Below are 40,792 nucleotides of genomic sequence, written 5' to 3'. Positions count from 1 at the left end.
TTCACATTCTCACTCGTGGGCATCATCGCCCTGTCGAGCGGATACTACGACGACCAAGGACGAACGATCCTGTTCCTCGGCACACTGATCATGATCGCACTCATCGTGGTCACGCTACTGCGGTGGATCGCGCACCTCTCGACCTTCGGTCGGATGGCCGACATCATCGATCGAGTCGAAGCAGCGGCATCGAAAACACTCACCACCTACGCAGCTTCGCCCTCCCTCGGCGCCCAGACAGTCGACTCTCTCGACGTTGTAGGCGAGCCCATCCCGTCACAAGAATCGGGATACGTCACTTTCGTCGATGTCGCAGGTCTCGAACAGATCGCTTCCCGACTCGGCGGTGAGATCCAGGTGCTCGCTCTGGCTGGCCAGTATTCCGACACCGTGGCACCACTCGCCGTCATCCGAGGACGGAACAGCCCCGATGAAGAAACACGGGACGCGGTCGTTCGCGCTTTCCGCATCGAAGCGCACCGCACATACGAACAAGATCCTCGCCTCGGCATGATCGCTCTCGCCGAAATAGGCAGCCGCGCTCTATCTCCCTCGACCAATGACGCGGGCACCGCGATCGAGATTCTCAGCGTCCTGCAACGAGTGCTGTCCAAAGCGCTCACAACTGCCCCAGATCACGCCGTGACGTACCCACACCTCTGGATTCGACCCGTCGCGCTCACCGACCTCATCACTGATGCGTTTCGTCCTATCGCCCGTGACGGCGCCGGCATCATTGAAGTGCAGATCCGGCTGCAGAAGTGTCTTGCCTCACTCGCTGCCGCCGCACCTCAACATGCGCACCTCTTCGCGAGCGCAGCAGACCGGGCTCACAACTACACACGCCACACGCTTTCAGACGAAGAACGAAAAGAACTCGGCGAAGTGCGTCGCACAATCTGGGATTGACCCACCATCACGACCTTCGCCGGCCCGTCCGCAGTCCCTGCACCGTTCCGGACGGGTGATGGCGCGCGGCAGGACCGGCCGCGGATTGGTGGACGAACACTCGGCTCGTCAACGGCATGCAACCTAGGCGACCACTCTGCCGTCGACGTGTCAACATGGTCTCGCTTTGTGCGCTGCCGCTAGATCCAGGACCCGCGGTACGCGGGGATACGTATGTACGTACGGTGCGGGACCCTCGTCCCGCCATAGTCTTCGGGCAGACGGCTTTCGCGTTTCGCGTAATGAAAGATGCACGCGTCGGTCTCATCAGTAACAGACATCCAGACCCGAAACCCGCGGGATGTTCCTACCCACTTCCGAGTGCGCCTTGACGCGCCCCGGTGAGGAAGTAGCGCCTCACCGTCTATTCGAAACGGAACAATGAATATATCTGCACAGGCACCGCACCGCCGCCGCCCTATCGCGGTACTACTGTCCATTCTGATGATGGCCGCCAGCATTCTCGGTCTGGCTCAGTCCGCGCAGGCAGCGCCGACGGTCACCTACCCTGACGCGATTTCGAGTATCCAGCTCGACAAGTTCGACGGCAGCGACTCAGCGCTGAATTCTTCCGAATCAGTGCGCATCAGCGCGGAGTGGGCGGTGCCCGATACCGCACAGCCGGGGGAGACGTTTGGCATGGCGCTTCCTGTGGAGTTCGGTCGCTACGACATCGGGCAGTTCGACATCACGGATCCGGTGTCGGGTGTCGTCATGGCAAACTGCGTGGTCAGCGACGGCGCGGCCCCTGATGTCGTCTGCACGCTCACGGCCGACGTCATCGGAATCGATGACATCTCCGGGTCTTTCTGGATGCGCGGGCAGGTGCTGCAGTCGACGACGGAAGAGACGGTGAACTTCGAGGTCGGTGACCAGATCATCGCCGTGGACCTCCCTGGGCAAGGCGGAATCACCGGCGAGGGAACCATCGCCTTCGACACGCCATTCAAGGTCGGTGGACCGAATGTCGTGGATGGACGGATGAACTGGTTGGTCGCGATTCCCGGAACCTACCTTCAGGGCGGGGCTTTCACCGTGAACGACGCGCTTGACCCCAACCAGGAGAATCATCACTACACCGGAGACGCATGGCTGCAGCAGCGCGCGGTGGCTGCCGACGGGACCTACGCGGGAGAAGCGACCGATGTCGATGCCTCGCACCTGAACGTGACGTTCAGCGAGGACCTGAAATCATTCACGGCGACGGGGCAGGGACTGGAACAGGGCCCTGGCGTCGTCTACTTCTTCAACTACTCGACGGACCCGGATGGCATCGTGCTGGACGGTGACGTGTTCGGCAATAACGCCACCGTCCAATCCGTCGAGGTCCGGGCCACCTACACGCAGGAGTCCGGCGGCGGTGGCACCGGCACGGGCGACCGCTTCACCCGGTTCACGCTCACCAAAGCCGTCACCGGTCCGCAGGCCCCGCTCGCCGAGGACGCCGAGTTCACCGTGCGATATAGCGTCAAGGGCTCGACCGCGGGACCGACGACCGTGACCCTGCACGCGAATCAGTCGATTCGGAGCGACCGTGCGCCCCTGGGCTCGACCTTCGTGATTGAAGAGATCGACGTTCCCGCCATAGATGGCCTCGAATGGGGTGCGTGGACGCTGACCGGGGCGGGCGTCGTTCCCGGAGCGGACGGAACCTACGAAGTCACTCCCACGACCGATAGCGTCGACCTGGTCCTCACCAACGTCGCCAACGACGTTCCCGTGATTCTCGGGTCCATCTCTTGGACGAAGACAGACCCCGACGGTGACCTGCTGTCCGGTTCTGAGTGGGCGCTGACCGGCCCCGGCGGGACTGTGAACGTGACCGACAACGGTGAGAACGACACCGATCCGATGACCGGGGCGCTCATGGTCAACGACCTTGCATTCGGTGAGTACGAACTGATCGAGACCGAAGCTCCTGCGGGCTTCCGGCGGTCGGACGAGACGTCGGTCGGAACGGTCGATGCCACTCACCTCGCCATCTCCTTGGGAGCGGTCATCAACACGCCTCTCACCCCGCTGGTCCCGCAGAATCCGACGCCGGCTGAGCCGGGAGCACCGCAGAGCCCGCCGGCTGGATCCGATGCGGGCACGGACTCGTCCCGCCTGGCTGTTACAGGTGCAGAGATCACGCCTCTCGGAGCGATAGCCGCCGCGCTGCTTCTGACCGTGGGAACAGTCCTGTACGCGTGGAGCAGACGACGCCGCACATCAACGGCGCCTGCCTCCGAGGCGGAGACTCGGTAGGACCGCCCCTACCACCGCGGAAAGGCCCACAATGCGTGCCGGCTGGCATATTGTCAGCCGGCACGCCAGGCGCAGATCGAGCACAGCTTGCTGATCTATCAGACCGTCTCGCGACACGCTGAACCCGGCGATGCAATGGGTCCGCATGGAGCTCCATGGCGTTTAGACCAGGCACGGGCCGTCCTTGAGGCCCCACCCCGTCGACGGTGCTGGCTTCGCCCCGTCGACGGCAGTTTCGTGGTCAAGTAACTGAGCAGGTGCTTCACGCTGCGGCAGCAGCGCGTCGAGCCGCACCGCCTCGCGCTCCGTGCGGATTCACGCGTGTGTGCTCCGGGACACTCATCTCAACCGGATACCAGCACGACCTCGATCACGTTACCCTCATCGCGACTTCCACATCAGAGACCTCTGGTCTGATCTCGGATGCGCCAGCCATCGTTGCTGTGAAGGACGGGGCGCCGTCGATCACGCTGCATTCTCCCGACGATGGGGGCAGCGCCGTGGAAGTGTCGGGACCGCTGGGAGCATGGACAGTCGACGCCCTTAGTGCGTACAAATTCTCAGCGCAGAATTTTCCAGTAACAGCGTTCCGGGTGAGGAGGCAGTGGTCAGCGTCAGCCTCGCCCAAGAGGGCGACATCGTTCCCGCATGAACGATGGTCACGGAGATGCTCGACACGGAACACGTCGACCTGTTCTTCCAGAGCAATCCGGTGACGCTGTCGCCGGGCGCTCATGGTGAGCAGGCACGGAGATCGTCGGGACCATGGATGAGGGTGCGCGCGAGAGTCTCGAATTCGTGTGGACAGATGACCGGTCCTACCCTCACCGCAACATTGATTACTGCTGCCGAGCACCTCGCGGGTGCTGTCCCTAGCAGCCCCGCTCCCGCCTGCCTCCCCGTCACGATCGCAGTCGGCCAGGGCGGACCTCACATTGTTGCGACTGGCGTCCTCTGGTAGCGACCTGCACGCCGGCACTGGGGCCGTTTCCGCGCTTGTGGCATGGACGACCTCTCGGCGGTGCGCGCGAGCCCCCGGAACATCGCTCGAGCCTTATTTCGATTCCGCCCCCTTCGTGCAAGGTCATCACGGACGCTGCCGCAACTCTCAAGGCGGTATCCGGGGTCGATGACAAGACTCTGCATCACCTGGTCCATAGACTCCTTCTGCACGCGAACAGCACGCACCCTCGACATCAGCGATCTCGGTGACGCGCCGGTCGGTCGCGCGTTCGCAGACGCGTGGAACACTGCCTCATGATGTGCAGCCGTCAGGATAGGCTTTCCCGTTCTAGTCGGAGGAGCGGACCGTGTGCAGCAGTCCGATGCGCAACGATGTGCCGTCGGGGGACTGCAGCACGGTGAAGAGTGTGCGGGTGCAGGTGCGGCAGCGCACGATGGCGGCGTGGTGGTCCAGCTCGACCACGGCCTCGGCGAAGACCGCGAGGGAGCCGCATCCACCGCAGGTGCCGACCAGTGCGGTGACGTCGGCGCCGAAGAGGTCCCAGAGCATCCCCGCGATCGCGTTCCCGTCGACGGTCTGTGCGGGGGTGGCGGCATCCATCACTTTCCTCCGAATCGTTCGGTGCGCACACGTTCCGGCGCGTGCCCGATACCGACCAGCAGGTCGGCCACGTGCTCGACGAACCCGGTGGGCCCGCACACGAACACCAGCGGGGTGCGCTCAGGTGGCCAGGTGGCATCCCGGAGCACCCCTTCGGTGACGCGTCCGACGGTACCCGCCCATCCTTGGGGAGCGGAACGGGTGAACACCCATCGCACATCCGCTGCCGCGCCTGCGGGGGCGGTAGCGAGTTCGCTGCGGTAGAGGGCCTCGTGCGGAGTGCGCACCGAGTACAGCAACTTCACCGCGTCGGTCGCCCCGGTGGACTGCGCCGCCCGCACCATCGACATCAGGGGCACGATGCCGGAACCGCCCGCGATGAGCTGTACGGGACCGGGTGTCTCCGGACGCCAGACGAAGAATCTCCCCAAGGGACCTTTCACCTCGAGCTCGTCACCGACGCGGACGTCCCTGACCAGATAAGGGGAGACCTCGCCGTCGGGGATCTCGTCGACCGCGAGTTCTATCGTCTCGCTGTCCCCGAAGGAGGCGAGCGAGTAGGAGCGGACCGCCTGGTAGCCGTCTTCGGCCGTGAGCCGGACGTCGACGTGCTGTCCCGGGTCGCTCCCGGCCCAGCCCGGCACGTCGAGTCGGATCGTGCGGGCCGAATCCGTCTCGGCGTGTGCGCCCGTCACCCGTGCTTCGCGCCAGCCGCCGACCGTCACCAATAGCGTTCCTCCGTCCACGGGTCGCCGTGCATGTTGTAGCCGTTCTGCTCCCAGAAACCGGGGGCGTCCTCCTCCATCAGCGTGAATGCTCTGAGCCACTTGGCGCTCTTCCAGAAGTACAGGTGCGGCACGATCAGCCGAGCGGGGCCACCGTGCTCCGGGTCGAGCGGCTCGCCCTCGAACTCAAACGCGATCCATGACTGCCCGCCAAGAAGATCATCGAGGGCGATGTTCGTCGTGTATCCGCCGTAGGAATGCGCCATCGCGAAGGAGGCGGCGGTGTCGACCCGTTCGAAGAGCGTGTCGAGCGAGACTCCGCGCCAGGAGGTGCCGAGCTTCGACCATCGCGTCACGCAGTGGATGTCGGTGTGCACGTCTTCGATGGGCAGCTCGTGCAGTTGATCCCACGTCCAGGAGACGACCTCGCCGACCTCGTTGCGGATGCCGAAGCTCCATTCCGACATGTGGATGTTCGGCGTCGGCCCTGCGGACAGCACGGGGAAGTCCTCGGTGAGGTATTGCCCTGGCGGCAGTTCCGGGTTGCTCTCCCTGCGTCGAGCACCGAAACCTCGGGATATCACGGCCATGATGTTTCTCCTGTCGTTGACGGCGGGAATCGGTTGCTTCAGAGATCGAGTGCGCCGCCATCGGCGGTGCGCGCCGGGCCGGAAATGAAGCTCATCAGGTCAGACGGTACTCCGTGGCGTGTGCCCGCGTGCGAGGAACAGCCGGGTCCAGACATCCATGTTGATGATCACCATAGTGAGCGCCTCGATGGCGGCATTGTCGAAGTGCCGGCGAAGATCGTCGTGCGCGGGCTGGATATCTCCCCGACGTTGGCCGGAGAGCGCTTCCGCGTAGGCGAAAGCCGCGGTCTCGGCAGCGGTGAAGTGCGATGATTCACGCCAGGCCGAGATGACGTCCACCTTCACCGGCGGGATGTCGAGGCGTCGCGCCTCTTGCGCGTGGAGGATCGTGCAGTACGCGCACCTGCTGTTCACGGCCATGAGGAGCCGGACGAGCTCACCGAGCTGAGGATCGAGAGGCAGGTCTGCTCCGGCGGGAGTTCCATATGCCGCCGCCATCGCGCGGGGGATCGAATCGAAGTCCGTCTCGTTGTGATCGATGCGGGTGTCGACGAACTCGATCCCCTCGAAATGCCGGGCGGTGATCTCGGAGTCCATGATTCATCCTTCGCTTCGGGCCGGCAGGGAAGCGGGCGGGCGCCCATGCCCGAAACCATGAGTCCATCACGCATGCGACGGAAATGCACCCGGAAGAGCCGTGAATATCACTTAGACCGCGATCTCCTACCCGCGGGTACGTGTGGCCGGCCGCTCCTGAGCGGTGCGCAGATGCTCGGCCATGGCAGGTTCGGCCGCTCCGCAGTTCCTGCGACGGCGTATTTAGGGAGTGATGGACAGGAGGTTCGGGTGCGATCTGTGGGATCGCGTCGTTTCCGTTGCGTATCGCGATGATTTCGATGAGTTCCCCGGTTGGCGTGCGCAAGAAGTGGATGCCGTTCAACATAAAGGGCGGAGGTGCCAGCGCACCGCCGAATGGACACGCCCCCGGGCCTTCGCCGAGCGATGATTGGGGGGTCATCCGAGCAACATCCCGCCTCTTGGGGGTGCGGTTCAGAGGACGAGCTCACCGCCGTCAACGACGAGGGTCGTGCCCGTCATGAAACCAGCGAGTCCGGATGCGGCGAACACCGCGACCCGAGCCACCTCGTCTGCGACGCCCGCTCGTCCCAGTGGGATGCGGGTCAGGTAGGCGTCGAGCGCTGCGCGGCCTTCTTCGCTTCCGGCGAGTCCGGTGCGGACGCCAGGTGTCTCGATGAGGGTCGGGGCGATGGCGAGAACTCTGATACCGTGCGGCGCGAGGTCGCGCGCAAAAGCCTTGGTCGCGCCGACGATGGCATGCTTTGCCGCGACGTAGTGCGCGGAGTTCGTCGCGGCTACCAGCCCGGACACCGAGACCATGTTGACGATCACTCCGGGGCGCCCGGCATCGACCATCTGCTGAGCGACGGTGCGCGCTGCGAGGAACATCCCTCGCTGGTTGAGCGCGTGCAGACGGTCGTATTCCTCATCCGTGAGGTCCAGCGTGTCGATGATCGGGAAGATACCCGCGTTGTTGACCCAGACGTCGATGCGTCCGGTCTGCGCGGTGATCGTAGCCATCGTACTTTTGACTGCGTCCGAATCCGCCATGTCCAGACGATGCGATTCGACGGTGGTGGCGAAGCGGTCGCGCAGCTCCTGTGCTGCCATGACGAGCCCGGATTCATCTATGTCGAGCAGTACGACAGTTGCGCCTGCTTCGGCGAATCGGCGGGCGCACGCGAGGCCAATGCCGTTCGCAGCGCCGGTGATAACGGCGACCTTCTCACGAAAATCGATCATCTCCGCGAGCGACAGCTCAGTGATGTCAGGTGTCTTCATGGCCTTCTTCCTCACTTGTGTTGAGTGCATCAAACGTAGACGCGACGTGCTCAGGCCAGGCCTGCGACCAATTCCGCAATGACAGGCGCGAGCTGCTTCTCATCTCTTTCGGTCGCTTCGAAGCGACCATCGATCACGCGCTGTCCGGCATGCGGGATGGCCGCATTCTCCAGCGTGCGGATCACCCCCAAGAACGCAAGCACTGATTCAAGCGCGCTCGCTGCGCGCGTTCCTCCACTGAGTCCGCCATAGCTGACGATCGCGACGGGCTTGCGTTGCCATTCGGTGAAAAGGTAGTCGAGTGCGTTCTTTAGCGCAGGCGAGTATCCGTGGTTGTACTCCGGACTGATCAAGATGATGGCCGACGCGGCTTTGACACGCTCGCTCCATGCGCGAGTGTGATTTTTCTCCTGCGGGAGGTTCAGCTCGGGCACGGACGGTTCGTCGAGAAACGGCAGGTTAATCTCTGCAAGATCAGCGAAATCGACGTCAAGCCCGGCCGCGTTCGCTCGCTCCTGCACCCAGCGAGCAATCGGGAGTCCGATGCGGCCTGGTCGAACACTTCCGACGATGATCATTGTCCTTGACATGAGAGTCTCCGTTTCCCAATAGGTTTCTGAACGAAGGGCCAGCACTACGGCTCTGAGCGATCGCCACGTCGACAATCTCACCGCTGAGGTCGGGCATCAGGGGCGTTGAAATTCCCAGGGCCAGGCGGTGGGTCGGGCTCGCCGGCAAGAATCCGGACGGCACGTTGTTCGAGCTGGAATGCGGTGCTGAGGTGCAGATCGGGATCTCGTGTGTCCGCTGCCCCCGTGCGAAAAATCTCTGCGGCGTCGCGGAGAATCCGTGCTTTCCTCTGGGACCAGGCTTGGCCCATCAAAGCACTGCCAGGGTCGTTCATGCGTCGGCTCGCGTTTCTTCGGGGCGCCTGCGCGCGAGGGAGTCTGGAGCGGGAGCATCCTCGGGGTTGTCTTTCCGGCGGCCGGCGCATGCGGCGTAGACCGTCGGAAAGACCAGCCATGTAGGGGATTTGTGAGGTTCGTGATTCCGCCATAGGATCGCCGATGCCGGAGGTGCCGAGGTATGTGATCCGATGGGGTGCATCAGCCACTCACGCTGGTCTGTCATCTGGTCGCCCGATCTCTCGGCGTCGTGTCAGCATGCGGTTTCGGACCGGGATCGACGGGTCAGGGTCGGCGCCGTCACTCGACGATTCTCGTCAGCCGGAGGCGTTGCAGTGTAATGGTCGCGTAGCCGATGCCCCATGCGAGTCCGGCGGCGGCGATGCCGCCGCCGGCCATGAACGTGATGGGTGCTGATTCCATAGTCACGCCGACTATCAGCAGTCCGATGAGCACGATGACGGCGAGAACAGCGCCCGCGACGAGCCAGTGTAATCGGAGCTGAAGCCGCTCCCGTATAAGCCTCATGCGCTTCCTGCCCGTGCCCATCTCACGACCTCCTTGACGTCCCTGCGGCGTGGCTCAGGGTGCGCGATTGATGGTTTCCCTCGCCCATGAATAGCCTGCGGTGCGAGTCGCACAATGGCGACCGGCTGGTCATTGGGAGTGATCATCCACACCGCAGGCGACCGGCGCCGACTGGGGAGACGACGCTGGTGTGTTTCCCATCATCCCGACCTACATAGTCAAGAGATATACGCATACATACGTACGTCAGGGGTCGAGCACGAACTCCGGGAAAGTGCGCCGCACGAGGGTCCGCAGGGCTAGGAAGCCAGGAAGGACGAGAGCAGACGCGGCAAGCACCACCAGAAGCCGAGGCCCAGAGCGAGCACCAGTGCCGCCGCAAGGGCTGCGGAATAGCCTCCGACGGCGACGTGCTTCTTGCTCCGCATGGGGGAGATCAGGACGCGATCGCGAAGACCGCGGCCGCGACGGTCTCGAGTACGCCGATGTATCGCAAGGGAAAACGATGTTGTCGGCGGGTGCGGTGGAGAGAGCCACGGCCAGCGGAGGCGCTGGGATCGTGTCGTCCATGAAATCAGCTCCTTCGCTGTGCCGGGCACAGGGCCAGCGCTCATCGCGCGGCGGCTCTACCGCAACATGAGGGGGAGTCTCTCCGGGGAGGGGATAGAGACGCGCCCCTGGGCCTCGGGTATGCCCAGCGAGACGGGGATAACCCGACGTCTCATCGGCGCGAAAATCGTCGTCACACAGAGATTCGGCCGTGAGGTCGTGCGTATACGTAGCTACCCGAGGTGGTCTCGAATCGTCCAGGAAGGTGGCGTAGCGTGGCGCGGACCAGGACGTCTCTCGAATGACGATCATTTGATTCTCAGGGACAGAAGGGGTAGCCATGACTCTCGACGAGCAGTTCGCGAAACTGATCGCTGATGGCCAGAAGGCTTTGGACCGAAACAAGCCTTTGGGGCAAACATCTCTACGCAGCCGCGAGGAGTACGAGCAGAAGCATCCGGCTCCAGCCTCGCCATTGCGGCGCCGGCGCGAAGGCTCAGGCGACTGAGCCCGGCGGCGCAGGAGCCCCGTGGTAGGTGGTGGCCGAGCGGCTTCGTTACCGGAGCAGGAGGGAGATTACAACCTCTTGTCGGTCCTGTGGCCCGTTCGTACGGTGGAAGCGCGGGGCATCCCCAGTGCCTCGAAGTTGCGGCCGTAGTCCTAGGTGGTCGTAGCGGGTCGGGACCCCGACCAGCTTCCCCAGCGGGCGGGTCCCGACCACTGGACATCTCCTGCCGCAGCAGCTGCCTCCCGGAGCAGCCTCGGCCGGCGGGCAAAACATGGAGGTTGATGTGGACCGTGAGACGAGGGCGAAGAAAGTGGCGACTCTCCAGAACGCCGCAGCGGAGTTCCGTCGGCTGGCCGAGGACGGCGTGGAGCCAGACATGCATCTGGTTTCGGCGAACCTTCTGGAGCGGCGTGCGGCGCGCATCGCGACCGGCGAGGACGACTTTTCTGAGGTTGAGTTCGACGGGTCGCCGGAGAGCTGAGGTCTGAAAATAATGAAGGGACGTGCTGGGGAGCACGATCCGTTCTTCCACCTCCGTGCGGAGTGATGCGTGACGGATCCGGCAGCGGACACCTCACGTTTTCAATCGGAGAGACGCCGGTATCCCGGGTTCCTTACGCGGACGGTTGCGATTTCTTGAAAGGCACTCAAGGCGACAAGGACGAGGCCATCGTCGTCTGATCTGGACTACAGACTTGCACAGGGGGATCCAACGAAGGGTGACAAGGCGACCGGCAGGTCACCTTCGAATACGGCACCGCCTACGGGGATGTCCCGTTAGACCGCGGACAAGACGGCTGCCTGGTCGGTGCCGGTGCCGGTGCCGGTGCCGGTGCCGGTGTCGGGGGTCGCGGTGGCGATCGCGCCGCCGTTCGCCACAGCGTCGGTCACACCGGTGGCAGTGACCGCGCCCGACGCACCGGGAGAGGGGGGCATATCAGCGGTTCCTCCCAGTGGCTGCCGATGGCCTGCGGTGCAGTCGGTCGCCCCGCATGATCACGTGGTCGCGTTCGCGACCTGCACCGCAGGCTCTTTCCCGTCAGCGGCTATCGTCCGCCTCAGGATGCGTGTGTGCTGTCACGTGCGGCGATCTCGGCAGTGAGAGCCCGATTGTTTGGCGGTCCGAGCTCTTGAAGACGCGCAGATCTCGGTGTCAAAAACCGTCGATAACGGAGGGGCAGTCGCGGCGAACGGCGAACCCGTCGCGTACGGGCCCTTCGAAGTGACTCTCGAATGCGTCTGGAACGAGCAGCAGGTGCAGGCGCTGGAGCCCATGACCCGAACGATCGCCGACGGAGGGACGGTGACCTGGACTGAACTTCCCCAGGGCGCCGAGTGCGCGGTCTCCGAGACGGAATCCGCGGACGCTGAGTACACGACCCTCGTCGTCACGGAGGGAGGTCAGACGGGAGAGATCATCACGGGAAACACGGCGGAGCTCGAACCGCTCCCGGATATGGAATCGCCGGACCAGACGTCTGTGGCGATCACCAACGTGTTCACCACCGGTGACCTCCGCATCGCGAAGATCGTCGACGGGTCGGGCGCAGACGGCATCTCACGGCTCTTCCCGGTGCAGGTGACGTGCGTGCTCATCGATGCGTCCCACCCGGATCCCGGCCTGGTCGTCCACGACTCGACATATGAGATCGGAGGACCGAGCCGATCGACGGCGCAGATCGAGGGAGTGCCCTCCGGCAGCGACTGCGTGATCACCGAGACAGACACCGGCGGAGCGGCCGCGACCACGGTGACCGTGGACGGTCAGGAATCGCCTGGCGCATCCGCCACCGTCACGATCGCGGATCAGACCACCGGCATCGTCTTCACGAACACGTTCATCGCGCCTCTCCCCGCCACGGGGAGTCCGCGGAGGTGTTCCGTCGGGCTCGCGAAGAGTTCCCCGACGACGTTGCTCTGGGCGCGTTCGAGGCGCTGACGCTGCATGAAGCTGGTGAAGTGAACAGGGCACTCGGAACTCTGCTCGCCCTGCTGGCTGATCACGTCCACGCCGGGGAGCTCGACAGGTACAAGCAGGCGATGCGCGGCAACGCGGAGTACTTGATCTCGCTCGACGCTGATCGGTAGAGCTGTCCTCTGGCGTCAGGGTGTGACGATGTCGAACCCCGGGTCGCCGGCGGTGAGCACCGAAGTGAGAGTGCCGAAGGCTGAGCTGTCCCCGGTCATCTCCACGCCCGGGCTGTCGGTGTCGCCTGCGACCAGCGCGAGCAGCCGCGGCTTCGTCAGAGACAGCGATGCCTGGGCGGTGGAAGAGTCCGCGGGCTTTTCGACGTAGACGAGCACGCCGTTTCTGAGCGTGACCCGGAAGTTCCGATCCTCGTCCGTCAGCGTGAAGTCGAGCGCGACTTCGAGATCCCAGGCACGGGGACCGTCGACGGAGATCGCAACCGAGTCGAACAGCTGCTCCGCCGTGAGCTGCGCCACGATCTCGGGCGCATTCGTCGTGGTCGGAGTGCCGAAGTTGCCGCTGCGCAGCTCGGTCGCACCGGACATGTAGAAGTTCCGCCAGGTGCCGTTCTCGGCACCGTACGCCAGCTGCTCGAGTGTCGCCGCGTAGAGCTCGCGCACCGCGGTGTTCTCCGGTTCGGTGAAGATCGCGTGGTCGAGGAGTGTCGCCGCCCATCGGAAGTCGCCGTCGTCGTAGGCGGTCTGCGCGGCTTCGACGATGCGGTCGATGCCGCCGGCGAGTGCGACGTAGCGCTCTCCGAGTGCCTGGGGCGGGTGTGGCCAGAGGCGGGCGGGGTTGCCGTCGAACCAGCCCATGTACCGCTGGTAGATCGCCTTGACGTTGTGGCTGACGCTGCCGTAGTAGCCGCGGGCGTGCCAGGAGTTCTCCAGGATCGGGGGCAGCTGGATCTCTTCGGCGATCTCGGCGCCGGTCATGCCCTGGTTCGTCATCCGCAGGGTCTGATCGTGCAGATAGGAGTAAAGGTCTCGCTGGAGGCCGAGGAACTCGAGGATCTCGGCGTTGCCCCAGGTCGGCCAGTGGTGGGAGGTGAAGACGACATCGGCCTGGTCGCCGTAGCGTTCGATGGCCTCGGTCAGGTACCGCGACCAGACATGGGGATCGCGCACGAGCGCGCCACGCAGAGTCAGCAGGTTGTGCAGGGTGTGGGTGGCGTTCTCGGCCATGCACAGGGCCCGGTACTTCGGGAACAGGAAGTGCATCTCGGCCGGAGCCTCGGTGCCCGGCGCCATCTGGAACTCGATCTCGAGGCCGTCGATGGTGTGGGTCTCTCCGGTCGCGGCGATCTCGATGGTCGGTGGGATGATGCCGGCGTGACCGGTCGATGTCGTCTGCCCGAGCCCCGCCCCGAGCGCTCCCTTCGCACTGCGCTCGAGCGCGGCACCGTACATGTATCCGGCCCGCCTGCCCATCGCGGTACCCGCGTACACGTTCTCGGCCACGGCTTCGGCGACGGTGCCCTCCGGCGCGATGATCTCGACACGGCCGGACTCGACGTCGTCCTTGGAGACGATGCCGAAGATGCCGCCGAAGTGGTCGATGTGGCTGTGCGTGAAGATGACGGCGACCACCGGACGCTCACCACGGTGCTGCCTGTACAGGCTGAGGGCTGCTTCGGCGGTCTCCTTGGAGATGAGCGGGTCGATCACGATCACGCCGGTGTCGGACTCGATGAAGCTCACGTTCGACAGGTCGAACCCGCGCACTTGGTAGACGCCTTCGAGGACCTCGAACAGGCCGTGCTTGGCGACGAGGGTCGACTGGCGCCAGAGGCTCGGGTTGACGGTGTCGGGGGCGTCGCCGGTGATGAAGTCGTAGCTGTTCGCGTCCCAGACGACGTTGCCGTCCTCGTCGTGCACGACCGCGGGGCTGAGGGTTCCGAGGAACCCCCGGTCAGCGGCTTCGAAGTCCCGCGTATCAGTGAACGGCAGTGTCGCCTTCAGTGCCTCCTGCTGCCGCTTGATCGCCGTCGTCGCTTCGTTGTGCACCATCGTCGCCTCCCGAGTCGCGTCCGCTGCATCGCGGGTAGTCGTTTGTCTCAGCCTCGCAGCGGCCCACTGTGATCACAACCATGTGTTCGTCCGGCACGGGTGAGGTGGCCGGCTTCGCGTATCGGGGGCGGGGAGTTTTTAGTGCGTCTGCTTTGCGGAGAGGTGACAGTTTTGGTTAGGCCGCGAGGCCCAAGTTCTGGTTGACCATGGTCTCGAGCTCAACGGGCATCAATCGACCGAGTGTGAGTGCCGACGAGTGTCGCATTCAGTAGACTCACCAAACGTGAGCAATCCCGGCCGATTCGCTCTCGACTCCGGAGAATGGGGCTTGGCGCCGATAGTGCGGATAACTGGTCTTCATCGGTGATGGGCCAGACATTGAAGTGAGATCGGGCTGCTCTCGATGCGATACCTGGTCTTGACGTCTGTGAACGGCCAGGCAGTAAAATTGTGGGGCTGGGTAGGTGAGAGCTCGCTTCAAAGGCTCCGCGGTAACGCTTAAGCCCTTCTCGAAATTAACCGCGCTTTCCGCCTCGGCGAGGAGCGCCTGATGACACTCGCACCGACTATGTCGAGCACACTAATACACCAGCCGCGCGGGGAGCTTAGGCGCCCCCACGGCGCCACGACGAACGAGGCTCTTCGTGCCGTCCGCCTGGCCGGCGATGTCGAACCCGGTTCGTGCCATGCACAGATCGATGAGCGACGGACGGTTGCTACTCGTACGAACGGCGTGAGGGACTCCCCGGAGACCTGCGGCGTTGTCCATGACGGCAGTCATCATCTCTGCATTTTGCGGCGCGAACGGCACGGATGCGGCGTCGAGGTAGTGTGCCCACTCCCATACGTTCTCGTCATCCGGATCACCGAGGTAGTCACGGCCTGTGGGGCGCTCGACCGGCAGCATCCGAAGATTCGCGCACGCGGTCTCCGCGTCGGGAAACAGATCCACCCAGCTCGCGATTCCGATGCGCGCGGCGGTGGGGTCGGTGCGTGTGCCGGGATACGCGCGGACAGCCTTCTGGATGTCCTGCTTCACCTTTCTCAGTACCTCGCGCGGTGCCTGCGACGCCGTCTCGCGTCGAGGTGCAACCACGAACAGAACGCACAACCCAGTGTGTGCGAGAGAGCGTCGGTGAAGGATACGGACGAGACGCTCGACCTTGTCGTAGAACCATCCACTGTGGACTGACGCGGTGACCTCGACCGCGATCCTAAGACCGTCCGTTCGCACGAGCGTGAGGTCGGAACCGCCAGACGCTCCCGTGGTCGGAACAGGGTCGCGGAGACCGTCGTACGCGAGGCGCGCCATGCTGCTGAGCTTCTCGCCGAGCACCATGCCGACGTTGCCGAACTCTGCCATTCGCAGGCCGAATTCGGTCGCGATGACGTTGTGACGGGCGAACTGTCGGTCGGCATCGAACGGCGCGCCGGCCGTCGTTGAAACCCACTCGGCGTAGGACATCTGGCTCTCGAGCTCGCGCAGCAGAGCACTGGGCTTGGTTGGCCGAACGAGTAGACCATCGCGGAGACGCTCTCCAGGTAGAAACAGCGCGCCCATCTGGCAGAGTTCGACGAGACCGGCGTTCCACATTGCTGACAGAATCGAGCATTCGCCGGCCGCGAACTTCTTCATATCGGTGAGGGCTTCTAGCTGCTCGACTGTCATCGTGCGCCACTGATCCAGTGCAGCGATTGTGCGGTAGACCTTCTCGCGGTTTCGGGGAGCAAGGACCCTCGACTGCGCGTCCTCCTCGGTCATCGTCAGCCACGAAGGGGCGGCCGAAAGGTCCGCTGCGGCAAGCGCGCGGAAGTCGTCCGCGGAGTACCAGTCGCCGGTCGATCCGGTGCGCCATACACTCGACCAGAATGGGTCCGTGCGCAACGCTGCGCGCCTCGGATGCAGTGGCGTTCGCGACGGCATTTGCGCCAGCGCCAACGTCTCCACCGTCCTCCGGTCTCGTCGCTCGGCATGAGTCATGAGCTGCCACCTACTTCGGAGGCCCGGTTTGGTCCGACGCGATCTCGGAAAGGATTTGGGAAGGAGATGAAGTCGAGCATAAGTTCCTCTGAGTGTGTGCGATCCTCGACCGAGTCGAGGATCGCAATTGCCTAGTGAGGTCTCTATGCGCGACGTCGCGCAAAGCGTCGATTCTAGGTCGCCCACGACTGATTCTTTCGTGCGCTTATCTCCCATGCGCGGTCCGCCGGCGCACATCACCCACTCACCCTCTCAGCCTGTGTATCGTCTGCGCGCGCTACTCTCGCTCTATCCGCGTCTGAGCTTGGCCTTCTAAGAGTCACGCAGCGCGCGTAGTTCCTCGGCCCGTTCTCCCGTCGTGGCTGAGGCAACCCGACTCTCATCGTCACGGGTTCGTTCCGGTTAGCTCTTCTGATCGTTGGGCTCATGCCGCTGCCCGGAGCTCTACCGGCAGCCCCCTGCTGAGCCTTCGATCTGCGTGGGAGCTAACCGAGCACAGGGTCCGCCTGCTCCGACGCGTTCGCATCACGCCGAGCCCCGCTCCGAACTCACAAAAGGACGGGACCAGCCCTCGGGGTGAGCTGTTCATGTCCTCGTCTTGCTTCAACGCGATCCGCACTGAACCTCACTGGCCATCGTGCTCCAGATCGTGCGCCTGGCCCGCACGCCTACCGCCCGCTCACGGTCCTGCAGCGCCAAGCGTGCGTGGGAACGTTGTAGTCCGCCCGCGCGTATGCCGTCGCCGCGGCGCTCTGCAGCGGTGACTTAGCGAACGACCGACGGCGAGCAACCGAACGACACTGCGAGCGAAGCGAGCACGGGGAAGAGAGGGCAGGGAGAAGGGAGGGAGTGACCTCTCTTACTATGGGCTCGGCTGCGCTGCGCGTCCTCGCATTCGGCTACCGACCGCTCGTCTGACCTTGCTGCTCGGACCCGGAGCGCTGTCGCGCGGCAGAGGCTCGCCTCGCTCGCCGACGGCTGTCGCCGGACGCGGGCCGCGGACCAGTACCGCAGCGGGAGTCGTGACCTGGCGCGCACTGGGCGGCACCCGCCAATGTCGTCCGGCTCCGCAATACTGAACGCATGTCGACGGCCGCTACTCGGGACTCCGCAATGTGTGGGCTGATCCCGGAGTTCACTGTCCCGTACTCGCCCGGAGCCGTCGATGGTTCGGTCACCGTGCAAGGTAGCCCGCAGTCGCGGCTACCGACAATGCTCGTGCGTCGGGACCGGAAGAAGATCGGTTCATACCTCATCTCGCATCGACTACTGACTGTCGAGCGGGAAGAGGATCGTCAGGTGGCCGCAGATGCATTGACCTTGGCTGGGTTCGACGTGCTTCCACCGTTGGAGGAGTGCGCGCCCGGTGACGGATTGCTTCGGCTGACCGCCAACGTCATCGGCGCCTGGGGTAACGTCCTCGTCTTTGAACTGCGGTTCCCGAGTCCACGGAACTCACCTCGCGTCGCCCTCTACGACCTCGACAACAGAAGCCTGTGCGTAGTGTCCGGAGTGCTGGTCCCGCACGTCAGGCGAGCGCTCGCTCTCATGGGTCTCAAGCCCGCTACCACCGAACCGGCTGCATTGCCCATCAAACTGCGAGACAAGCTCGAATGGCAACACGAACTGTGGGGCTGGAGTCAGATCCACGACGGGCCCGCATTCGGCCCTGACGCAGAACGTGGTGACTCCATCACCCGCTCACTCATGCCAGAAGCTGCGGCTCGTGTTCCCGAGGACGTCGCGCGTGCGGTGAACGAGATCTTCGCGGTACCGGTGAAGGATCCTTTCATCGTGATGGACACCCCTCTTGAATATTCAGAGACCGAAGGATTCTGGTCCTACCAGCATGGTGTGCTGGGCCGGAGTAACCTCGCCAAGCTGCGAGCCGTTGCATCGCGGAGAGTCGTCAGCATGCCCGGCGACTGGCGAGAACACTGGGACAGCGCGATGGCACTGTCGCCCTCTCACGCACCTGCGCTTACGGCGCTGTCCCTGCATGACGAGCATCCGGAGTGGTGGGGAAGGTTGAAGACCGAAGGGGCCAGAGAACAACTGCATGGTGTCTGGCTGCTCGGGCACAACGACAAGAAGCCCGAGTGGGTACGTACCGACATGTCCGGGGTGGAGGAGGACCGGTTCGGAGCGGCGGTCGCCGCTGTCGTCACCATGGTGAAAGATCTGGATTGGCTCGTGCCGACCTCCCTGATTCCTCAGGACTGTGCGCTCTGTGGCCGCCCTTTCACGCCATCGAAGTTGGCGGCTGGCCACGTCGCTCAGCTGAGAACAGCGAAGGTCTGCCACCTGTGCGTGCGCACGTGGGGCGAGGCGCTGGACCAGACGAACGCTGCTGTCCTCGAAGCCGGGGCAACCTCCGCCGTCAGCGAAGTCGTCAGATACGCCGGTCGCGTCATCTCGGCGTCAATGGTGCCCGGGCTTTTCGCCGACGGGACCGTCGAACCGATCACGGCCATCCTTCTCCGACAGGTGCTACCAACAGGGTCAGAGGGCGGATGGGTGAAGTGGCTGGCGAGGGCTGGAGTCCTCGGCGAAGGATGGCGTCCTTCGCGCGGTTATATCAGCGTGGCAGCCGATGGCCACGAGTGCCGGTCAGCGTTCGAACGGATCATTGATGACTACCTCTGGGCAAAGGGAATACCTCATGAGACGGAACCCATCTACCCGTACGACGCCGAGCTCAACGCGAATGGTTCGCGTGCAGATTGGCGTTTGCCTGACGGGACGTTCGTGGAAGCTGCGGGCATGATGAGCCAGGTCGAGTACGCCGCCAAGATGGCCCGCAAAGCAGAACTCGCGGCCAAGCATGGCATCAGACTTCTGGTGCTGACGGAGTCCGATCTTCCGCGACTGTATGAGGTATTCGAAGTCACTCGCACCGGAGGCTAACAGCGCCCCAGCGGCCAGGTCTCCACTCGCTTCAACTCGACTGAGGTGACGCGACTAGGCCGCTACTTGTTGCTCCACTTCAGGAGCGTCTTGAACTCCTGGGCTGTGCCGTGGCATGTTGCCGTCATCCCGTCGGTGAACGTGATCTTGAACAGGGTCGTCTGCTGTCCCTTGCCGATGCCAGCGCCGGGGATAGTCAAGTCGGCCAGCGTCTGGCCGATACCGAAGAGGGCACCTGTCGCTGTGACGCTGTTGAGGAATCTGTCCGATAGCAGCTCAACCGACTCGACCGTCTTTTTGTTGATGTGCCACTTCTTCAAACTGAACCCGGGTGCCACCAACCGCTTGTTCGTGAGCATGTAGCCCTTCTTCGCCGGTAGGTCCCCACTGATGATCTCCACACCTGGATCATAGGGGGCATGGCGACCGGCAGACACTGGCGCCGCGACGCAGATGGCACCTTCATCGGTGTGCCCTCGCCGAGCGCGTAGCTGACAGCATGACCACCAAGAAGTGACTCGAAGATCTGCTGCGAGACCGGGGACTGACCGTGTTCGACGAACCCGGCTTCATCAGCGGGCGCGACGAGCAGCGCGGGATCGACGTGTCGCTGTTCACGTGGGGTGGCGCAGACCACGCCGAGCAGTTCTTGATCCCCCGCCACTACCTCGTCGTCTGCATGCAGGGAGGGCGTTGGCGGCTGCCGACCGTGGAGTGGGAACCGTTCCTCCCGCAGTCGTCACAGCACACGCGCCCGTGGGCTGACGTCCTCGCCGAGTTCGACGAGGTGTTCCTCCCGATGCTCGCCGGCGGTCCGGCACCGATGGGCGAGCGACACGTCCTTGAGCGGGGGCTGCCAGAGAAGCTTGCTGATGCCGGCGTCAGTGTCGTTCGGTATCGCTCGCGCGTGCACACACTGGATCTCGACGGACACCGGCTCACGCTGGACGTGACCGACGGCGCCCTTCGCCTCTACAACGACACTCGTGGTCTCGCTCTGGACCTGCACACCGGGCTGGCGTGGGCCGACGTGACTGGCTGGATCTCAGAAGCAAGCGTGAGCCTCACCGCAGGCTAGAGCGTTCCTCTCGTGCGAGACCTCCGGCGTCGGCAGCGGGCACTCGACAGTGCGGAGGACGAGGCGCGGGGCTAGGCTCTGCGCATGAGTGAGCCCGATGCTGAGCCGTCTCCGTCGCTGATTCAGCAGCGCCATGCGCTTGGGCGTTCGCGGATCGCCGCGCTGATTTTGGTGTTGGGCTGGGGAGCATTCACTGTTCTTCGGGTTGTCTTCCTCGATGTCACTGATGTCCTGGACTGGATCTTGACCGTAGGCGCCATTGCACTCACGGTCTGTGGCGTTGTGCTCTGGTTCAGGTATCGACGCGACGTCCGGAAGTTCGAGGAGCGCTACGGCCACAACGCAGGACGACAGACGTAGGCTCATCGCCCCTCCTTGCCGGCGACGGCGAGTTGACGTGTGCTGGCCGCAGGAGTCACCCCCGCGGCTGATGTACCCGCGCCTCGATAGCCTCACGCACGGCAGCCGGTGGCACAGTCCGCTTGCCGTAGAGGACGTCGCCGAGCGCGGTACCGTCCACCGTGTCGTAGATCGAGATGCGGGCGAGATGCGTCGCACCGTTGGCCGCCGCGATGTCTTTCATCGCGTCGTAGAGCGCACGCTGTTTGCCTCGGGCGCTGCCCCGTGGGTCGAACACTCCCACGGCGTCTGACGGGCCGAACATCTTCTCTGACGGCGGGCTCGTCCAGCGCCCTCCGCCACGGGCTGCTGCAGACTCGTAGGCCGCGCAGTGCGCCAGGTGCGTCGTGGCCCACGGGAGGCTCTCGAGCATCGGGCGTCGGAGCGTGGACGCACGGTAGCGGGTGAAGTGGAACTCCTCATCCAGCTCTATTGCGAGACCGTCGAGCGTCTGCAAGTCCCAGTTACCAGGACGGAGCAATGGGCTGGGCGAGATCCCGCCGAGCATCGTGTGGATATTCAACACTTCGCCCCTCGCCGGAGCGCGCAGGTCAGCCATCCGCAGTGACCCGCCCCGCTGTCGGAACCGGAGTCCCGCGGCCTCCAAGATCGACCGCAGCGCCCCTGATCGCTTGCCCGTCCGCACCATGTCATCAGTATGTTGCACACCGACACGGCACGACCGCGCATGGATGCACCATGACTCAGCTCAGCAGCCGGCCGCCGTTCTCGGACACGCTCGCGCGGCGCTCCAAGGAATCCTGGTTCGGCACCACAGGAAGTGAGATCGAAGGATCTCACAGGCTGAAACGACATATTGGGCCACCTGCCCTTGCTCAGGGAGCCGCGTCGTCCAGTTCTCGCCATTGGCGACCAGGGCGAGACGGTCCAACCAGTTGGCATGCTCCTGCGCAAGGAGCGCAGCGCCGGACTCATCGCCGATGAACCACGCCAGGGCAAGGTTGAGGGCTACCTGTGATGTGGATGTGGGGTACTCGCGCACACTGGACAGGGTGGTCGGAGCTAGTGGTAGTCCGTGATTCACAGCGTTACGAACCCGGCGATGACGGTCGCGCAAGAGCTCCGATTCCTTCCGCGTCGCCGTCAGAAGCTCTTGCTCCCGCGACGTATCTGTGCGCGTGCGGAGCGCGTCTTTAAGTCTGCGCGCTGCGGTGCTGTCATCGGAAGCGTGCGAATCGCATCCTGGGACGCCACCGCCTTCGCAAGGTCGACTATCTGTTGGCCGGTCCGCTCGAAATGAGACACGGCGTCTTCTAGTGCGCGTCGGCGGTCGTGGAGAGCGCGCCGCTTCCACCGCGTGCGCATCTCGGCGTGGCATCGGGGCACTGCGTGATCGCCTGGACGAGCAGAGCGTAGATCACGGTCCTGCCTCACTTTCAGCTCTCGGCGGGAGCGGGGTCCTCCACGAATAGGTGACAGTTTCGATTGGGCCTTGCGGGCCAGTTGCGGTTCATCATTTTCTTGACCTCGACGAGCGTCAATCGCCTGAGCACGAGTGGTGGTAAGAGCCTCGTCCTGCATTCGTACCCGAGTCGAACGGAGCGTGCGTGACGCCACCTGGTCTCGGACTCGCCCCGGGGTCGATCTCTGTGGCCGGGCTGGATACTTCGAACAGGTATCCAGTTCCGCAAAGGCCGCTGGCGCTCGCTCACCGGTTCCAGATGACGAGCGGCGGGCTAGATCCTGTCAAGCATGAGAATTGGAGGGGCACCTGCACAGAGCAGATGCTTTGGCCTTTCTCAAGGCACCCCAGGCAACTCACTGGTGTTCGGCGTCTTCAAGGGTGAGGACGGCTGGCATGTGCACCGCAGCTACGACTACGGATCATGCGGACGGAATCCGACTCTCGACACGGTCGGTGCGCGCTATCGTGTGGGCATGACGGACTCCGGCGCGACACTCCTCGCCGCGATCATCGCGGCCGGCGTGGCAGGAGTGGGACTGATCTGGTCCGTCGTCAGCTTCGTACTGACCAGGCGCACCCAGAAGGCCACGGATGCTCGTCAGGAGTGGTCGCGCCGATTCGAGCACGCGCACACTCTCGCCTTCAGCTCAGACCTCAAGGAAGCAGCGAGCGGCCTCAAACTTATCGAAGCCTTAGCGCGTGAGCGGTGGGTCACCGACGAAGACCGAGCGACGGCGGTGAGTATCTTGTCATCCCTCACCGGCGTGGCGGAGGCGCCAGCGGCGCAGCTTCGCGCGGCGATCCTTGCGGATGTCAGGAACCCGGCGGTCGCGGCCGAGCTTAGTCGAGTCGCGCCAGGGCCGAAGGGGCGGTTTGAGTTGTATCGCGACGCGTCCGGGGACTATCGATGGCGCCTCAAGAGCGCCGCAGGCCAGTTCTTGGCCGTCAGCGACGGGCACTCAAGCAAAGCGGCAGCATTGAACTCGCTCGAATTGGCTCGGCGTGAGCTCGGCAACGAGTCATCGCAGTAGTTCCGGACACCACCCTCTCTCGAGCGCCCGGCCGACGCCTCGCGCGCGCTCCGGTTGAGTGCGTCACGAACGCCACGCCCACGCGTCATGCTCGGCATCGCGAAGCGCCTCGTCGAGGCGCCCTGCGTAGAGGTATTGGATGTTACGGGAAGGATCCTCATTAGGCAGTTCGGTATTCAGCCACTGTGCCCACGTCCACCGGTTAGCGGTTCCCGTTTCGAGAACGCGAAGGACCTCGGTCAGCCCCTCTACCACCTTCCCCTCGATGAGCTGGAACGACGGGAAGAGTGTGACGTCGTCCGAGGTGCGCAGCATCAGGAGGCGTAATGATTCTCCGGCCGCGAGAACCTCGGCTTCTGTCCATCCGAGCGTGCGCGCCATGCTCGCCACTGTGTAGCAGGGGCCGACGATCTCAGCCCACGGATTCGACGTTTCGTCGGTCATTGCTGGTCCTCTGGGCGGCGGGTGTGGCGGCGCACAACGTCCTCGATAATCTCGTCGAGGGTCCGCCGCCCCTCGACGTAGTCCCATCCGTCGCGGACGGCAGCGCGGGTCGGCTGTAGTCCGTCGAGCTGGCAAGAGTGGAAGGCTTCAAGGACTCCGTTGAGACGTTCCTCTCTCGAGCGCTGGGGACCGTTCGTCATGGTTGCTCGGCCCTCCCGCGAATGATGGCAAGGCTCGGAGTCGCCATCCTCAACGTTTCCATGTCAAGGATCCCAAGGTTCCACTCCTGGCCTTCACGTCCGAGGCTCGCCACTCGACGGCCGTCCTCGGTCTTGCCGCCGCCCGCGACGTGCATGTGCCCGTGCGCGAGCAGTTCGGGGTGCACAGCGTCCCAGACCTCGCTGACCCGGGCGCGAGACGCCGCGGACGCCTCCAGCGCGCTCTTCGTGAACCAATGCGGATTCATGCGCAGGATCTCGCGGACGGCGCGGACAGGAGTCTTGGCTGGGGACTCGTGGGTGAGCATCAGGTCCGCAGGGCCCCCGGCGATGGCAGCCGCCACGTGGTCTTCCGTAATCGCCTCGTCCGGCCACCAAGTGAGCCCTTCCTGTCGGGACTCGCGGTCGACGGATGAGGCACCTCCCAGCGACAAGACGGAGCGCCCGCCTATGGTGAGGTGCGCCGGCCGAGGGAGCAGCCAAATGAGCGTAGAGATGCGTACCGCCTTTCCGGGGTGCTTGTCGAGGAGTGGAGTGATCTCGTTCCACGGCTCGTGGTTTCCCAGCGTGACGTAGATGCGGTCGACGGCAGTCTCGGCGAAGGCCTCATCGACAAGGCCTGGCGGCATCCACCAGTCGCCGAGGTGTAGAAGCGTGGTGATATCGGGCGCGAGGGCGGGAAGGGCCCGAGCCAGCATCCGAGCCCAGCCGATGTTGCCGTGCCAGTCTCCGCATACTGCCACGCGCCTATCTGTGTGTTCAATGTTACTCGTCCACTCGAGGCTCTTCATTTGATACCCCTCTCCTAATCGATAGTGCGCTTGTTCGCTGACTGGGAACCGGCGCCAATAGAATCGAATGCTCTCGCACCGGCGAAAGATCTTTGGTGAAAATCTCGAATCCTTCCTTAGATGCTCTCAACTGAGGTGCTACCAGCCGCCGGAAGATGCTATCTCGCAACTTTAGTGCTACCGAATAGTCGCGGCCTATTCCTGTTGCAAGGCTGCGATATCGACGCTGCGTCCCTGCTCGATCTCTGCTGTATCCCGGTCATATCTCTGCTGGATCCCTGCTGCACCCCTGCTAGATCCCTGCTGCACCCCTGCTAGATCCCTGCTGCACCCCTGCTATATCTCTGCCATATCTATGTTGCGTCCCTAGTGTCTCCTTATTGCCTCTATATCCTTGCTATATCCGTGATGCGTGGTGGCTACGTCGTTGCTGAATGCCTGCTACGACCCTGCGATATCGACGATGTATCGCTACTGCATGGCTGCTATATCCCCGCCATATCGGCGCCGTATACCCGCCGTATCGCTGCGAGACCGCGATGACGGCGCATGCCCGATGTGACTGAGCGATAAACAAGGAGGCGCATCCGCCTGTGGCCCCGCGTACGTGTGCACGGTCATCCGAAGGGCGCGGGGACGGGGTGCGAACGGCCAAACGGTCGGCAGCATGCAGTTGCAAGGCGTCAACTGCCCGCCGAAGTTCCTTGCAGTTCCAGGGATCGAGAGGGAGAGGCGCAGTTGAAGGGTCGAAAGCGACCTTGGCTGCTTCAGCGCTAGCGGTATCCATCGGTCTTCGGAGGGAAGGCCGCTGACGCACCGTTTACTGCATCACTTCGCCGACTTTGGCGTCATGACGGCGATCTCGGGGGTGCAGTTGATCCCCTCGAACTGTGTGGATGAGCCAATGGATCGACGACTTGTCCTGGATCTCGGACCCGCGGCGGCGACCAGATGTCCCGGATCAGGTAGTCGTCTGTGGCCGTCTGCGGGTGACGCGCATAGGGGCAGAGTCGCAACCTGAACGGGTCCGCGATGGGCTCGCCAGAAAAACGCAGCAGATGTCTGATTTAGCACTCGCAGACCTCGCGCATAGGGGGCACATCGCTCGCCCGGTAGGGGAGCGACAAGCCCGGCGTCACCACCAGGTGAGGCCACGGCCGCAGACCAGCGGCCGTCCACGTTTCTCCAGGAAGACTACGCAATGAGTTCCCTACATTCGGCCGATGTTGGCGGCCACACCCTCTCCATCACCCCTAAGCGCGCTGACGTTGGTCGCGTCAGCGAGCTGTCGACCGGACAGACCCTCGACGGTACCTGGAGGCCCCGCCGGGCCGACACCGGTGCGACGGCACAGAGTGAGGGGCTGGCCACTGTCAGCCCCTCAAGCGTCCACCTCATCGCTCCCGACCTGACCATCGCGGAACTCGCCAGACACGGCATCCAGGCACGGCGGATGGAAGGCGGCGCTGTCGACATCGAGCTCGGCGGCGGACTCGCCGCGCTGCGTCTGCCCATGGCAGACCACGATTGGCTCCACGACGCCATCGGGTTCACGGGCACCCGCGACATCCTCGATTCCATCGATTGGGTTGAGCGCGACGACGTGTGGAAGTACCTCATGGTGCATATTGACGACGCGAGCACCATGGCCGCGCACGCCATCATCATCGATGGAATGGCCGTCGCCGAACTCATGACCACCGGGTTCGTCCCAGCGGCTGACCTCGCTCGCGGCACTCGGGGACTCCCGACGCGTCTCGGTGTGTCCGAGGTTCATCGGCTCGGTGCAATGCTGGACTGGGCCTCGGAGTCTTCGACGGCGCCCACTTCGCAAGCCATCGACCTCCGCACGCTGCCACGAGACATCGCAATCGCCCGAGATAGCTACAACAGGGAGAACCCCAAGGTCGAGGTCCAGGAGGGGAAGGTCTGGACCGCCTTCGACCTGCTGGATGATTCCCCCGAGGCGGCGCTCGCCGGTCTCGAGAAGAGTGGAGCCGTCGTAACGAGCGCCCCTTTCATCTGGGGTGCGAAGCACGAGAACGTCATGGTCGACGAAACCATCGAGAAGATGGCCACGCGTATCGCGACCATCATCGCCTCGGCAACCCAACAGTCAGACAGCGACCTCCCGCTGGTCTTCAGCGAACCGGGGACGGGCGGCAACCCCGCACGGCTGCTCAGCGTCACCCCCTCAGGAGAAATCATCCGGTGGGACTCCCGCGACGACATGCTCGTGCTGCTCCTGCTCGCCATTCAGCCAATGCTGAGCACCAAAGACGGCGCCCGTCCGACGAGCAACATCCCCAGCGGAGTCTTGGGGACCGTGATGATGCGTCTCCGTGCGATGTGCCCGCCCGTCGAGCACATCGTCCACGAGCCGTCCATCGTCAACGACCGACTCATCACCAAGCCCGGCTATGACCGCGCGGCGCGCGCAGTGCTCATCATGGGGCACCGGGACCGCTGGCGCTGGCAGGAAGGATACTCAGTGCCCGACGAGCCGACCGAGGAGGACGCTCAGGCTGCTTTCGAGATGCTGGACGCGCTCTGCGAGGACTTCCCCTGGGCCGCGCCGCGGGACCGCGCGCGGATGATGGCGGCGATGCTGACGAGCTGTGCCCGCTCGGCCGTCACCGCAACTATCGGCTTCCTCTGGGATGCAAACGAAATCGGAACGGGCAAGAGCTTCGCGGCCCAGGCCTGCCGAGTTCTCGGACAGGGGTCCAAGGCGGCGACGGAATGGAACCTGGGAAGGGGAGAGGACACAGAGAGTAAGAAGTCTCTCGCTTCCGCTCTGCTCACGCGCTCGACCAGGTTCTTCCACAACGATGAGGTTCGAGGCCCCCTCAACAGCCCGTTCGTCGGAAAGGTCATCACCGCTGAGGACGGCGCCGAAAGCATCCGCGAGCTTGGCGTCAACCGACTCGTCCCCGTCAGCGGCATCATCACCACGGCGTGCGGTAACAACGTCACCATCGCTGACGACCATGCTCGTCGTTGGTTCTCTATGAGGCTCGAGAAGTCGCTCCTCGAGATGGCAACCGGGCGCAGGTACTCGGTGCCGGACCTCACCCGCCACATCATGGAGAACCGACCTACCTTGCTCGCTGCAGCGCACACCATGGTCCTTCGAGGCATTCAGCAGGGCCCGGCGTTCGAAATCCTCCCCATGGGCTTTCCTCCCTCCTGGTCGCAGCGCATCCTCGGTGCGTTGAGCTGGGTGAAGAAGGGCGACACGTCGATTGCCACGCAGGCCCTCGAAGGGTGGAACAAGGACGTCGCAGGGGCGGACCCGCTCGTCGAAGCGTGGGGCCCGGCCCTCGAGTATGCCTGGAAAGTTGTTGACCGCCCTATGCCGGCTGCCGACTTCGCGAAGGCGGTACTCACCAGCGACGTCGACATGTTCGTGCCGGACGACCTCACCGGCATCGGCCCTCGACAGCTCGGCGCCCGCTGGTCGCAGGCGCTCAAGCGTCTGCGGCGGCGCAAGGTCATCGTGGGTGAGCGTGTTTTCGTCGTCGATGCTGTCGACAAAGGTGGCCGGTGGCAGTTCAAAGTCGACGCCTACAGCATGCGCGACCTTCAGATGGGCGTTCAGGAGCCACTCGTCCGCGAGCCGCTCACGGCCCAGGAGCAGAAGGCGCGCGATGCGCGTATGAAGAAGGAGGTGTACTGATGCGGTACCTCACACCGGCTTCGGGAACCGACTTCACCCGCTGGGTCGCGAGCGCGCCTAAACCGCTCGTCGGGTATCTCCGCGGTCACGAGCTCATCATCGCCGGGGAGTGGACCATCGAGCTCCGCGACCACGGCGACTTCCTCGAACGTCTCTGGTCGCGAGAGCTACCCGACCACAGGCTCTGGACGCGGACCGCAACCGTGACCGAGCTCATCAAGAGGAGCGGTGTGCCCGGCTGGATGTGGGTCCGAAACGCGACGACGCCGTGGCTCGTTCACCACAGCGTCAAGGGCGCCGAGCCGACAGGAACGGCGCAGGCCATGCTTACAACGGCGCGCGCCGACCCCGGCGCGGGACGCTACGCCATCGAGGCATCTCGTTTCGAAGCGGTGCTCGCCAACTCCACCGCTCGGGGCATCCGGGTCGACGTCGAGCGCCTCAACGCGGCGGTCGACGAGATGGCGAACGTCCGTCGACAGGTCAAGGACCTGATGACCTTCGACCCCCTCGACCGGGCGAACGAGGACGCCGTCGTGCGCTGGCTCGGAGAGCGAGGAGTTCAGGTCGATGGTCCTGCCAGCGATGATTGGGGCGGTCGCCAGGTCGAGAACAACTCGGCAGCGCTCGCCGTCGCTGAGCTGTACGAGAACATTCTGCACATCAGGCGGCGTCTCCCGAAGGCTCGGGAGCTCAGGGCTGCGACTCGTCGCGGGAAGGTCCACACGACACTTGCACCCTTTGCCCAGGTGAGCGGTCGTGTGTCGTCGAAGGGGCCCGCACTCAACAACGTCGCGAAGGACATGCGTCCGCTCCTGCTCGCGCGTCCCGGACACGTGCTCGTCACTGCAGACTATGACGGCGTCGAGCCGCGAGTCTTGGCTGCTCTCAGCGGGGACGAGGTGCTCGCGCACGACCTGGCCAACGGCGACCCGTACGTGAGTGCTGCTGAGCGCGCCGGATTCGACGGGCTCGCGTTTCGGAAGACCTTCAAGCTCATCATCATCTCCACGATGTACGGCGCGACCGTGGGTCGCACCGCACGGATGCTCGGATGCTCCACCGCCGAGGCACGCGCTGTCCGAGATGCGCTGTGGAAGCCATATCCCGTGGCGAAGGGATGGTTGGACGCGCAGCGCGGAATGGAGCGCGTGCGCTTGGAGAGCGGTCGGATGCTCGGAATCGTAGAAAGCGCCCATGCCCGAGCCAACCTCCTCATCCAGTCGACCGCCTATGACTTGTTCCAGAAGTCCGCTCTCGACGTTCACGACAACCTCCCCAAGGGGGCGCACATCTGGCTACCCATGCACGACGAGCTCATCATCGAGACGCCGGAGCGAGAAGTGGACGCCGTGATGGAAGTGCTCGGGCGGTTCATGCCCACGCGATGCGGCGACGTCACCATCAACGCTTCACCAGTCGTCCTCGGGCCGCACTGGCGAGCCCTCTGACGACCGCTGCGCCGAACCGCCGGGACAGATGGAGATTTTCCGTCTGCCCCGAGAACTGGCGGTTGCGGTCCTGCTCGGCTTGGACGCCGTGACCAGCGAACCGCTTCGCCGGCTCTGCGTGCCTGGCAGCGAACCAGTTTGGGAAGAGCACCGCGCATGAAGAAGTCAGATGCGAAACCCCGCAGTTTCTGAAACGAGAGAAGAACCAGCTATGAACGCCTACGAAGCCGCCGACTTCATCGAAGAGTGCCAGCTCGAGGATGCCGTAGGAGAACTGTCTCCGGATCAGATCGCGTATCTTGACGAGATCCTGCCCGATTGGAGAGACGTGGACGCCGAAGCGATGCGCACGGAGGTGTGGCTCGAGGAACTCAACATCGGCTACTCCTCGTCGGTAGAAAGTGCAACGACGTGGCTAGGGACGCAGCAGCGGTTGGCTCGTAGCGGGGCGTTGCCTGCAGCGCAGCGAGTCCGTCTAGATGCGGCGCTGCCGGGCTGGCTCATGGCTTAATCCGAGTACACGGGCCTGAAGATCCGATGCCTCCACGACCACACCCACAAGGATGCTGGCGATAGATGTCTCCGATCTAGTGCCTTCTTGCCGGCGGGCGCGACTTGAGTTGCCCTCGCTGTCCTAAGGCATCAGATGCCATGAAAGGTCCAGGGGAAGCGAGGTAGCTCCCGCTGCCAGCGCGCTCATGGATGCGCGGGAAGTAGACAGTGCGCGACGAGGACGGTGACCGCTTCTTATCCACTCGCCACACGTCGAGGTAAATCACCTGGACCGCGTCCTCCGACGCCGCAACAGGATTGACCACAAACGCGACGCAGTCCTATCGGTGTTCGCCCAGTGTCTCTTCTCCGCGTCAACTGAGCTCGCGCATAGGGCGAAAGTCCGGCGCGAGACATGCCGGACTGACCGACACGATTCAAGATAAGGCAATTGAAATGGCATCGAATCTACCTGACACGACGGACTCGACGAGCGGCGACGCTCGTCTCCCGGAGCCCGAGGTCGCAGACCTGTATATCCGAGGAAACGGGGACGCGCTGCTCATCATCGACATCGACGCGTACGAGGCCACCGCTGAAGACTTTGCCCGTTTGCACCCGCAGGCGTTGAACGTCTCCCAGCGCGACGGGTTCTCAGTCGTCTTGTGCGGCGTGAACTACTCATACGGTGTGGAGGTGTTCGAAGGAGGGGTGCGGACGCACAAGCTGATGAAGTCGTTCCGACAGGACTTCGAGTTCAGGCTCGGACTGTGGCTCAGCGGCGACGTCGACCCGTGGCGCGAGTGGGAAGTTGGCAACGAACCCGTGGCGCCACTCGCTCCGTCGCTCGAGTGGCCCGACTGCGGCTGCACGAAGTGCGATGCGCATGCCGACGACGTCGAGTTCTAGACGCTGAGGGTGGTGCGGCCGCTGAGAGGCTTCAGCGGCCGCACCTCCCTGCAGTTCCTGTCGAGCCGAAGTTCGTCCGCTCCGCACTGTCGGCAGCAGGGATCGATTTCCGTGCAGACGAGCAGCTGTTCCGATGCGGGGTGTGGCCGTTCAAAGAGTCGATGCATAGTCGCGTCGGGCGAGGCAGCGTTGCCCGCGCCCTTCCGCTGTGGGGAATGGCTGCGCTGCGGCGCGTCGAGGTCCGCCGGCGCCCCGCACCCGGTCGGCCGCTAGCGGTGCATGGACACCGCAGCGACGAGCACCGCGCATAGAGACGGTAACGACGCAGCCAACCGAGCCGCGTCCGTGACCGCAGAGGAACAGAAACTCATGAATGCTTACGAAGCCGCCGCCTTCATCGAAGAGTCCCAGCTGGAGGCCGCTGTTGGCGAACTGTCGCCCGAACAGCTCAGCTTCCTGGATGAGTTGTTGCCCGACTGGCGCGAAGTCGACGCCGAGGCGATGCGCACCGAGGCATGGATGGAAGAACTCGAAATCGGATACTCGTCATCGGTGGAGAGCGCGGGGACCTGGCTGCGTCGTCAGCAGGAGCTGGCGTGTAGCGGTGCGTTGCCCGGTGAGCAGCGCACGCGTCTCGACGAGGCGTTGCCTGGTTGGCTCATGGCGTGATGGAGCGCTGAGAGTTCGTCGTCGCGACTAGTAGAGGCGGAGACTCGGTCGCTTTCGGAATCTCGGCGACTCTCCAGTGCCCCTACGCTGACGTTTCTGGCAGGAACGCGGTGAACACGACGCCCACATCCGAGAAGTGACCATGAAGATCTGACGGCTCCAGGCCGACTCCGACGAGGATGCTGGCGAACGGTGCCTCAGACCTGTTCCCAGTTTCCCAACGAGCACGGGCAGGGTTTCCCTCACCGGGTTCAAAAGTGAGGTGCCCTCGGAACTCGAGGCGCGGGAAACGAGCGAGCTCTTGCTGCCAGTGCGCGCCCGGTCGGGCGGGGAGAAGCAACAGAGCGGCCGCCACTGTCCCTGATTCCCACTCGCTCACCACCCGACGTGTCCAATCGCCGGGGCCGCGTCCACCGACCCCGTATGGTGGGTTGACCCACAGCCGAGATGCACTCCCATCGGCGTTGGCCCAGTTCGGGCGGGCGAGCGCGTCATCCTCCGCGGTTATATGCCAGTTGGCGGGAACGTTGTGTTCCGGAGCCGCGGCAACGTCGCCGTCGATTCCGCCGAGGCATGCGGTGGCTCGCTCGAGAATCCAGGGCGGAGTCAACCATGAGTCTGATGCGGAAGATCGCCGGTGTGCGAGAAATAGCGCAGCGGCTGCTTGCCGGTCGCTTCGGCTTGCGCGAATTGTGGCAGCGGCGGCTGTCACACTCAGTTCGCCGTTGGCGACAGCACGGATGATCTCCGCGTCGTTGTGTGTAATCACGGCTGCTCCATCGCGAACGAGGCGTTCGGAAACGCCGGCTGACCGTGCTGCTTGCGCCTGCGTCGGAGCAAGCGGAAGTCCTGCCGGATGCCCTGATACACCGCCGCGTTGTCGTCGTGCCAGTGCGCCCGCCGCGAGTGCTCGCTGGGATGTGCTGAGGTGCCTCCTGTGCACGTTGAGAGACATCACCAGAGCGCGTGCCTCCTCCTCGGTGCCTTCGAAGAGCGTTGTGCGCAGAGGCACTCCGATGCGTTGCGCGGCCTCAGCGCGGTGCCGGCCGTCAATAAGCCACGAAACGCCGTCGGTGTCCGTCCACACCGTCGCCGGCTCACGCTGTCCATGCGTAGCAATGTCCTGAGCCAGCGCATCCATCTCGTCTTCGACGAGCCGGGGCAGCATATCCGCAAAAGGGTGGGTTGCGAGCGGCACATGCACGCCCAACAGCTTATGTGCCACGGGGAGTCGTCCGCGGCGACGGCCTCACAGTGCTAGTCGAGCTCGACCTCCCTCACGGGGCCCGTGTCGGCGAACGCGGAGAGGATGTTGCGCACGTCGGGGGCATGAGGATTCCGGCGCGCGTAGTGACGTTCGGTTACTCCCGTCTCGCGCTGTCCGAGCAGCCGCGCGGCGGTCACCACATCCGTCTTATCGGCGACGAGCGTAGCGACGGCCCGTCGAAGCGCATGAGCGCCTATCTCTCCATGTACGGCGAGCTCGCTTCCTTCTTCGAGTGCCCAGTCTCGGACCTTCCACAACTGCACGCGCCACTGGTGCGGACCGACCGGAGCTCCCGAGCTGGTTTCGAAGACGTAGTTGGTGCCGCCCATGCTTTCGGCTTGCCGGCGGCGTAGGGTCGCAACGAGGGCTTCGTCGAGAGGGAAGGTGCGCTCGGACTTCATCGTCTTGGGGCCCGATTGCCAGTGCTTCTTCACGCCCTGCCCCTCGATTACCGTTCCGAGGACCTCGAGTGTCGGTGAGGGGCCGTCCAGGTGCAGGTCGGTCCACCGGAGGCCGAGAACCTCCCCGATGCGTAGTCCGGTGCCGAGTATGACGTCGATGGCATCAAGCAACAGGGGAGTCGGGCGCGGGCCCATCCGGCCCGGACGGTCTCGATACGCACGGGCTGCGTCTCGGAGGAGTTGCACGTCACTGACCTCGGGGACGAACTTCATCTTCGTCGCAGGTCGCTTCACGCGGAATTCGACCGCGACGTTCCCGCGCACCAGGTCGTCCTCGGCGGCGAAAGCCAGAAGCTCTCGGAGAGCGCTGACGGTCTGACGTGCGGTGGACACCTTGTTCTGCGACACGAGCGCGGCATGGTGACGTGATATCGCCCCCACAGTGAGTTGGCGCAGAGTCATGCCTCCCAATGAGGAGCCGATGATGTGTTTGCGCACCGTATGAATCTTGTTCGTGATTGAGCGTGTCTTCAGGTGCGTTGAGCGGTGTCGCAACGTTGCGAGAAACTCGGCAGCGAGCTCGTCGACGGTCGAGTCGGGGGTGAGAGGTGACGCGCCAACGGCCGCACCATTTCGGTCTGACATGCGAGCGGAAGCCTTCTCGCGCGCCGCGCGGACCGCGAGGGTCTTGGTGCGTCCCGTTGCGGAGGTACGAGACAGCTCGCCGTCGTGGCGGCGGAAGCGGACACGTACCTGATAGCCACCGTCGACGACGCGAATGGACGGCTCCCCGATTTCGCCGGGCTTCAACGCTGCGCGAGTCATGCCGCCACCGCCTGGTTGTCGCGGAACGCGAGCACGTCAGCTCGGCGATAGACCACGCGGCCGCCCAGACGTAGCGTCTTCGGTCCCTTACCGAGGGAGCTCCAATTGCGAAGCGTCTTCGGCCTCACGCGCAGGTACTGGGCAGTTTCCGTGAGGGTGAGAAGGTCCGGCAGTTCATCCTCGCGCATGTGCGCGGGAGACGCTTCGGGTTCTGGAGCGGAGTTCTGCTCCGCGACGATTGCCGCCAGTTGGATTATTGCGTTCAAGTCGGGGGTGGTCATACCTGGTCTATGCGCGGTCTCGGTGAAAGGGGTGTGACACGGCTGGTGGGTGGCAGCCACGTCGACACATACGGAGATCATTCTGGCGAGCTCCATCTCAGGAGTCGCTACCCGCGTTGGGCCAGGGAGGTTGCACCCACGCACGTGGTGAAGTTCCAATCGGTTGATCTCCTGTTGCGACGTCGCGGTCACCGAGAGATCTTGGTCTTCCGTGTTCAACGCGGCGAAAGTGCCGCAACACTACGAGACAGTTGTGACGCCGAGCCTCGACGACGTACTGTCCTTGGCTGCCCGCGTGGCGGCTTAGAACTCTGCGGCCGGACTCTCGCGCTGTGCCGCTGGCAATGGCGTCGGCACAGCCCGGGCCCGCCGGGGGATCAGTCGGATGGGTCGACGCAGGTGACTGCCCCTAGAACGATGGCGAGGTTGTTTGTCGCCTCTTCGAAGTTCTCCACGAAGGACGTGTTCTGCCGCGGCTTGCCCGGTGAACCAACTGGTTCGCCGGCCGCATAGAGCAAGGAGATGACGATGGTCGAAGGGATCTACCTTCCGTCGGGTGATCGGGGAGGAACTCGTCGTACGCGACTTCGCCGATGTCGAGGACTATGTCGTCGGCACGTTTCGCGAACTACTTCGACGCGCTGGCGTGAGCCGTGGTGCTCCAGGGGCGCTGGCCAGAAGCCGAGCAGATCAAGGTCGTGCCGAGCGGGAGTGGGTCGCCGCGATCAGGTACGTGATCCACCGTCACCTCATTTCGAGGCAACCGCGCGACTTGGCAGCATCGACTGGATGGAGTGCTTCGCCGCTCCCCGGCCGGTGCCGCCTTCTTCACGTTGTCGCGTAGCCATCCAATGAGCTGATCGCCTGTGCGAACAGCTCGCGGAATCGGCGCTGCTGACCACTGCCCGGGAACGGGACGAAGTCGTCGTGAAGTGCGGGGAGGCGGGCGCCGCGCAGGGTGCGTTCAGCAGCTCGAAGACGTTGCGCTTCACCAAAACGATGCCCTCGGGGCCTTGAGACGACGCCTGGGTCACGGTTGCTTCAATATTCCGGCGGAGCGCAGCCGCTCGTTCACCTGCCCCGTGATAGGTCACCGGCTCCGCGGCCAGATCAAGCAGAAACACCCCGTCAGCCTTGAGTCTCGTAAGCCAAGGCGTCTTCGCGTTCGGTCCGCTGTTGAGCGGCGGATCACCGTAGAGCGCGCGAACCATCTCACTGAAGAGTCCATCTTTCGAGGTCAGCTTCTCGTCGTAGAAGAAGCCTCGTTTCGCGTGATCGCCACCATAGTCGGGCGCGCTGCTCGGCCACGAGCAGCAGGCTGGTGTGCTCAAGCTGCCACCGCGCCCGACGCTCGGCGTACCAAGGGGTCTTCGGCCATTGCCCGGTCAGACGGCCGAACTGGTCTGCGAACCTTGGTCGTCGTCGTCCGGCGCATCGGTTACTGGTTCAGACGCGGGCTGCTTCGCCAAACTGCGTTCGCGAAGCTTGCCAACCGCCCACTTGCCGCCCACGACAAGGCCGGTGGCCCCCAGCGTGATCAGAGCGCCGACGACGCCACCTTGCTTCGCTCCGTCGCCGAAACCCTTGTGGTAGCCGTGACCCCATGCCGGATTGCCCATATGTGTTCCTCCTTCTACTCAGGGCGATCTTGGCATGCAAAGGAACGGGGCTGCGGATTGTAACGTGAGCGAGGTCGCGGGCCGTGACCTCTGTACCGGAGGTATCCACTAAAAAGCCTGATCATGAGATACCTGATGCAGATGTACCCGCAAGTAAAACGATATCTAGTCCGATTGCCCCACCGCGCAAGGCGAACAGATCTCGCCAAACTCTCGGCGTGGGCGGCGCGGCCGGCGCAGTTGTCGGAGGCCGTCGGTACCCTTTAAACATGAGCCTGATTGACCGCGCCGAAGCGCGACGCAAGTCCGCCCTCGCGGCTGGCAGTTGACGGCTCGTGATCACAACGAGGTCTTCACGGGAGAGATTGATGTTCCCGTGGCCAAACCCAAGGACGTCACGAACACTGCACGTTATGTGCTCGGTCTCCAGAGTGAGGTGGAATCCTGATGGCAGCGACCGCAACCTCATGGCTCAATGACCTGGCGTCGCTCTTCACGCCGATAGCGTCGCAGTTTGACGGCGCCAAGGGTCACAAGGCCTCCATCGAGGCACGTCTCGACTACGTGCTCGGCGTGCATCGCATGTTCGAGATCGGCTCGCTCCGGCATGGCACTGGGGTCTGGCGATACAGCGACGCCGACTACCTCGTATCGCTCAAGGGGATTCAGCCGACCTCGCCGCTGACCATGCTCATCAAGGTCAAGGACGCGTTGCAGGCGCGCTTCACCTCAACAACCATCACCATTCGTCAACCTGCGGTTGTCTGCCATTTCTCGGACGGGATCGTCGAGGTCGTTCCCGGATACATCGCCGCTGGGGGCGGTTACATGATCGCCGATCCCCGGGGCGGCTGGATGAAGAGCTTTCCGGAGGAACACAACAAATACGTCAACGAGATCAATGCGAAGCACAGTGGCGGTGGAGCGAAGAAGCTGGCGCGACACCTCAAGATCTGGAAGTACCAGCGGAACGTGCCGGTTTCGTCTTGCTACCTAGAGATGCGGGCGGCCAAGTTCCTGAGCGATGAGACGGCCTACGTTCCGGTCATCGATCTGCACTACGCCATCAAGCATCTTCAGAGCGTCGAGCTCGCCTCGATGAACGATCCGACCGGCCTCGGTTCACGCTTTGGCTCGTGCTCATCAGATTCCACGAAAGCGGATGCGCTGTCGAAACTCGACACAGCAGTCCTGCGGTCTGGGCGCGCCGTAAGTTACCACCTCGCCGACGATCATGCCAAAGCGATCGAGCAGTTGAAGCTGCTCTTCAACCGGTGAGGTCCCAATGACGGGCCAGGACTACACACCGCCGACGAGCGCCTCGATTGCGACTCGGCAGAACGATGACGAAGCGCTGCGCCTTTTGCTCGCACAGCGTCGTCTGTACACCCGAGCGAAGCGTTGGCAAGGAGCGCGGTGGATCGGGTTGCTGGTCCTCGGGGTCGCCGCACCGTTTGTCTCGATACTCAGTCCGGGGTCTGCGGTCGCAGTCGGTGCGATCACTGGTATCTGGCTCTTTGCAGGGCGCACGTTCCTGACAGCAGCTGAAGTTCGGACGATGACGAAAGCAGCAGCTGTCCAGGAAGAGCTGGATCTCTACATCTTCCAGATGCCGGAGACGATCGAGCGTGCTTCGCGGCCAACCATCGAGGACATCGAATTGCTGATTCGCGACAATCAGGGCCTGCGTGCCGCCGCTCGGCGTGAGCGACTCGTCGACTGGTATGACGTCGATCCGAGCCATCCCGGTGCGGAGACCATCGCAATTGCGCAGCGCGCCAATGCCTCGTACACCGATCGACTCATTCGCACCGCCGTCATTGTCTGGGCGATCGTCACCGTGGTGTGGCTGGCGGTCCTGCTCACATGGAGCTCGCTCAGTGGTCTTGCCTTCGGGTTGATTCTGCTCGGCGTGCTCCTCCCGGTCCTGCCGGCCGTGCTAGATGTCGCCGACTATTTGCGCAGCACTTGGCGCGCGGCGGAGGACCGGGCTGATCTCGCTCGCACGATCGAGTCGCGCCTTGAAGATAAGGAGCCGATTCTCGGGCAAGAACTCATCTCATGGCAGACTCAGCTCTACGATCTGCGACGCACGACTCCGCAGGTGCCGGACTGGCTGTACAAGATCACGCGCAAGCGCAACGAGGCCGCGATGCACGCTGCTTCAAAACGACTCCGGAGAAAGAAGTAATGGCGCTAACGACGGCACAGGCATTCACGCAGTTCCTCGAGGACATCACCGCGACCGACAACCAGAAGTCGAGCTTCATCCCGGCTCGCAAGAACTCGGTCGACAAAGACATGGCTGCTGCCTTTCCGCCGACGTCAGACATGCCCTACTTCAAAGGCATCCTCATGGGATCCGCGTCGAAGAACACGATCATCCGGCCGCTCGACGACATCGACGTGCTGGCGGTCTTCTCTAACGAGAAGCGAGTCTGGCAGGACAAGTATTCGAACGACTCGCAAGCCTTCATCTACCGAATCCGGCAGGCGTACGCGGGCACTAAAATCCAGCAGGTCGGCACGCGTGGCCAGGCAATCCGAGTGTTTTACCAGACAGGCGGGCACGTCGACGTCGCACCTGTCTTCCATCGAGGAAACGACGTGTATCACCTGCCCGATGGGTCGGGTGGATGGATCCTGACTGCTCCGACCATCGCGAACACCTGGTACAGCGACAAGAACAAGGCATTGAACTACCACTTGAGTGCGTTGGTCAGACTGGCGAAGGCCTGGAACCGTGCGCACTCGAAGCGGTTTCGTTCGTTTCACCTCGAGACTGTTGCTTCCTCGACGTTCAGCTCTCTGGGGAGTAACTATAGGGACGCGCTCCAGAAGTTCTTCGAGTGGGCGCCGAACAGGCTGTACGTGAACGATCCGGGCGGATACAGCGGAGACCTGAGTTCGTACCTCACATCAATCGGCCGCCAGAACCTGATCGGTGCACTCAATGCGGCCGCGGACCGAGCGCGGAAGGCCAACGAGGCGGAGGCTCGCGGCGACCACGCCGAGGCGAAACGGCTTTGGCGGATCGTCCTCGGAACGAGTTTCCCGAGCTAGTCAATTGTTCGCAGTTCCGCCCCGAGGAGCCCGTCGATGAGCGCACCGTACGTCTCCATCAAGCGTCTGGTCGACAACTCACTCGCCGCAATGCTCGCGGCCGTCGAGGTGTACAACAAGCCGCAGATGACGTACCGAGACGAAGTCACTGTCATGCTCATCGTCAACGCGTGGGAGCTGGCGCTGAAGGCCACCCTACGGCAGAAGAGCCGATCGATCTTCTACCCAAAGAAGCGCGGCGAACGCTATCGGTCAATCGCAATCGACGACGCGCTCGGACGTGTTAGCGCCAGCAAGCTCTGGCCAGCGGACATCGATGGCCCTGCCGTCGTGGCGAACGTCAAAGCGCTCACCGAGTATCGGGACCGCGCGATTCACCTCTACAACGCGCAGGGTCTCGGCGCGGTCATCTACCCGTTCCTGCAGCAGAACATCCTCAACTATCGGGACTTCATGGTCGCCAAGTTCAAGAAAGACCTGGCCGACTCAATGACGTGGCAGTTGCTCCCGCTCGGTGCGACGGCGCCAGCCGATGCCGTGCAGTTCATGAAAGTCGACAAGAACGCCACGATGGTTGCCGAAGTCGAGGACTTCATATCCGAGCTTCGTCAACTGATGGACGACGCTCAGGCGGCAGGCGGCGACATGGGACGCGTGGCCACGGTCTACGACATCCACATGCAATCGCAGAAGAAGATGAGCAGCGCAGACCTCGTGGTTGCAGTGTCGCCTACCGCTGACGGGCAGATTGCGATCCGCAAGACCGATCCCAACCAGACGCACCCGTTCAGTGCGACCAAGCTGCTCGAGAAGGTCAACGAGAAGCGAACCGGGCGCAAGCTGACGAGCCGTGATCACCAGGCGCTGTGCTGGCAGGACCAGCTCCGCGAGAACCCGAAGTACGCCTGGAAGCACACCATCGGTGCTTCGCACTCATGGTCTGGGGAAACGGTCGCGTACATGGTCTCGCTGACCGACGAGCAGTACGACAGCGCCCGACAGGGCTACAGCGCGAGCCTTCGCGGAGCCGCGAAGTGACCGGCTTGACCCTCGAACCGATTCTGCTCCATGCCGGGCTAGACCTCGACGCGCTCGTGACTCGCCATTCCTACGCGGAAGAGCACGAAGACAGCGGCCTCCGAGGCATGCACGCGGAATCGACCGACGCTGAGAGCCTCGCGCACACAAACAACCAGTTGAGAACCGGGCGTAGGCACTGCGTCGAGAACGCCCTTGGTGCCCCGAGATATCCCGACGTATCCCGCTAGAGCCGGCGAGGAGACCTTGTCGACGAATGAGGGCAGAGCGACGATAAATTGCCCGCATTCTGGGCACGCGATTGAGTCGCAAATACAAGAAAACCCGCGATCTCTCGCGGGTTTCGTTGTGGACCTGAGGGGACTCGAACCCGATCGCCACAGTGACGCCGTCGCCGGCCGGACGCTCTCCCGACTCGACG

General features: G+C 63.8%; 40 protein-coding genes. 19 read left to right on the top strand and 21 right to left on the bottom strand.

All coding sequences use genetic code 11. From position 1 onward, the window contains the following. A partial coding sequence (locus tag DW298_RS10670; protein ID WP_136042463.1) for a DUF2254 family protein occupies positions 1–909 on the top strand: 909 nt, incomplete at its 5' end. A 486-nt stretch (positions 910–1,395) separates the two neighbouring features. After that, positions 1,396–3,195 carry a SpaA isopeptide-forming pilin-related protein gene (locus DW298_RS10665; RefSeq protein WP_136042462.1) on the top strand — a complete coding sequence of 600 codons (1,800 nt, stop codon included), beginning with the start codon at positions 1,396–1,398 and terminating at the stop codon, positions 3,193–3,195. Between the two features lie 1,291 nt (positions 3,196–4,486). Here DW298_RS10665 and DW298_RS10660 read toward each other — a convergent pair. The 8 genes from DW298_RS10660 to DW298_RS19740 form a co-directional block, all read right to left on the bottom strand. Further along, a complete protein-coding gene (locus DW298_RS10660) occupies positions 4,487–4,759 on the bottom strand; it encodes a DUF6510 family protein (protein WP_136042461.1) in 273 nt (90 codons plus the stop codon). Further along, positions 4,759–5,484, bottom strand: a complete 726-nt coding sequence (locus DW298_RS10655; RefSeq protein ID WP_136042460.1) for a ferredoxin reductase — start codon at positions 5,482–5,484, stop codon at positions 4,759–4,761. Before DW298_RS10655 ends, DW298_RS10660 begins: the two co-directional genes overlap by 1 nt. Next, positions 5,481–6,074: a sulfite oxidase-like oxidoreductase gene (locus tag DW298_RS10650; RefSeq protein WP_136042459.1), complete on the bottom strand. Its 594-nt coding sequence runs from the start codon at positions 6,072–6,074 to the stop codon at positions 5,481–5,483. Before DW298_RS10650 ends, DW298_RS10655 begins: the two co-directional genes overlap by 4 nt. A 99-nt stretch (positions 6,075–6,173) precedes the next feature. After that, positions 6,174–6,671, bottom strand: coding sequence for a carboxymuconolactone decarboxylase family protein (locus tag DW298_RS10645; protein ID WP_136042458.1), 498 nt, complete (start codon positions 6,669–6,671; stop codon positions 6,174–6,176). Positions 6,672–7,124: 453 nt separating this feature from the next. Continuing rightward, a complete protein-coding gene (locus tag DW298_RS10640; RefSeq protein WP_168429569.1) occupies positions 7,125–7,934 on the bottom strand; it encodes an SDR family NAD(P)-dependent oxidoreductase in 810 nt (269 codons plus the stop codon). A gap of 50 nt (positions 7,935–7,984) precedes the next feature. After that, positions 7,985–8,512 (bottom strand): NAD(P)H-dependent oxidoreductase, encoded by a 528-nt coding sequence (locus DW298_RS10635; RefSeq protein WP_205820342.1) that lies wholly within the window; start codon positions 8,510–8,512, stop codon positions 7,985–7,987. Positions 8,513–9,139: 627 nt separating this feature from the next. After that, positions 9,140–9,367: a hypothetical protein gene (locus tag DW298_RS10630; RefSeq protein WP_205820341.1), complete on the bottom strand. Its 228-nt coding sequence runs from the start codon at positions 9,365–9,367 to the stop codon at positions 9,140–9,142. Between the two features lie 299 nt (positions 9,368–9,666). Beyond that, positions 9,667–9,795 (bottom strand): hypothetical protein, encoded by a 129-nt coding sequence (locus DW298_RS19740; RefSeq protein WP_275087546.1) that lies wholly within the window; start codon positions 9,793–9,795, stop codon positions 9,667–9,669. A 461-nt stretch (positions 9,796–10,256) separates the two neighbouring features. Between DW298_RS19740 and DW298_RS19340 the strand changes: the two genes are divergently transcribed. Together DW298_RS19340 and DW298_RS10625 are read left to right on the top strand one after the other, a co-directional pair. Further along, on the top strand, positions 10,257–10,424 hold the full coding sequence (locus tag DW298_RS19340) for a hypothetical protein (RefSeq protein WP_168429568.1): 168 nt from the start codon (positions 10,257–10,259) through the stop codon (positions 10,422–10,424). A gap of 271 nt (positions 10,425–10,695) precedes the next feature. Further along, on the top strand, positions 10,696–10,905 hold the full coding sequence (locus tag DW298_RS10625; protein ID WP_136042454.1) for a hypothetical protein: 210 nt from the start codon (positions 10,696–10,698) through the stop codon (positions 10,903–10,905). A 296-nt stretch (positions 10,906–11,201) separates the two neighbouring features. Here DW298_RS10625 and DW298_RS19335 read toward each other — a convergent pair whose 3' ends face one another. Then, entirely contained in the window at positions 11,202–11,360 is a 159-nt protein-coding gene (locus tag DW298_RS19335) for a hypothetical protein (protein ID WP_168429567.1), read from the bottom strand. Positions 11,361–11,574: 214 nt separating this feature from the next. Between DW298_RS19335 and DW298_RS10620 the strand changes: the two genes are divergently transcribed. Both DW298_RS10620 and DW298_RS19735 read left to right on the top strand, forming a co-directional pair. After that, on the top strand, positions 11,575–12,363 hold the full coding sequence (locus DW298_RS10620; protein WP_168429566.1) for a DUF5979 domain-containing protein: 789 nt from the start codon (positions 11,575–11,577) through the stop codon (positions 12,361–12,363). 20 nt (positions 12,364–12,383) lie between these two features. Beyond that, entirely contained in the window at positions 12,384–12,512 is a 129-nt protein-coding gene (locus DW298_RS19735; RefSeq protein WP_275087545.1) for a hypothetical protein, read from the top strand. A gap of 15 nt (positions 12,513–12,527) precedes the next feature. Here the strand turns inward: DW298_RS19735 and DW298_RS10615 are convergent, their stop codons facing one another. Continuing rightward, positions 12,528–14,402 carry an alkyl sulfatase dimerization domain-containing protein gene (locus DW298_RS10615; protein WP_136042452.1) on the bottom strand — a complete coding sequence of 625 codons (1,875 nt, stop codon included), beginning with the start codon at positions 14,400–14,402 and terminating at the stop codon, positions 12,528–12,530. A 580-nt stretch (positions 14,403–14,982) separates the two neighbouring features. Next, positions 14,983–16,164: a hypothetical protein gene (locus DW298_RS10610; protein WP_205820340.1), complete on the bottom strand. Its 1,182-nt coding sequence runs from the start codon at positions 16,162–16,164 to the stop codon at positions 14,983–14,985. 1,302 nt (positions 16,165–17,466) lie between these two features. Between DW298_RS10610 and DW298_RS10605 the strand changes: the two genes are divergently transcribed. Continuing rightward, positions 17,467–19,290: a hypothetical protein gene (locus DW298_RS10605; RefSeq protein WP_136042450.1), complete on the top strand. Its 1,824-nt coding sequence runs from the start codon at positions 17,467–17,469 to the stop codon at positions 19,288–19,290. A 62-nt stretch (positions 19,291–19,352) separates the two neighbouring features. Here the strand turns inward: DW298_RS10605 and DW298_RS10600 are convergent, their stop codons facing one another. Continuing rightward, positions 19,353–19,691, bottom strand: a complete 339-nt coding sequence (locus DW298_RS10600) for a hypothetical protein (protein WP_136042449.1) — start codon at positions 19,689–19,691, stop codon at positions 19,353–19,355. 149 nt (positions 19,692–19,840) lie between these two features. Between DW298_RS10600 and DW298_RS10595 the strand changes: the two genes are divergently transcribed. Together DW298_RS10595 and DW298_RS10590 are read left to right on the top strand one after the other, a co-directional pair. Continuing rightward, positions 19,841–20,368: a hypothetical protein gene (locus tag DW298_RS10595; protein WP_136042448.1), complete on the top strand. Its 528-nt coding sequence runs from the start codon at positions 19,841–19,843 to the stop codon at positions 20,366–20,368. Between the two features lie 84 nt (positions 20,369–20,452). After that, positions 20,453–20,728 (top strand): hypothetical protein, encoded by a 276-nt coding sequence (locus DW298_RS10590; RefSeq protein ID WP_136042447.1) that lies wholly within the window; start codon positions 20,453–20,455, stop codon positions 20,726–20,728. Between the two features lie 55 nt (positions 20,729–20,783). Here the strand turns inward: DW298_RS10590 and DW298_RS10585 are convergent, their stop codons facing one another. Then, on the bottom strand, positions 20,784–21,290 hold the full coding sequence (locus DW298_RS10585; RefSeq protein WP_136042446.1) for a hypothetical protein: 507 nt from the start codon (positions 21,288–21,290) through the stop codon (positions 20,784–20,786). A 1,262-nt stretch (positions 21,291–22,552) separates the two neighbouring features. Between DW298_RS10585 and DW298_RS10580 the strand changes: the two genes are divergently transcribed. After that, complete coding sequence (locus DW298_RS10580; protein ID WP_240745104.1) at positions 22,553–23,224, top strand: DUF1508 domain-containing protein; 672 nt, start codon at positions 22,553–22,555, stop codon at positions 23,222–23,224. 63 nt (positions 23,225–23,287) lie between these two features. Here the strand turns inward: DW298_RS10580 and DW298_RS10575 are convergent, their stop codons facing one another. The 3 genes from DW298_RS10575 to DW298_RS10565 all read right to left on the bottom strand — a co-directional run bounded on the left by DW298_RS10575 (position 23,288) and on the right by DW298_RS10565 (position 26,454). Continuing rightward, complete coding sequence (locus DW298_RS10575) at positions 23,288–23,668, bottom strand: hypothetical protein (RefSeq protein WP_136042445.1); 381 nt, start codon at positions 23,666–23,668, stop codon at positions 23,288–23,290. A 196-nt stretch (positions 23,669–23,864) separates the two neighbouring features. Further along, positions 23,865–24,677 carry a metallophosphoesterase gene (locus tag DW298_RS10570; protein WP_136042444.1) on the bottom strand — a complete coding sequence of 271 codons (813 nt, stop codon included), beginning with the start codon at positions 24,675–24,677 and terminating at the stop codon, positions 23,865–23,867. A gap of 1,381 nt (positions 24,678–26,058) precedes the next feature. After that, the gene (locus tag DW298_RS10565) at positions 26,059–26,454 is read right to left on the bottom strand and encodes a hypothetical protein (protein ID WP_136042443.1); all 396 of its coding nucleotides are present in this window, start codon (positions 26,452–26,454) and stop codon (positions 26,059–26,061) included. 12 nt (positions 26,455–26,466) lie between these two features. Here DW298_RS10565 and DW298_RS10560 point away from each other — a divergent pair, with 12 nt between their 5' ends. From DW298_RS10560 to DW298_RS10540, 5 genes are all read left to right on the top strand, one after another. After that, positions 26,467–28,356 carry a hypothetical protein gene (locus tag DW298_RS10560; RefSeq protein WP_136042442.1) on the top strand — a complete coding sequence of 630 codons (1,890 nt, stop codon included), beginning with the start codon at positions 26,467–26,469 and terminating at the stop codon, positions 28,354–28,356. Then, complete coding sequence (locus tag DW298_RS10555; protein WP_136042441.1) at positions 28,356–29,807, top strand: DNA polymerase; 1,452 nt, start codon at positions 28,356–28,358, stop codon at positions 29,805–29,807. The genes DW298_RS10560 and DW298_RS10555 overlap by 1 nt, the downstream gene beginning before the upstream one ends. 211 nt (positions 29,808–30,018) lie before the next feature. Beyond that, a complete protein-coding gene (locus DW298_RS10550; RefSeq protein ID WP_136042440.1) occupies positions 30,019–30,318 on the top strand; it encodes a hypothetical protein in 300 nt (99 codons plus the stop codon). Positions 30,319–30,755: 437 nt separating this feature from the next. Beyond that, the gene (locus DW298_RS10545; protein ID WP_136042439.1) at positions 30,756–31,208 is read left to right on the top strand and encodes a hypothetical protein; all 453 of its coding nucleotides are present in this window, start codon (positions 30,756–30,758) and stop codon (positions 31,206–31,208) included. Positions 31,209–31,553: 345 nt separating this feature from the next. Then, positions 31,554–31,877 (top strand): hypothetical protein, encoded by a 324-nt coding sequence (locus DW298_RS10540; RefSeq protein ID WP_136042438.1) that lies wholly within the window; start codon positions 31,554–31,556, stop codon positions 31,875–31,877. An 82-nt stretch (positions 31,878–31,959) separates the two neighbouring features. On the opposite strand, the gene DW298_RS10535 is transcribed toward DW298_RS10540, so the two are convergent. The 5 genes from DW298_RS10535 to DW298_RS10515 form a co-directional block, all read right to left on the bottom strand. Continuing rightward, on the bottom strand, positions 31,960–33,102 hold the full coding sequence (locus DW298_RS10535; protein ID WP_136042437.1) for a DNA N-6-adenine-methyltransferase: 1,143 nt from the start codon (positions 33,100–33,102) through the stop codon (positions 31,960–31,962). 32 nt (positions 33,103–33,134) lie between these two features. Then, complete coding sequence (locus DW298_RS10530; RefSeq protein WP_136042436.1) at positions 33,135–34,370, bottom strand: tyrosine-type recombinase/integrase; 1,236 nt, start codon at positions 34,368–34,370, stop codon at positions 33,135–33,137. Beyond that, positions 34,367–34,651, bottom strand: a complete 285-nt coding sequence (locus tag DW298_RS10525; protein ID WP_240745103.1) for a helix-turn-helix domain-containing protein — start codon at positions 34,649–34,651, stop codon at positions 34,367–34,369. Before DW298_RS10525 ends, DW298_RS10530 begins: the two co-directional genes overlap by 4 nt. A 749-nt stretch (positions 34,652–35,400) precedes the next feature. Continuing rightward, positions 35,401–35,982, bottom strand: coding sequence for a hypothetical protein (locus DW298_RS10520; RefSeq protein ID WP_136042435.1), 582 nt, complete (start codon positions 35,980–35,982; stop codon positions 35,401–35,403). A gap of 54 nt (positions 35,983–36,036) precedes the next feature. Next, positions 36,037–36,270, bottom strand: a complete 234-nt coding sequence (locus DW298_RS10515; protein ID WP_136042434.1) for a hypothetical protein — start codon at positions 36,268–36,270, stop codon at positions 36,037–36,039. Positions 36,271–36,717: 447 nt separating this feature from the next. Here DW298_RS10515 and DW298_RS19660 point away from each other — a divergent pair, with 447 nt between their 5' ends. Genes DW298_RS19660 through DW298_RS10495 form a run of 4 tightly spaced genes read left to right on the top strand, consistent with a single transcriptional unit; the run spans position 36,718 to position 40,371 of the window. After that, positions 36,718–37,548 carry a hypothetical protein gene (locus tag DW298_RS19660; protein WP_240745102.1) on the top strand — a complete coding sequence of 277 codons (831 nt, stop codon included), beginning with the start codon at positions 36,718–36,720 and terminating at the stop codon, positions 37,546–37,548. 7 nt (positions 37,549–37,555) lie between these two features. Further along, the gene (locus DW298_RS10505; protein WP_136042433.1) at positions 37,556–38,461 is read left to right on the top strand and encodes an S-4TM family putative pore-forming effector; all 906 of its coding nucleotides are present in this window, start codon (positions 37,556–37,558) and stop codon (positions 38,459–38,461) included. After that, positions 38,461–39,333, top strand: a complete 873-nt coding sequence (locus tag DW298_RS10500) for a hypothetical protein (RefSeq protein WP_136042432.1) — start codon at positions 38,461–38,463, stop codon at positions 39,331–39,333. The genes DW298_RS10505 and DW298_RS10500 overlap by 1 nt, the downstream gene beginning before the upstream one ends. A 36-nt stretch (positions 39,334–39,369) precedes the next feature. After that, positions 39,370–40,371, top strand: a complete 1,002-nt coding sequence (locus tag DW298_RS10495; protein ID WP_136042431.1) for a DUF3644 domain-containing protein — start codon at positions 39,370–39,372, stop codon at positions 40,369–40,371. Positions 40,372–40,792: the final 421 nt, after the last annotated feature.

The sequence above is a fragment of the Microbacterium sp. A20 genome, from assembly GCF_004794515.1.
Lineage (GTDB): Bacteria > Actinomycetota > Actinomycetes > Actinomycetales > Microbacteriaceae > Microbacterium.
This window is presented reverse-complemented; position numbering and strand designations above follow the sequence as displayed.

Bases quoted from the DNA above. Each gene is read 5' to 3' on its own strand.
- DW298_RS10575 (WP_136042445.1), bottom strand. From the start codon at position 23,668: ATGACCGACGAAACGTCGAATCCGTGGGCTGAGATCGTCGGCCCCTGC.
- DW298_RS10515 (WP_136042434.1), bottom strand. From the start codon at position 36,270: ATGGGCAATCCGGCATGGGGTCACGGCTACCACAAGGGTTTCGGCGAC.
- DW298_RS10530 (WP_136042436.1), bottom strand. From the start codon at position 34,370: ATGACTCGCGCAGCGTTGAAGCCCGGCGAAATCGGGGAGCCGTCCATT.
- DW298_RS19335 (WP_168429567.1), bottom strand. From the start codon at position 11,360: ATGCCCCCCTCTCCCGGTGCGTCGGGCGCGGTCACTGCCACCGGTGTG.
- DW298_RS10665 (WP_136042462.1), top strand. From the start codon at position 1,396: ATGGCCGCCAGCATTCTCGGTCTGGCTCAGTCCGCGCAGGCAGCGCCG.
- DW298_RS10545 (WP_136042439.1), top strand. From the start codon at position 30,756: ATGGCATCGAATCTACCTGACACGACGGACTCGACGAGCGGCGACGCT.
- DW298_RS10610 (WP_205820340.1), bottom strand. From the start codon at position 16,164: ATGACCGAGGAGGACGCGCAGTCGAGGGTCCTTGCTCCCCGAAACCGC.
- DW298_RS10615 (WP_136042452.1), bottom strand. From the start codon at position 14,402: ATGGTGCACAACGAAGCGACGACGGCGATCAAGCGGCAGCAGGAGGCA.
- DW298_RS10605 (WP_136042450.1), top strand. From the start codon at position 17,467: ATGTCGACGGCCGCTACTCGGGACTCCGCAATGTGTGGGCTGATCCCG.
- DW298_RS19740 (WP_275087546.1), bottom strand. From the start codon at position 9,795: ATGCGGAGCAAGAAGCACGTCGCCGTCGGAGGCTATTCCGCAGCCCTT.
- DW298_RS10640 (WP_168429569.1), bottom strand. From the start codon at position 7,934: ATGAAGACACCTGACATCACTGAGCTGTCGCTCGCGGAGATGATCGAT.
- DW298_RS10550 (WP_136042440.1), top strand. From the start codon at position 30,019: ATGAACGCCTACGAAGCCGCCGACTTCATCGAAGAGTGCCAGCTCGAG.
- DW298_RS10555 (WP_136042441.1), top strand. From the start codon at position 28,356: ATGCGGTACCTCACACCGGCTTCGGGAACCGACTTCACCCGCTGGGTC.
- DW298_RS19340 (WP_168429568.1), top strand. From the start codon at position 10,257: ATGACTCTCGACGAGCAGTTCGCGAAACTGATCGCTGATGGCCAGAAG.
- DW298_RS10645 (WP_136042458.1), bottom strand. From the start codon at position 6,671: ATGGACTCCGAGATCACCGCCCGGCATTTCGAGGGGATCGAGTTCGTC.
- DW298_RS10565 (WP_136042443.1), bottom strand. From the start codon at position 26,454: ATGAACCTCGGACACACCGAGACGCGTCGGGAGTCCCCGAGTGCCGCG.
- DW298_RS10650 (WP_136042459.1), bottom strand. From the start codon at position 6,074: ATGGCCGTGATATCCCGAGGTTTCGGTGCTCGACGCAGGGAGAGCAAC.
- DW298_RS10500 (WP_136042432.1), top strand. From the start codon at position 38,461: ATGGCGCTAACGACGGCACAGGCATTCACGCAGTTCCTCGAGGACATC.
- DW298_RS10495 (WP_136042431.1), top strand. From the start codon at position 39,370: ATGAGCGCACCGTACGTCTCCATCAAGCGTCTGGTCGACAACTCACTC.
- DW298_RS10505 (WP_136042433.1), top strand. From the start codon at position 37,556: ATGACGGGCCAGGACTACACACCGCCGACGAGCGCCTCGATTGCGACT.
- DW298_RS10590 (WP_136042447.1), top strand. From the start codon at position 20,453: ATGAGTGAGCCCGATGCTGAGCCGTCTCCGTCGCTGATTCAGCAGCGC.
- DW298_RS19660 (WP_240745102.1), top strand. From the start codon at position 36,718: ATGGCAGCGACCGCAACCTCATGGCTCAATGACCTGGCGTCGCTCTTC.
- DW298_RS10660 (WP_136042461.1), bottom strand. From the start codon at position 4,759: ATGGATGCCGCCACCCCCGCACAGACCGTCGACGGGAACGCGATCGCG.
- DW298_RS10625 (WP_136042454.1), top strand. From the start codon at position 10,696: ATGGAGGTTGATGTGGACCGTGAGACGAGGGCGAAGAAAGTGGCGACT.
- DW298_RS10630 (WP_205820341.1), bottom strand. From the start codon at position 9,367: ATGAGGCTTATACGGGAGCGGCTTCAGCTCCGATTACACTGGCTCGTC.
- DW298_RS10635 (WP_205820342.1), bottom strand. From the start codon at position 8,512: ATGATCATCGTCGGAAGTGTTCGACCAGGCCGCATCGGACTCCCGATT.
- DW298_RS10525 (WP_240745103.1), bottom strand. From the start codon at position 34,651: ATGACCACCCCCGACTTGAACGCAATAATCCAACTGGCGGCAATCGTC.
- DW298_RS10570 (WP_136042444.1), bottom strand. From the start codon at position 24,677: ATGAAGAGCCTCGAGTGGACGAGTAACATTGAACACACAGATAGGCGC.
- DW298_RS10560 (WP_136042442.1), top strand. From the start codon at position 26,467: ATGCTGGACTGGGCCTCGGAGTCTTCGACGGCGCCCACTTCGCAAGCC.